Genomic DNA, 57,671 nt, shown 5'->3' with positions numbered 1-57,671 from the left:
ACGCAACACGCTTGGCCATTGGTTTAATTCAATATAAACTAACAGAAGCTAAATTGGGGCAAGTAACCACCCATGTCATCCAACCTGGAGAAACCATAAAACTTGGTTCGTTCTCCGTAGATTTTATCAATGGCAGTCATAGCATACCTGGCACCGTCGGTTTAGCCATTCATTCTCCCCTAGGAACCATTGTTCACACTGGGGATTTCAAACTAGATCATACACCAGTGAGTGGAGGGGTCCTTGACTTACATAAATTTTCAGAGCTTGGCGACAACGGAGTTCTTTGTCTCATGTCTGACAGTACCAATGTGGAACGTCCAGGATTTACAAAATCTGAGCGCCTCGTTGGAGAAAATATTGACAAGGCATTTGAGGACGCAGAGGGGCGAGTTATTTTTGCCAGTTTTGCTTCCAATGTCAATCGGCTTCAGCAAGCGATCTCCGCTGCCTCCAAATACAACCGCAAGGTTGCGACCGTAGGACGGAGCATGATCAATGTCGTGAGCATAGCCTCTGAGCTCGGTTATCTCGATGTCCCAGAAGGCACGCTCGTTGATGTTGACGAGGCCATGCGTTTACCGGCCAACCAGGTATGCATCCTTACGACAGGCAGTCAAGGGGAGCCGATGGCTGCCCTAACCCGTATGGCCATGCATAATCACCGTCAGATTTCCATTTATCCGGGGGATACAGTGATTCTTTCTGCTTCTCCTATCCCTGGAAATGAAAAAGCAGTGTCTCGGAATATTGATCTGCTCTTCAAGTTAGGGGCCAAAGTCATCTATGAATCTATTTCGGGGATGCACGTTTCAGGTCACGCCAGTCAAGAAGAGCTTAAACTCATGATAACCATGGTAAAGCCTAAGTACTTTATTCCGGTCCACGGGGAATACCGCATGCTCATGAAACATGCTGAACTCGCTGGACAACTAGGAATCCCTAGGGAAAATATATTCGTAGCCGAAATTGGCAATGTGATAGAGTTTACAAGCCATGGGGCTAAGTTTGCTGATAACGTTACTGCCGGTCGAGTTTTTATCGATGGTTTAGGAATCGGGGATATTGGAAATAGTGTTATGAAAGACCGCACACTCTTATCCCAAGATGGAATCCTGATCATCATTTTAGCCTTCAATAGCGCAACAAGTAGCATATTAGCCGGCCCAGATGTTGTCACTCGTGGTTTTGTCTATGTTCGAGAGTCTAACTTTATGCTCGATGAGGTAAAAGCGATTACCAGACAAACTATTGCCCGCAGTCTCCAAAATGGTATCCGAGAAACTCCCCTTTTACAAAATCGCGTCAGGGATGCTGTCAGCAGACATCTTTATGATAAGACCAAGAGGCGCCCTATGGTTATCCCGATTTTCCAAGAGGTATAATAACACTCACTTTCAGTCAAGATCAAAGCGCCATGTGTCTTCGCAAAATGATATGACATGCCCTTTTTTGAGGCATGTCATATCATTTTCTTGATTTTCTAACGGACCCGAAGAAGCGGATAGTCATTAATTTCTCAGGCAGTACAAATCGTCTATTGCGTTCACATTGCGAAACACAGGGCCCCCGATGAGGTTAATTTCTCTTCGGGGCCTAGATTATTATTACATTTCTGTTGCAACTATATAATCACTTTAATAGGTTAGTATCCAAGGGGAACCCAGTTCCATCTCCCTGAAGTAGTCTCTCAAGAGTTCGATAGTTCTGCGCGCCATATAGCGCGCGACCATCTACAATATAACAGGGAACAGTATGAATACCTAAACTATGGGCTTCTTCAACATCCTGCAAAACAGCTTGTTCATAGGTCCTAGTCACGAGTGCATTCCTAAATTTCTGCTGATCTAAACCGATCTGCTTAGCTAATTCGCACAAAACGTTCAAGTCATTAATGTTTTCTTCTTTTTGAAATTGCGCGGCAAAAACTGCATCGTGATATTCGTTGACCAACCCATGTCTTTCCGCAAATTTAGCACCTTCTAAAGCTAATCTGGAGTGTTTACTCTTATTATTAAAGGTCATGAGAAGACCGTACTTTCGGCCTAACGCCTCAATACCAGCCTTCGCCCGGGCAAGATTTTCCGGAGGCTTTTCTGGGAGTTCAACCCCTTCGGGCCTAAGTTCAAAGGCTTTCCATTCTACCTTAATATTTTTGTCCTTAACCAACTGGTCAAGTGGGACTTTCCCAATTATACAAAAGGGTCATAAGAAATCTGAGTAGACCGTCATCTTTTTTGTCATAGGAATTTAAAGCTCATCATAGTAAGGGAACTGTTCGCCAGTCGATTTTGCTATCGATGAAAGATAATCATTGCCCATATTCGGTCTATGATCTTCTTTAAATCCCTTACCTACTAATAGTTTTAACGTATTCCTATTCGATGCATAACCCGACAGATATTTAGCGCCTTGCTCTTTGGCAAACTTACGCAAATTTTTAAGGATCTTATCAAGCAAAGCATCACTTAATGGGTCGAAGTCTTCATTCTTGACTAAGACGATATCGTTAATGAAAACCTCGTCCTTATTAAGCTTTGATATAAGAATCGTAATAATCTTGTCTTCTAAACCTAAATTATCAACCCACATGATTTGTGGTAATTGCACCCCTAATAAACTGGCAAGCTCCGGACTCTCTCTATTCGATTCATAATATGTCTGTAATAGTTCGACGAGCCCCCGGTTATGTGCTCTAGCCTGAACTGAAATGTTATAAAGATCAGGATATTTCAGTCTTACTTCATCATCCCGTAATACCTCAAGGCTGAGGTCCTTCCCTATTTCTGCTGCTATCTCTTCAATAGGAAATACACTATTAATTTGTTCCTCCGATGGATTCCACTCTTCTGTATAGATACGCCATGGTTTTAGTTGTGTAGACATCTTATACCTCACGCCTTTCAAAGATTAACTTTCATTGTAATCCAATCATACCGCATTTGACTTTAAATCGCCAATTCCCTTATCTTTTCCCTATACAAATCTATACAATTCGGCTGAATTAAAAGACCATCTTCTTCCAAAACAGAAAGAAGGTAATTCGGTCCACTAAAGTTGAATCGAGACTTCGGTGAAGTCTACATCTACAAAAGTTAAGTCTTGAGTAGCACTCCCGCTTATAGAATTGGGAGTCTCACAATTGGCTGAATTGACATTAAAAAAAGAGACAGAGATTTAACTCTGCCCCTTTTTCAATAATTTTGATACTACTTAGCCAGATCTGGTACTGCTTTCTTAAGTAGCTCAATAGTTGCAGGATTAGTGACTTCAACCGGTTTTGTTGCAAGATCATCCCCTAGGTCTTCATACTTAATACCAAAACTATGGTCAGCGGTAAAATGACCTCTTTCATCCGTTGGGTTTTTCCACATTATCTTGGCCGGGTCATATTTCTTCTCCGCGTGACAAGAAATACAAATATCCGCAGCCTTATCCTTTTGGAGCAACGAACCAGCAGCGTTTGCCTTATGCACAGTATGACAAGTCATGCACCCTTTAAGTTGTCCACTTTGAGAATGTGCACTGGCTGAGAAGTTTCGTGTTCCATAATGCGTGTTTACAGTAATAACTCCTGTTTTTGCATCCTTTGCCGGATCAGACTTATGACAGGTTAAGCAATCTTCCGAATCAGGGACGTTAATACTGCCCTTTTTCTTATCATTCGCAGCAGTTACGTGAGCCGAGCCTGCGCCGTGGCAAGATTCACAGGACACCCCCAGACTTGGGGAATTCGCTTCGACTCCGGGGCTATGACATTTGCCACAGGTGTAGCTCTCTGCCGACCACTTGGGCTTTCCATCTTCTCCAAGAACGGGTTTTTTATCAGCATCGAGAACTTCCTTGGCAGGCTGCACCTCCCATTTGTCTCCCGCTTTGTGTACCGCTGCAACGCGGTAGATTTTCTCCTTAAATCCAGGGACTTTAGCGACCACATAGTCATCCATCATCACGCCTAACACAGTGCCTTCTTTAGAAAGATCAAGTTGAGCAGGTGTTTTATTTTCTGTATTCAATGCGTCATATACGGAAATTGTTCCTAAGGGAGCGGTCATTGGATATGCCGACAGGGGTTTAAAGGCTGTTGAGTGTTTACTCGTCTGGTAGGATGTGTGCGTACCCTCGTGACATGCTTTACAAGAGGCATCTCCGGCATAAGTCGTCGTAGCAACTGGTGTAGGTGGTGTAGGCGTAGGGGCTGGAGTTTGCCCACATCCAGCGAACACCAACGCACTTAGAAATATAAAACCTACGACTAATATACCGTACCTTATCCTATTTATCATTCGTTTACCCTCCTAGTAAGATAATTTATCACTTTATCTTGCAGATGTCCCTCCTTTTATATTTCTAGCCATAGTATGTAACGAATTGATGGATACTATAGCAAGAATTTCGTAAGTTTATAAATATTTTTTTATAAAGGATGACGGAATGATTATCTAGAACGGCAAACAAAGAGAGTTTGTAAAAAACTGGTTTCAGTTTATTACAAACTCTCTTTGTTTTGATATCTATGTTTTAGTTATTAGTTATAGCAAATCCCCAATATAATCCAGTATATCAATAGCCCGGACAATTCCTACCGGTTTTTCCCCTTCAAATACCGGCAAAATATTAATCCCCTTTGTCATCATGATACGAATTGCATCAGATACATCCTGTTCGGTTTGAACAAACTCAGTGACTAGCGGGCGTATAGCCTCTTCAACCTTAGTAGAAACGCTATTTCCTAAAGAAGTTTTACCATAAAATCTGCTCCATGACATTGTGAAAAGCTCATTATTGTCATAACTCATAGTTTTTCCTTTTATGGTATTGAGTATATCCCTCACGGTTAAAATACCAGCAAGTTTCTCTTCCGTTCCTTCTCTTTTAAAGACTAACATGGAACGATGTTCCTTGCTGTCAATATGATAGGTTTTAAGAACCCTTATAGCATCTTTTAAGGTATCGGTATTATAAACTACGGGGTATTCAGAAATGGGAACCATTAACTCTTTTACTTTTTTCGTTTCAGGCATAATAAGTTCCTCCCTTTCTCATCTTGTATTTTTTTCCTTGTTAGGTTAACAATAACACTTATTAGAAGAATAACAATGACTTTAGTCAGTTTATTTAATTATTCAGGAAGGAATGATCACTATTAACAATATCGTCCGCAGAAAAATCGAACAAACTTACGAGCAACTTAGCCCTTTTGAACTGAAGGACAAATTAATTAGCCTTGCCAATAAAAATGGAGATACTAGCATTTGGGCGATGCTCAATGCGGGCAGGGGCAACCCGAACTGGATTGCAGCAACACCACGAGAAGCGTTCTTTACCCTCGGCCAATTTGCTATGGAGGAGACACGCAGCACCTGGAGAGATGCTGACCTTGCTGGCATGCCAAAGACCAACAACATCTCAGCACGTCTGAAGACATACCTGGAACAACATCAAGATGCCCCTGGAGCCGATTTCCTCAAGAAAGCCCTTGATTACGGGGCAATCAATTGGGGATTTAATCCAGATGCCTGGATCCATGAACTCGTAGATGGAATTATCGGCGATAATTACCCAGTACCCGATCGCATGCTCTCTCATCTGGAACAAGTTGTTCATGATTATCTTATTCAGGAAATGTGCAATAATGATTCTCCACCTGGAAAATACGACTTGTTCGCGGTTGAAGGTGGCACTGCGGCGATGTGTTATATTTTTGATTCTTTGATCGCGAATAAGTTACTGTCCATTGGAGACAAGATTGCGCTCATGGTACCCACATTTACCCCCTATCTCGAGATTCCACATTTAGAACGCTATAACTTTGAAATTATTAGAATTAATGCGCTGGAAATGGATGAAAGGGGCATTCACACTTGGCAATATGCAAATTCAGAGATTGATAAACTTGCCAATCCTAGTATAAAAGCTTTATATGTTGTTAACCCAAGCAACCCACCTTCAGTAGCGATAAGAAACGAATCGAAAGACCATATCATTAAGTTGGTAAAAGAGCACAATCCAAACTTAATGATTATTACAGATGATGTATACGGCACCTTTGTCAATAAATTCCGTTCCCTAATGGCTGAATTACCGTTCAATACACTTGGAGTTTACTCGTTCTCAAAGTATTTTGGGGCTACTGGTTGGCGTCTGGGAGTTATCGCGGTTCATCAAGACAATGTCTTTGATCAACTGTTAAAGGATCTCCCGCGCGATGAAACTGATGCGCTGGCAGAGCGTTATGGAACAATCAGTTTGCATCCTGAACAACTTCGGTTTATTGATAGGATGGTGGCGGACAGTCGCCAAGTCGCTCTTAATCACACTGCAGGTTTATCGACGCCTCAGCAAGTACAAATGGGGCTATTTGCTCTCTTCGCGTTGCTTGACAGGGAAAATCGTTACAAGAAGTTAACTCAGAGAATTTGTCGCCATCGGCAAGAATTATTATACGAAGGCTTTGGACTGGAGTTACGCACTGATCAGTTTGACGCGGCGTACTACAGCCAAATTGATTTGTTGGTGTGGGCTGAAATTAAGTACGGTCACAAATTCTCGGACTATCTACAAGCCAACTATGAACCCACAGACATCCTTTTTCGTTTAGCAGAGGAATCTTCGATTGTACTACTTAACGGCTGGGGGTTTGGCGGGCCAAAGTGGTCCATTCGCACTTCTCTGGCCAACTTGAATGATGAAGCTTATCTACAAATCGGAAAAACCGTCCAAAAAACGTTTGAAGAATATGCAACCTCCTGGAAGGCTTTAAAATAACCCCGCCCTCGTTCTTAGACAAAGAGACAAGGCTAGAAGCGAATAGCGCCTCTAGCCTTGTTTCATAAATATTCGATCCAATAAGCCACACTTTCATTTCAAAATAATTTCAAAGAGACAATCAATCGAAAATTTCCAGATCATCTGGACTTTTATCTTTTGATGGAATTATAGCGTCTCTTTCTTTCTTAGATGTATTGACGGTTGGGGAGTTTTTATGAGTTGACGTCTGGTTAGTGACCTGTTTAGATATTTCTTTCCGTTTAGGGGACAAAGTAGTTCCTCCTTTCTAATCTTAGAATTAAGCCATTTTGCAAAACGGTTTTTCAGCTTAAGTACTTATTGACCGTGATATGATAAGTATGTTTATATAGCCACTCAATTATGTGATTTGATTATATCTTTAAATTATCGGCCTTGAACCGTTCAACTAAAGTTGAACATTGAGACTCCGTTGGGGAGTTTCCCCCCCATAAAAGCGGAGTACGGAATACTAATTCCCACTTATCGAATTGGGATTCTCACGATTGGATGGATGAAGGATATTCGCTATTAAAAATAGATGCTAATTTATAGCAAAGAGAGGTTGGAAGCGTTACAATGCTTCCAACCTCTCTTTGCTATAATTGGTTTGTCTATTTACTTCCAAGGGTATACAGCGCCGATTCCAATACTTGATCCTGAGCAAGCTTGCTCTTGATTTGGGATTGAACTCCAAATTCAAAAATCATCGGATACAGCCTTTTAACCAAATCGGGAGGAAGTTGAAGTTCAGCGGCAAGGTTACTCAAGCGCTGAATAATTTCATTCTGACGGTTAGTATCTTTGACCCGGTCCAAGCGTTTTTGATCTCCAACTTTTTGGACGATTTGCATACGATCTGCTAACAATTTAATAATAGTTTGATCCACCCTGTCAATCTGGGTGCGCAACACTTCCAGAGTATCTCCAATCCCACCAAACGTGAAAACTCTCTTAACTGATTCCGCGACCACCCCAAGCTCGGCGGCTAGCTGGATAAACTGTTCGGGGGTCAAAGACTGGGGTCCATCACTGACTGCTTCAGCGGGATTAGGGTGAGTTTCAATTAACAATCCATCCGCCCCTGCTGCGATAGCCGCCTTAGATAAGGAAGCTATTAAGTCTCTTCTACCGGCTGCATGACTCGGGTCGACAATGACTGGCAAATGGGATAGTTCTTTGGCCACTCCAACAGCACTTAAATCTAAGGTGTTTCTGGTACTGGGTTCAAACGTGCGAATACCCCGTTCACAAAGGATAACTTGAGGATTACCAGCCTCTAAAATATATTCGGCAGCCAGCAGCCATTCCTCTATTGTCGCCGCCAACCCTCTTTTAAGAATAATCGGGGTCTTGCTTTTACCGACTAATTTCAGAAGCTCGAAATTTTGCATATTCCGCGCACCGATTTGAATAATATCAACCTCATCGACCACTAGCTCCAGACTAGCCGCATCGATAACCTCTGTCACACAAAGGAGTTCCTGTTCTTTAGCGGCTTTAACCAAATAGTTGAGACCTTCCAAGCCCAAGCCCTGGAAACTATAGGGTGAGGTACGCGGTTTGAAAACCCCACCGCGCAGAATCTTACCACCCGCCTGTTTGACTGTTTCGGCAGATTGACTCATTTGAATACTTGATTCTACGGCACAGGGTCCACCCATAAGGATAATTTCTTTTCCTCCGATGGTTATCCCTTTGACCTCAATGGTGCTTCGCGTAGTTTTAAGTCCTGCTAATCTTAAATCGTTCATACTAATTACCTCCCTCAAATATAAATTTGCGGGGTTTCTTTCTCTGCACGTTTCACTCATCCTCGACCCTCAGGCGCCGGCGATAACCTTAGTTGCACTTATCTTTTCAGAAAGTATATAACTATATCAATTCTTTCTGAGTGCAAAATAATACGCCTGTCCTTCGATATGGACAGACGTTAATCTGCTGTACCACCTTAATTGACGCACAGAACAATCTGCGTCCTTTTTTGCAGAGTGCCAACACACCCTTAGCCCGGTAACGCTGGCTTTGCGTTGGTTACTACTAAAGCCTAAGCTTTTTCGTTCCACCCTCTGGGGCCCATTTACTCGCTCCGATACCTGCCGAGCTTCCACCTTACTCGACTCTCTGTGAGGTTGATTTCGCGATTTTACTTCCCCTTCAACGGTTAATATTATACTAGCACCCCAATAAACAAAATTCAAGGGCAATTGAGGAATGCTTTGTTAGATAAGTTACGTTCTCACCTTTTTGGGTTATAATAAATCATTATCCTCAAAAACAAATAGTTACTCAATCATTGAATTCAAAACACGAGCAGCTTCGAGCAAGCTTGAGGGAGGGATTATATTCCCCTTTCTCAAGATACCCAATCGTTTCACGCCTTACTCCAACCTTTTTGGCCAATTGTTCCTGAGTGAGATCAATATCGTGTTCGAAGTTCTTATAATTCTCGTCTTCATTCACTCGCTCCCTTGAAGACTCTGACATTTTGATTATACATTTCACGAGTTATCCCAGTAATTAAGAAATTGAATGTGTGTGTGATGTGTTATTCTGATATATAATATATCAAAATAACTAGGTCAAATAAGGAGTGAAAAATGAAACTTAAAGGCTTTATCTTTGATCTGGACGGGACCTTAATAAATTCACTACCAGTTGTTCGCACCAGTCTTAATACTACATTATTAAAGTTCAGTGGGCGCGTTTACGCTGACCAAGAATTATCCTCATTATTTGGGCCTTCGGAAGAAGGCATCTTTAAAAAGTTGTTCCCTGATTCATGGAACGAGGTTCTAGAGTTTTATCTAAATGAGTATGACCGACTTCACCTGCCCTATGCTGAGCCTTTTCCAGGGGTCGCTGAGGCTCTAACCCTGTTGCATGAGCGTGGCCTGAAATTAGCCCTAGTTTCAGGCAAGGGCGCGGGTAGCATGGAAATTTCCTTGAAGCACTCAGGCTTAAAAGAATTTTTCGAGGTGATAATCACTGGCTCCGAGCACCATGCTAGTAAACCAGAACATATTAAACAAGTCTTAGAACTTTGGAATTTCTCACCAGATGAAGTCGTTTATATCGGGGACATCGCCTATGATGTGCAGGCTGCTAGAGAAGTTGGAGTTTTACCAATCAGTGCGCTCTGGGCTGAAACCGTACAAATACAAAAAGTATTAGCTATGAAGCCAGCCTACGCCTTTTATAACGTTGAATCGTTCAACGAATGGATCATTAAAACGATCATATGATTAAAAACAGGTCAAATAATTTTAAATAAGGTTGGCCGCGAACGCGACAACCTTATTCTCATTGCAATATTTTTGTAGAAGTGACAGCATATGCCGAAAGTAGGAATCTATATGTTCATTGGAGCACGCACAATTAAGACAGGAATTGCTGTGACAACCACATTCCTCATATGTAAAGTATTTCGTATTGAACCTGCTTCTTTTGCTGCTATTACTGCTGTCGTAAACATGCAACCGTCCGTCAGTAAGTCCTTAAATAATGCCTGGGAACAAATTGGTGTTCATTTACTAGCAGCAACGTTGTCCTTAATAATAGGTCTACTCTTTGGAACAAATCCAATTTCCATCGGTTCAGGGGTAATCATCCTCATTCTCTTATGTAACAAGATTGGTTGGTCAGGTGGTATTGTTTTGGGGATTGTATCGATCGTATTTATCCTTGATTCTCCCCCTGAAGCCTTCCTAACCCACGCGTTTGCCCGAACTCTTAGTATCTTTGTCGGAGTTGGGGTGGCCTTACTTATTAACCGTGTTTTAGCCCCACCAAGATACAAAACTAAATTACTGAGTACTCTCCACTCTCTTTTCCTGCTCACGTCAACCTATTTCTTAGAAAGTCTGCACACCTTTGTTCAAGCAGGAAACTTAACCTCCTTTCAAAAACCGGACCCGCAAGAACTTAATGATCTACTTGAAGAAGTGATCGCACTCAATGAGCATGCTCGGGAAGAAATAAACGTTGCAGACAATCCGAGATTAATTGAAAGACGCTTGGAAATTTGCCGTGGCTTCATCGAACGAGGGCAAAGTATTAATGAAATGACCTCCCAACGGGTCAAAAGAAGACAAGCAGCATATTCTGAGCAAGAACTCCATGAGATCAACGCAGAATTCCAAGGGGTATTGGATGTCTTGTCCGCCGGTAAAGATAAACTTGCTGGACTGATTAATACCCTTAGCTTAACAGCCTATCAAAAGCAAGATTCAGAATTATATTGTGAGGACATTTTTTACTGGGAATTGTTTGACAAGGCTATTGATGAGTGGAACCGAAAAGTCAGTGGCGTCTTTTATCTACGGGCCTTAATGGAGGTCTCAGTTGTCGCGACAGAACTGCGCTGGGCAGATCGCCGCACAAAGTCCCTACTTAATTTGCTCAATAAGTGAACTTGTTTCGCTAAAGTTTGAACATCGAAGGCATTCGTCACCGAAGTAGAGTGCAAGATACTAACTCCCACTTGTTGAAGTGGGAGTTAGTACGGTTAGATAAATCGTTCCAAAATCAAACAGTAGGGGAATTACTGAATTTACCCTTACTGTGTTGATTTTGGGATTGGACGACCCATAAAGAGTTTACCATTGAGAACCCCAACAACCGTATAGAAAAATGTATAGCACCAGAGAAGAATGAGGAGGATAGTTAAAAACGCACAAAACCAATACGTAAGGGGTGTCGAAAATATGCTGGCTATTTTCTGGCTTGCTATTGTATAGGCTGCCAAAGGAAAGATAAACGCCCACCACCCCAAACCATACGGAAACCCGCCTCTTCTAATGTGGTAGAAACAGATCATTGCAATAATTCCTAAAACCCAAATACCAAACCCCCACATGACCGCTGCTACCAGATACGCTAAATCTACGGATGCTAATATCCTAAGATTATTAGCATTATTCGCCGTATCGATGATGGCAATAACAGCCAAACCTACTGCACTCAATAGGATTCCGAAGGAAGGGGTTAATTCCGCAGGTGGAAGGGGATATTGGGCAAGCCGAACAAAAATTACTGCACTGATAAAGATAAATAAGAAAAATCCTATGCCAAGCATTGCTAAGTTCGTAATCAAAATAGACATACTCCATGTCGGCTGATAGTTTAAGCTCATTTTCAAAACACTGTTGCCTAGCAACAAAGTAGCCATATTGGCGATCGGCGCCATAATCCAGGAGAAGTTTGTTGTTTCTGGCGTGGGCGCCACTTCAATCTGCATGATTCGGAAAGTAGTATAGTACGTGAAAAAGGTGACTCCCACAATTCCTATCATCCAAGCAATAGTTATTAGCATAAAGGTAAGCGGTCCGCCGAAATAACCGCTCCAAATATTAGAGATATTAGTCCCTACGATGATTGTAGCCACGGGCATAGTTACAAAAAAATTACTCGTCACGGGATGATGAAGGTCCCTTTGGGCATACTTAAAAAATGATACCCAGCGGATAATCCAAGGGACGAGCATCAAAAAATATAGGACATCTGCTAATGCTGCGAGAATTATTCCTAGATTGAGTCCTGCAGAAAAACTATCTTGCCATTTATATAGAACGTTTGCGAGCCCTCCTGTGCCCATGACCACAGCAAACCAACCCGGTGCAAAATATTTTATGCCATGACGTTGTAGCATATTAAAATGTTCCTCCTTTTATCTTTTTAGTTTCAATTCTAAAAAAGGAATTAAACTATCTTTAGAGAATAACTAATTAATAACTTTGCTAAAAAGCACTGTTGATCAAATTCATAAGGAGTGTTAAACATGGATGATTTAGATGTTCTTCGTCAGGCCATTCTCAATGAAGTGGAAGGAATGGCGTTCTATGACCTAGCAGCCGAAAGAACCTCCAATCCGGAAGTCAAAGAGGCCCTGATCTTTTTGAAGGACCAAGAAGCCGACCATGAAAAATGGCTTAAGAACCTTTTCGAAAGACTTCTCCAAAAGAAAACTTTTGAGGATGAGTTCGTAAGTTGGCTGGATATTCAGCATAAAAACCAAACAGAACGAGAAAAGAAAGGTAAGTCACCTGAGTTGTTCGCTAAGGCAAAGGAACAATTTGAAGACGGCAAACTCTTCCAAACTGCCACTATGGATCTAGCCGTCTTTAAAGTTGGAACTTTAATGGAACAAGCTGCCATCGACTTCTATTCCCAGGCGGCTGAAAAAGCCATTTCCCCTGAAGCTAAAGCACTTTATGAGCGCCTCGTGAAATGGGAAAAAGTGCATCTAAATACTTTAAATGAAATTCACGAAACACTCACTCATCACTGGCTGGAAAATTATGAATTTTTTTACTCCCACGATATGTAAATGCCTTTTCAAGGCAATACTCTACACACCTCTCATAATTCGGCAAAATTCAATGTATTCCTCCTATTATTAGGGACACAATCTTTTGTTTGTAGTAATAAGGCTGGATGCAACATCGCTTTCAGCCTAACTTTTGCCTCTTTACTGCCCATTTCACAAATCCTCGACTAAAACACCTATAAACTTTCACAATTTAGACCTCTTTACTTAACATATTTTAGTTATTCTTATGAAAGTAGGTATTATAAGTAACTAAATCTATTAGTAACAGGAGGCTGTAATTATGGAAGACGACGTTCTCTCTACACAAAAAGACAATAACGACCCTGCTGACATCTCAGACGGCGAAAGACAGGAAGTAGAATTAGTACCCATTTCACAACAAAAACAACCAATCTATTACCATAAACCGAAAAGAAAAATTTTCGCATATGCGAGCCTCTGCTTAATTAGTGCTCTCATAGGTGGACTTACAACTGTAGGCGTAATTCCCTATATTTATCCTGCAAACGCGTCCCCAAACCAATCAGAAAGTACATCATCGCCGCTTACACAGGTCGCATATACTGCCAACGGAACCAATTTTCCTGTAGCACAAATCTCTAAGAATGTCGGCCCAGCGGTTGTCGGCGTTTCAAATTTCCAAACTAGTCGAGGGTCTATCGGAAATTCTGGTCTTCAAGAAGCTGGCAGCGGTTCTGGGTTCATCATTGATGCAAAAAAAGGGTATATTGCTACGAATAATCACGTCATTGAGGGTGCCCAAAAAATTACCGTTAGCCTAAGTGATGGCCGAAATTTAGAAGCTAAAGTCATTGGCGCGGATCCACGCACAGATCTTGCGGTATTACAGATTTCGGATGTATCCAACCTTACAGCAGTGACTCTGGGCGATTCATCAAAAGTCGAAGTGGGTGAACCCGTTGTCGCTATTGGCAATCCAGGCGGAGATGAATTTGCACGTTCTGTAACCACAGGGGTCATCTCTGCACTCAACCGCACACTTGCCCTCCAAGGTATGGCAAGTTACAATCTGATCCAAACCGATGCAGCTATTAATCCTGGGAATAGTGGTGGTCCGCTTGTAAATTATCAAGGTCAAGTCATTGGCATTAACTCGGTTAAATACGCGGAGACAGGCTTTGAAGGGATGGGCTTCTCTATTCCAATTTCAGATGCCCTACCAACATTACAACAGTTAATTACCTCTGGTGTCGCCAAACATCCAGCCCTCTTAGTAAGTACAGACGATCAATACATTGCCCACGCTACGAGTAACAATAAACCCTTGGGTGCCTATATTTCAGGTGTGACACAGAATGGGCCAGCCGCTAAGGCTGGGATTCTAAAAGGGGATGTTATCACCAAGATTAACAGTGGCCAAGTTCAAAATTCTTCAGATCTTGTTCGGGAACTCTATAAAAATAATGTTGGGGACAAAGTAACCATAACCTATATTCGCGATGGAGTGACGAAACAAGTAGAGGCAACGTTGGGAGAAATCGCCTCAAATCAGTAATCCCCCATCGCCTCAATTCTACTTAAGACTGGTGGATGAGTATATCCAAACCAAACAATGAACCCCGGTGGCGATACATCTGATAGATTTTTAGCGGCCAGGTTAATTTGCAACCGTACCACTGCTGCAGAATCCCCAGTTAACTCCAAAGAAACCTGGTCCGCCTGCTTCTCCATTTCTCGTGAAATATAGTTCTGAATTGGGTTTGTAACCATCATAATAAGCAGCAGAAAAAGCTGCACACTCGCCCATAATTGTAACCGATGATGCCCAGCTGTGGGTCTAAGCTTACTCAAATATAGAGCAAGAAGGCCCCAACTCAAGAAAGCCCCGACTACTCCTAAACTTAGCCCTTGAATAATATGTCCTTTCTGCCAGTGTCCCATTTCGTGGGCTAGTACCGCTTCAACTTCATCCAGAGGATAATTCTCAAGCAGATTGTCATAAATGACGATCTGCTTTGTTGTTCCTAACCCCATGAAATAAGCATTCGCCATCGTAGTGCGCCGACTTGCATCCATCACGAGCACTTCATCAACTTGGATTCCCGCCTTATTTGCTAAGTCCTTAACCATACTTATTACAGCAGGATTTTTAGCAGGTTCAAAGTGATTGAACATAGGAGATACGATCACCGGCCAGAGAAAATTCTGAAGTACAAGCCAAACAGCGAAAAGTGTCGCTCCGATAACCCACCATATTTTAGGCCAATGTTTAAGAATTGCAAAGAACAATAATACACCAAACGTTGCTAGGAATAAATCTAGCGCTGCACTTTTGGTATAATCTAACCACCAAGCAGCCAAAGTTTGAGTGGAAAAGCCCCAAGCTTGTTGCCAATAATAGTTTCCGAACAGAGTAAACGGCAATCTGAGTAAGCGCAGAAATAACCACAGGAGGAAAAAATACATCAAGATACTCCTCCAATAGTGACCACATCTTACTTCCACCCTCCGTGCGATCGTTGCACCTTTGCGACTGAAAACTAACCAACTCAAAACGCTCGCCTGCAGCATAAAACTCGTAATAAATAATACCCTGGGCACAAAACTATAGGCTCGAGCACTATGGGCTTGTTCTGTTGAAAAATAACGTAGGGCGGATGGATTAATCGGTCCAGGATAAAGTGCACTTTTCAGATATAGGGCGCAAAATGCCCCCGCCAAGACGATTAGGCCCAACCACAGATAATTCATTCTTCGCTCCAACGTTATCCCCTCAATTCTTTCTGATACCTAGAATCATATCACATCACCCTATAGTCCAAGCAATAGCTTTTTCGCTAAACGACTAACTGAACGAGACGTGTCCCGTAATGGAACACGTCTCTCGGCAGGCAGGCATTATGATAGATCTTATATAAAACCACTTCAATTAGTTATTTTCCTAACTATCTCTGCTGTTTCCTTTCTATTAGTAAACTTTTGAACGGAAATAATAATTACCCACACACTCAAGGCTAGCAAAGCAATGTCTGTGATGACCAACGGCCAGTTTCCCTTTGGCAAGTAAGTCTTGAAAAGAAGCATCAAGAGTGATGCCAACGTGGTGATCATCATTAAGATAGCTGGAATAATCGCGCGAACCAATATTTTCTGCTCTTGTTAGCCAACCAAATACTGACCACAATCAGGGACAAAGCTGCCAATAGCTGGTTAGCCGAGCCAAAGATTGGCCAAATGATCTTCCATCCGTTGTTCCAAGCCAAATAGAGCATGATTGCAACAGAAAGACCAGAATTAAACAAATAGGATTTCATAATTAATATTATCTTAGATCAAGATTAGAATGTTTTATAAAATTCTGACACAATAAGTTTTATGCCTAGCATTGTGTGGGTCTGGTCATACCCGTACTAATGATTCCAATAATACATATTTGCATTATCTTCTTCCTTTGAGTTATCCGAATGATCATAGAGTTCTTTACTATGTATATCTGGAATATTAAAATCTTTGATATCAGAGAAATTCCTCGATATTTTAACAGGGGTGTTGAGAGGGGTTATCGCATATAGATCTTCCATATCTGCATTATTTAATCTAATACAGCCCTGAGATACTGCTTTACCAATGCTAGCAGGTGAATTCGTTCCATGAATAGCATAATTTCTATTTGACAATTCCAGGGCTCTTGTCCCATACACATTCTCCAACTCAGGTACAATCTTATCGGGATTCATAACTTTTTTAGAAATATATAATTCACCCTCTGGCGTTGAGTCCTCTTTACCTAGGGCAACAGAATACATTCGGATAACTTGATCACCAGACATAACCGCTAGACTATGATTTTCCTTATTAATAGCAATATACATAGGTTCAAATGGAATATCCTTAGGATAGAGGAGATTAGGCTTTATCACATCTTTTATTGTAGAAACTAATTCGTTGTTAGCAGGAATTTCACTTAACGAAAAAAGCCACCCCCCATCTCCATTAAGAGAGGCAGCGACATTATTTTTGAATTTATAAGGATCTCTGGGGAATTCAGTTAAATAATTATTTGGAAATGGTTGATTAAGAGTCTTCAACTCTTTTGGTAGATAACCATTTTTTTGAACAAAATGGTATACAGCACTTCTCACAACAGTAGTTGTCTCCCACAGTTGCCGCTCCTGTCCGTCTATAAATGCCGTACTTTCTAAGGGATATATATAGACTTGGATACTCGTATTTCCACCCGCCCACAAAGCCATGCCTATTTCTTCTTTAAATTCATCTATTGCCAATACTTGTATAGAAGTTTTTGGTCCTCGCTCGTATTCTATTTTCAGATTGCTCACTAGCTCATTGACCAAGACTGGTTTAGTACTGCTTCTTTTAACTGTGATGATTTTCGGTTGATAATTCTTACTATCAGGAATAGATGTGGGTTTTTTTTCGATTACTTCATAGGGCAACATATAAATGTAATGATTATTGAGATAATTAGTTGTATTCGTATTTGATACTTTATAGGTTGTAAAATAAAGTGCCATGATAATACTTAAGATAATAGCGATTAAAAGCAAGCTAAATAAGATAAAGTCCCTTTTACCAAAGACGGAGTTATTGGTAATTGTAGCTGTCGATATATTTTGTTCCGTTGTTTTTATTTCTCGTTCCATTCTTAGAACATCAAGTCTTGCCGGAAAATAACCTCTATTAAAGGATCGCTTGATCAAATCAAATGCTTGTTTGATTATGTTACGATACACCATCAAATGCTGATCAAGTTTAGTTGTATAGTACTTACCTAAATGATGTTTTGCGTCGATTTCTAAGTCTAATCCAACATGATACATTGCTTCTTCATTTTCAGGTCGTCTATTTAAGAGTTTTCTCCAAAATTGAGGATCGCTCTTTGATAGATAATAGCCATTCGTGAGATCGTATAAATTTTCTTTAGTTTTGGCATTAAAGTCCAATTTAGCACCTCATTACTATATAATTTAACCTTCCTAGTACTAATGACTGAGACTAGAACTAAAATCAGCAACAATGGCATATGGTAATTATTTACATATTCAGTATATCTACTTTATACAGATTAATCAACCTTAAAATGTTTAAGAAATTTCTATATAGAAACCGATGGCAAAAAAACCGCCCATGGACTTATTGAGAACATCCAAGCAAAAGCCAACGAGGGACTCTTGCGGTTGGAAGATGAAATTCAAAATAGAGGTTATCGGGAATTAATCCCAATAACCTCTATTGTTTTACGATTATACTTCATCCGCATGTAACATCCGCTAAAGAGCATCTGCAGCGAAAGAATAACTAGCCATGATAAGAAATATACTTTTTCACAGTAACCTCACCCTATGAAATTATGCATACGCCAACGCATGTGCCGATAACTCATAGAATTAACTAATTGTGACTTAGATATCTTCATTTCCTTCATTGATATTTCTCCCCAATGTCATTTACCTTTATTTAGGCAATAAGCTTATGCCAAGGATTACCAAAACAGATAATCCTATGAATAACAGTTCATACTTTAACTTATTTAAAGTGTTTAACAAGAAAATTCGCCTCCCTGTCTTTAAAAGAATTGTCGAACCCCAATATATAGAGGGTACTAGTCATGCAAAAGGTTACACAAATCTCTTTATTCTCTTAAAAAAATATTTTATTATTCAGGAAGGAATTAAATAGGCTGAACGTGATTCGTTTTACCCAACAAAATAATGCCAGCGGGACTTCGCGTGGGACAATATATGATACAGAGGATACCGTTGTAAAGGATCTAATAGTGAACGGCAACCCAGCTATGATCTTCTTGCACAAGAACGGTCTAGATACCTTAACCTGGAAATTGAGGGATCTTATTCTTGAAATAACAGGTAAATTAACTGAAGAGGAAATTACTAAGATGGCAAATTCTATTAATTAAAAAGACATAGGAGTTCCCTCCCGGTTACTCTAATAAAGATATCCTCCAGACTGGCACCTTGACTGTGATGCAGATAATCTCTGGGTTAGAAATGATTTCTTGAAAGCGTTTATCCCTGCTGAGGCTGTCAAGCACAAATTCGTTGGTGCCATGTAATCCCCCCTTTTGATCGCCATTGAATAATTTTCGAGTTATACTTAACGCGAAAATTGCACTGTTTTTTTCTCCCAGACATGCTAAAATGCTAATAAGATTTCCTAGTAAAAGATCGGAGTTGGAGCGTTTGCTAAACCTAGCTGAACGAGTTATCGAATTAATTAATTACCAAACTGAAAAGGCCAACACTCATACCCGATATCGCAAACCACTTGTCGGGTTCGCCTCTGCCCATGATCCGTTGTTTGATCAAATGAAGGAAATCATCGGTCCCCATCATTTGCATCCCACGGAACTCCTCACGGATGCTCAAACGGTGATCTCTTTCTTCTTGCCGTTTGCCAAGACGATCATCACTGCTAATCGAGAAAGTCCCGGAATTGCTCGAGAATGGGCTGTCGCTTATCTAGAAACAAACACCCTTATCGCAACCATTAGTGCTACACTCAAGCGAGAACTATCAGCCCAAGGCATCAATGTGGTGACTCAACCAGCCACTCATAATTTTAATGAACAAGATTTGACGGCCCGTTGGTCGAATAAAAGTGTGGGTTTTGTCGCGGGGTTAGGCACCTTCGGTATCAACCATATGCTAATTACCCCCTCTGGATGCGGTGGCCGTTTTGGCAGCACGGTTATTTCTGCTAAAATCCCCCCCACTCCCCGCCCTACCCAAGAGAACTGTCTCTATCTTAGAAATTCTAAATGTCAGTTTTGTGTTACCAACTGTCCTACGGGAGCGTTGACAATCAAAGGTCTGGACAAACATCGATGTTATGCTCAGCTTCTCGAAGTGGACAAACAATTTCCTGACTTAGGGTTATGTGATGTTTGCGGCAAATGCGCCGTAGGACCCTGTGCATATTGCAACGAAGAATGAGCTAATATGCCCGTAATCCTTCCATCCTCTGGCTGCATTCGGCAAATCCTTTCCCAGTAAATACCCAAGAAGGCAGGCGATCTTTCGCGCCCTTATAATTGACACACTCACTTAAATAGACTTTAATTATCTAAGTTATTTTTATAAGAGTCTGAGGAGGAAGAATTAGTGAAGTTTCTAAATTTATTACTTTTGGCTATTCCCGCGAGTATTTTTCTGCAATTATCGGGGTACTCGCCCGTCTTGCTCTTTGTTGCTGCTGGTTTAAGCATCATTCCCCTTGCTGGCTATATGGGCAAAGCAACAGAAGAAATCGCCCTCTATGTTGGTCCTAGAGTTGGTGGCTTATTAAATGCTACCTTTGGTAACGCGGCAGAACTCATTATCACAATTTTCGCCCTAAAAGCTGGTCTTTATGAAGTGGTCAAAGCCTCTATAACTGGCTCAATCATCGGCAATCTTCTCTTAGTTCTAGGCCTTAGCATGCTCTTGGGCGGTTTTAAGTTTAAGATTCAGAAATTCAATCGGGCAACTGCTGGTGTGCATACTTCGATGCTGCTAATGGCTGTAACAGGCTTGATCATTCCCGCAGTCTTTCTTCAAACACACACTAATCCCGCTGCAGAGCCCTTTAGCCTGGGCGTTGCTGGGGTTTTAATGCTCGTATATGTACTTAGTTTAGTTTTTTCTCTTCATACACACAAGGATGTTTACCGACCTAGCTTAGAACATGCTGAAACTCCAAACTGGTCGAAACTTAAAGCCTTTACGGTTTTACTCGTTGCTACACTTTTTGTCGTTCTTGAGAGTGAATTTCTGGTAGCAGGAATCGAACCTGTGGTTAAAACTTTAGGTATCAGCGAACTTTTCATTGGAGTCATCGTGATCCCTATCATTGGTAACGCTGCCGAGCATTCGACCAGCGTCATTATGGCACTCAAGAACAAAATGGATATCAGTTTGGAAATTGCTATCGGCTCTAGTACTCAAATTGCGCTCTTTGTTGCCCCCCTCTTGGTATTCTTGGGCTACTTTATGGGGCAACCACTTGATCTAATTTTTACCACCTATGAACTTGTCGTCATCATCATGGCTACTGTCATTACCGCAATGATTAGCATGGATGGTCGCTCTAACTGGCTAGAAGGAGCGCAACTTTTATCGGCCTATGCTATCATGGCCATCGCCTTTCTCTTTGTGTAAGTTATTGTGTTTTACTGACAAAGATAACCCATAAGAGCAATTCATGAATTGACCCATAAAAGGACCGTGGCTGCGCCACGGTCCTTTTATGGGTCTTCGGAAATTTCAAATTCATAACCTATAAGCCCATATCCCTCCAAGTTGCTGTTCTAGGAGAAAGATCTTCCCTCTATCATCGAGTAAATTCCCTTTAGGATACCACCTACGGCCTCAGCCTCGTTATCAACGATGAATTCTATCATAAATAGGGCTTGCTAATTTATGGAAAAGTCTAGACTTCGCAAGGGTTTACAGGTAGTGTCTTAATAACTATGTGCATGGAAAAACAGCCTTTGCGTCAAAAACCGTGCCCATGGAGTTAAAATTCAAATGGTGCATCGATGCACCATTTGGCCTCTCTTCCCCGATGGGGGAGTAACTCACTGATTCAGTCAGCCATTTGCGCCACTCCCCATGGGGTACCAGCTCTTTGGTTTCCGCCAAACGCCGTCCGATCTCAACGGCGTTGCTAAGCAGCATTTTGCTCTTTGTTCCTTGATAAAGTTAATCTCGGACGCGATTTGCTCAGGCGTTCTGTTGGAAATTTCCATCCTCATACCGGCTGCCCATCCATTGCTATAGGATATGCCGAGCCCCAGACAAGCGTGAGGGCTATAGCGCCAATCCACCCTTGTCTAATTGCCCAAAGTCTGAGTTGGATATTAAGTCGGAAAATGTAATATTCTGGTTGCCTAAGAGGAAGAAAGGGAGTTGGTTAGCAAACCCTAAATAGAAATTCCCTATAGGGTAGACGTTTTTCAAACTGTCTACTTAAGGGGGTATAGTTCACTATAGGGTACACTTTAGTATACTGTAGGCCCTTTTTCGGTATAATAATTTCAGCCACTCAACTCTAGCCCCTAGCAGTAGAATAAGATGTACTTATACACATTTTCTACTCCTTAGAGCCCCTAGCCAAGAGGCGAGTCTATTTAGTTCTAAAAGAGGTGCGATGAATGTCCGAAAAAAGTGAACTCGTTCAACTAAAGTTGAACATCGAGACTTCGGTGAGAGACTATACCCCCGCCGAAGCAGAGTACGGGGCACCACTTCGACTTGTAGAAGTTGGAGTGTCACGATTAGATAACCAGCGGTTATGGAGAGTATTCAGCATTATCACGCTATTGCTCCTGGGAGTGGTTTGCACTGCGACAGAGGCGCAAGCCCAGGTCAATTGTCTGCAATGCCATGGAGATGAGGGTTCTAAAATTAGGAGTTCGGTGCACAGCTTTTTAAGTTGCACAAGTTGCCATACAAATATAGAAGGCTTCCCGCATCCCGTAGGAGCATCATTTAACAAAAAAGAAAGTGTTGCAACCTGTACAAGCTGCCATAAAGGTTTGGTTTCGGATAGTTATGCCAAGAGCTTTCATGGTAAAGCTGTACACCTTGGCAGCAAAAAGTCGGCAACTTGCATAAACTGTCACGGTGCACACGACATTTTGGGACCGGATGCCCCAGCTTCCAAGGTTGCCAAAGAAAATATTCCGCAAACATGTGCCAGCTGCCATAGTCAAGCATCACCTGGTTTTTCCGAGGGCCAGGAGCATTTCGAGTTGACGGCTACCGGTCCAGGAGCACCTATGTACTATACAGCCAATTTTTTTGTCTGGCTAACCCTTATAACGATCACGGCTCTAGTTATCCATATCGAACTACAATTATACCATAATCTGCGTACAATTCTGAGAGAACGGAAAGGGAGGTAAAAGCAGTGGGAAAAAAGCTCATTTTTCAGCGGTTTAATCTCCATCAACGAATTCAGCATATTGGGATGTTTACCAGCTTTATCATTTTAACAATCACGGGATTGCCCATCAAATTTGAGCGAAGCAGTATTTCCCATTGGATCGTCTCGATATTCGGTAGTTTCGATAATATGTTTGCCGTTCATCTGATGGCTGCAGCAGTTATGCTATTGGTTTCTGTTTATCACTTGCTCTATCTTGTGATTTATCCCTTGGTAACTAAAAAGCTATCCTTGGCGATATTGCCAAGTCCCAAAGATCTTTTTGATGTAGTTCATGACGTACAGTATTTATTGGGACGAAGAAAAGATCCACCCAAATTTGATCGTTACTCGTATAAAGAAAAATTCGACTATTGGGCCGTATTCTGGGGCATGGCAATCATGGGCGGGTCAGGTTTAATGATGTGGTTTCCTCAGATTTTCACCCAGTATATGCCACGGTGGATCATTGATTCGGCAAAATATGCCCACACTGACGAAGCCATCTTGGCTATCAGCGCTATTTTCTTTTGGCACTTTTTCAACTCCCACTTCAGCCCTAGATTCTTCCCAATGAATCATGTTTGGTACAGCGGTACAATGAGTAGAGCGGAAATGGAAGAAGATCATCCATTGGAGTTAGAAAGACTTGATAATGAAAGTGAAACATCCAACTAGGACATAAGCAAAGGAGGATAAATATGTCAGATTACTACAAATACAGAAAAAGTCTTCCTCTGACCATATTTCAGATGGTAATTTACGCAGTATTGCTTGTTTTAATTTTTATCTGGGGCGTCAAGCATACCCTCATTTAACAACCAAAGCATGATGATTCATCGAAATACTTACCATTTTCTAGACCAAAGTTAAGGGTATACAGGAATACAGAACACTTTGGTAAGCGCCCAGTCTTCAGACGCATTCGAGATTAGAGCGCTGTCCAAAGATGGACAGGTGCCCGTCTTTGGATGAGAGAAGAGAAAGTATATAATTGAAAGTAGTAGTTATTTTACTTTCTCTTCCTAAAATACGAATTTTGCACCTCGGAGGCCGCATGGGGCTGAAATGGGGTATGCTTGGGCGCAATAAAGACCCGCTAACCAAATATTAGCGGGTTTTATATAAGAGCACGTAATGATCTTACCTAACACCAATATAGATCCCTTATCACCCAAACACAATCTTTCGACCATGTTCAAGCAAATCACAACCCATATTAATGAGTCGTTCGACCTTACAAGATATCTACACAGCTACATACAACCTTTCGGCTGTATATAACCGACGTTCTTACACATGCATATATCTACCGACATATGGTTGAGTAAGAAAACTCAACACCCAGTAAAATCTTAGCTCGACCCTTTAGGATAAGTTGGAACCTTAAAACAATCGAAATCGACCGCCATAAAGCTTTTCCTAACCACTAAAAAATCTTCCCTCCGACTACAGACAAGCGATTTACCACCTGCATATAATCTTTGGCCGACCCATATACACCCGGTAATGAGCATATACAAATCTTGACTCAACCATTACGCACCCTTATGATCGTATTATTGACCGTTACAAGTAATTATATTCAGGTAATTTATGGAATTTTCAAATTAAGGCTACAGCGTAGTAAAATTATTTGAAAGCATAAAGGGATTGACAAAGTGCCACAAAATCAGTAAATATCTGCAAATTACTTCAATATATTGATGGATTATGGTATTCTAATCTATGGACAAGCACTAAGGAGGAGAATTATGCTAGATATACAGGGAGTATCACTGGAAATTGAAGGAAACAAAGGTACTGAGATTCTAAAAAGTATAAATCTAAAATTTTATAATAAAAAAATATATGTCGTCACGGGACCTAATGGTGGAGGGAAATCTTCCCTAGCCAAGGTCATTATGGGAGTCTATAATCCTACTTCGGGTAGAATCTTGCTCAATGGTCAAGACATTACCTATTCAACGATTACCGAAAGGGCTCGCCTAGGTATAGGGTATGCTTTCCAGAGTCCGCCTCGCTTTAAAGGCATAAAAGTTAGAGACCTTCTCAATATGGCAGCCTCGCATAATCCTGAAAATGTAAATATATGCGATTTACTTTATAACGTTGGTTTATGTGCCCAAGATTATCTCGACCGAGATGTGGATTCCAGTCTCTCAGGGGGAGAAATGAAGCGCATCGAGATTGCTACGGTACTTGCCCGTAATCTCAAAGTTGCTGTTTTCGATGAACCAGAAGCAGGGATTGATTTATGGAGCTTTCAAAAACTTGCGGAAACCTTTAAAACTATTCACGAGCAATATGACACTACGATTATTATCATTTCCCACCAGGAGCGTATCATGGAGCTGGCGGATGAAATAATTATTATGTCGAACGGATCAATCAGTGCGCAATCTGAACGAGATGTAATTCTTGCTGGAATTTTGAATAGCGATACTTGTTTATGTAGTACCAAATGTGAGAAAGGGGTTGGTCAGAATGTTGAATGCATTGGATAAACTGATGCTAGAGAAAGTGGCCGATCTTCATGACATCCCACAAGGGGCTTTCAATATTAGGAAAAATGGCCAAGGGGTACAACGAAATACTACCGAAAATATCGATATCATCACTAAAACAGATAAGTCGGGGATTGATGTAATTGTAAAGCCCTATACCCAAGGAGAAACTGTTCATATTCCAGTTATCGTAACAGAAGACAACCTCAATGATGTTGTCTATAATACCTTTGAAATTGGGGAATACTCTGACGTAGAGATAATAGCAGGCTGTGGAATCCATAATTGTGGAACCCAAAAATCACAGCATGACGGAATCCACACCTTTTATGTTAGAAAAGGTGCCAAACTTAAGTATGTCGAAAAACATTATGGCCAAGGTGAAGGAACAGGACAGCGAGTTTTGAATCCTAAGACAATTATCGAGGCAGAAGCAGGGGCCGTTGTCGAACTCGAATTGATTCAAATCAAAGGAATTGACCGCACAAAAAGAGAAACCGAAATCCGCCTTATGGGTAATGCCAAGCTTGTAGTCACTGAACGTCTCTTAACTTACTTAGATCAGGAAGCGGAATCTAGCATCAATGTCGAATTATTAGGCGTCGATTCCTCAGCTCAGATTATTTCAAGATCCGTTGCCCAAGACAATTCCAAACAAGAATTCTATTTTGATTTAGACGGGAAGAACAAATGTAGAGGACATATCCAATGCGATGCGATTATAATGCATAATGCCGTAGTCCTCTCAACCCCGAAGATTTCTGCTCATCACAGTGAAGCCCAACTTGTACATGAGGCTGCCATTGGGAGAATCGAATCCGAACAGCTAATCAAATTAATGTCTCTTGGATTCTCAGAGAAAGAGGCAGAGGACACGATCCTCAATGGTTTTCTTAAGTAAAGCTAAATACATTTTTGACATCCTCAACCAAGAGCCCGGTACAGCTACTGCACCGGGTTCTAAAATATCGCTGATGAAAATGAGGAGGTAGTTACTCCATGGCAGAAATAACGGAATATAAAAAACCTGTAAAAGTGGGTGACCGCCGTGTTCACATGGCCAATGAACGTACCTTCCTTGCCTGGGTAAGAACAAGTATCGGGATAATGGCCTTCGGTTTTGTTCTTGAAAGGTTCGCCCTATTCATTAAACAAATGTCGTACATATTGGGAGAATCAAGTATGGGAAAAGCCCTACAACCTTCAGATGGATCTTCGTCCATCGCAGGAATTTTTCTTGTCGGTCTAGGTGCCTTATTGTGCCCACTTGCCTTTATCCGGTATAAGAAAGTCGAGAGACAAATAGACGATGATACGTATTTGCCATCCCCAGTACTCAATATGTTGCTTACCCTTTCAATCCTTGCAGTCGGAATTTACCTAGTATTTCATTTGCTACAAAGTACTTAAAATTTAGCCCCTGAGGAATTTATTCCTCAGGGGCTAAATTTTGTCATTTCCTCTTACTTTAACCACCCTAGAGAAATTTCATCTTTGTTAATCTAAGTACTCTGACAGAAAATTCTGGGGCAACGGAGTGTCTTAATACACAATAAAAAAAGTATTGTCTGTTGTAATAACACCTGTTATAATTCAACATAACCTTGTAAGCGTCAGAGAAGATACGTTACACCAAGCTAGCAGTAGGGACGCGTACAAGAAACTAATTTATAAAAGAAGAAAGGAAGGATGGTAGCACGGTAAAATAGTCCGGCAAGAATGGTTAGTTTTGTAGTATGGTAGACAACGCAATTATTGAATTTGATGTTATTCTTGACCATTGAATTTAGGTTCTAATTTTCGAAACGGGGTGAATTTATGCTAGGGTTAACTGACCCGGGAGTCATTGCTGCATATCTTTTGTCCATCGGCAGTGCTCTTCTTTGTGTGATATATGGTGTCATCAACTGGAATAAAGAGTGATAAATTTACATTTGAATTTCATGTTTAGAAGGGCGGATTAATGAATGGGCGTTTTTGTCATTATCCTAGGAATCTATCTATTAATCACGGCATTCCTAGGGTATTTAGGTTATAAGCACACTAAATCTTCAAAAGATTACATGGTGGCAGGAGGAAATATCCATCCTTATTTAATGGGCATGGCTTATGGAGCCACGTTTATCTCGACCTCAGCGATTGTTGGTTTTGGTGGAGTCGCGGCATTTTATGGTATGAGTATGTTGTGGTTAACGTTTGCTAATATTTTTGTCGGAATTTTTATTGCCTTCGTATTCTTTGGTAAAAAAACACGTGCTTTAGGGCAGAAATACAAAGCTTTTACCTTTCCTCACCTTTTAGGATCTCACTACGAATCAACCTTCATTCGCAAGTGGTCAGCCGCATTGATGAGTATCGTCTTACCTCTATATGCAGCTGCCGTTATGATCGGTGGGGCGCGATTCTTAGAGCAATCCTTAAAGATGAACTATTCGACGGCTCTCTGGATTCTCTCTCTCGTCGTTTTGGCTTATGTTTATTTTGGCGGCCTTAGAGGGGTTGTTTATACAGATGCCTTCCAAGGAACCCTCATGTTCGTGATGATGTTCGTCATAATCATTCTAACGTATATCAAGTTAGGTGGCGTCTCGGTAGCACATGCCAAGTTAGCCGCCATGAATAGCTTAGTTCCTGCAGCCTTTTTAAAACAAGGAATGACTGGTTTTGCTTCAATGCCCATTTTCTTAAGTCAAAACTGGTACTTTGTCATTTCAACATTAGTTCTTGGAGTTGGCATTGGGGTCTTAGCTCAACCACAACTTATTGTTCGTTATATGACTGTTAAATCTAACAAAGAACTAAACCGCGCCATGGTTTTTGGCGGGATTTTCATTTTATTCATGACAGGTGTGGCTTTTACTGTTGGTGCTCTTTCCAATGTTTTCTTTTACGAAACAAGCCAGCAAATAGCTATGACGGCTTCGATTGTCGGAACAGCTGGTCCCAATACTGACCTAGTGATCCCCATGTTTCTAACTCAGGCTTTTCCATCTTGGCTGTATTACTTCCTCTTGTTAGGTCTTTTAGCCGCAGCAATGTCCACCCTGAGTGGTCAATTTCATTTCATCTCGACCTCACTCAGCTATGATCTTTTTGGCAAGACCAGCAAAGACGACCCCAGAAAAACCTTGTTGTTAGCCCGTGTAGGTTTGCTGGTAGGTTTTGCGGTCACTGTGTTTGTAGCCTATCGTTTACCAGGAAATATTATTGCTTTGGCAACTTCAATTTTCTTCGGCCTTTGCGCTGCAGCATTTCTCCCAATGTATGCTGGAGCCCTCTGGTGGCCACGTGCCACGAAAACTGCTGCAACCTGGAGTATGTTAGTGGGATCTCTTCTTTACCTTTTTCTTTGTCTCTTTGTCTACACTAAAGATTCTTCAATCTTTGGCTTGGCGAAATTAGTTTTGGGTCGTGCTTCACTAGCCGGAACAGGCTCTTTTAGCTATATGGATCCGCTATTATTTGCTCTTCCAGCGAGCATTGTTGTTTTCATTGTCGTGACTTTATTCACTAAACCATTAAATCGAGTAGAAGAAAGTAACATCCTGTCCTTAAATGACCAATAACCAGCCCTTTAAGTTATGAACAGAACCCCTAAAACGGACATTGAAAGAAATAAACCTCCTATTGTAGAGATCTACAGTAGGAGGTTTTATTATGCTAGAAGAAATGGATTAAACATATGAAAACTACTGCCAAGAAGTAATGCTTGTAAAAGAACATGAAATGACCAATCGTGAAATTGCTCAACAGCTCTTTTCTACAGACGGCAATTGATTTACCATATATTATCAGGATATAACCTAAATAATCTTCAAATAATAAAGACAGTGCAATTTGGAGAAAATGGAGGCTAGAAAAATGGAACTATTTGATAATGTAGTGAAATTAATTAGTAAAATGCAAAGAGTTCTAAAGATGAAGGATTCTGTCGCAGTCAGTATATTTGCTGGCATATTAGGAACCTTAGCCATGGATACTTCAAACTTGATGTTCTGGAGGAAAGGGAAAACCGAAGCCCTGTATGGACATATCGCTGGCTCAATTTTTGTAAATCCTTTTAGACTTAATCAACGAAAGAACTTTTGGCTTGGTCAAATAATGCATCTTATTACTGGAGCTGTTCTGGCCTATCCTTTGACTATAATATTAAAAAAGACGGGAAAAGACAACATTTTGTTAAAGGGAGCGTTCTTTGGTGCAGTAACCTGGGAATTTATCTACGGAATTGGCCAAAGGTTCAGTGTATTTGCCACAAAGCCACGCTTTACAAAAACACACTATGCAGAGTTATTTAATAACATTATCTATGGAGTAACCACAGCCCAAGCGTTGGTTAGCTTTTCAGAACCGTCAATGTTTCCAGATAGGAAAAATAAAACACAAAAAAACTTAAATACACAAAAAAACAAAGTACAACCTATTTACGCTGATGTAAATGCTAATGAAGAAAATACAGTGTTCATGTAAGATATCACAATGCACTCATTGGTGAGTGCATTTTTTTTATGCGCTAAAAAGGTACGTAAATGCTAGTATACCCGTGCCACGCCAGTCACTTCGGCTGAGAGCGCGTCTAAGGCGACAAGGTCATCCGCATTAAGCTCCTTTAAAGAGGTCTTCCCGAGAGAACGCATTGCTTCTTCCATTTCCAATACCATAGATTGTAAGACATTGACGACACTAGTAGCAGCTTGATCAATATTTAGTTGTGTTTTCGTGGATGAGTCGTAATACAAAAGTGTTGTAAGTGGTTCCCAAGGAATCACCTTGTCTATTTGACCATGCACTAAAGCAAAAAGAGGGACTGTTGCAAGATAGACTGCGTCTGCCCCTAGGGCCAGTGCTTTAAGACATTGTCCTGGAGTAAAATATCCTCCTGCCACGATTAAACTCACCTGAGTATTTTTTAAATATCTTTCAGCACGAACAAGAGCGTTTAAACTCGGTATTCCAAAATCATCTTGTTTGATCGGAGTGGTTGCATGGGATCCTCCTTGAGCCCCATCCAAAATTACGGCATCAAACCCAAGATCGACGGCTACAGCTAAATCGTCTTCTAGGTGCCCCGTTGCCATCAGTTTTAAGGCTATGGGAATCCCTTTTGCTTGTTTACGTAGACTTTTCATGAAACCAGGCCAATCTTCTGTTGATTTTATGCCCGGCGGCGCTGGAAAGGAGGTAGTCGACTGGCCGGGAGCCAATCCAGCTAGCACCTGCGCTCTTCCCTTTAAAGCCACTGCCTCTACCAGAACAGACCCCATGTCGGCGCCTTGTCCCATTTGAACTTCTAACATATCAGCCGAAGAGATTTGTTCGATGTTTCTTCCGCCCCATATCCATCGGGAAATTTGCAAGACATACTTTCCTGCGTCCGCTCGCTCCTCCGGCAGAAAGGGGCCTTCTCCAGACGAGATTGTTGTTTGGAGTGTCTTTGCGGCTCTAGCCAGGGCCCGCTTGGCTTCCTCACTAAGTGCTAAACCGTAGGCCATACCGCTGATCATCAAGGGGATACTTATGGTAAGCGGTTTAGTGGCATTTACGCCAATTGTTACCTGCATGTCAACCTTAACACTTTCCTGGAGAGACAAGCTTGTCATCTGCTTAGGTGCAAACATTAGGTTTTCAAAACCCAGAAAATGCTTGGGAGTTCCTAAGGGGCGCGTAAGCACCTTTCCGTCTTCAGCACGCAGACTCATTTCTAATAAATTTAAGATCGAAAAGCGATTTAACGAGGGCCACATCTCTGCAATGTTCTGGGTATATTTGTCTGAAAGTAGTCGTTTAGCAGCAGTGCCAGTGATTTTCTTTATAATCTTACGCAAGATTGGTTTGGTAAATCGTTTTGTTAATAAAAATAAGAGGAATAACAAAGGTATCGTAAACATCAGCAGTAGAAACCATCCGGGGATATTCAAAGTAATTTGCATGTTTTATCCTCGCAGTATTTTTTTCTAGTATGCTCAGATAAGAGTGTTTTACAACAGTACTTTTTAATATATAATAAGGCCTAATAAGCTGAATAAACCATAAATTAGCAGATTTAAAAATAAAGGAGATGAAGTCTATGTTCAAAAGAATTTTAGTCCCCACAGACGGTTCCGAATCCTCACGTCATGCCCTCATGAAAGCCTTAGAGTTAGCTAGTAAATTCGATTCGGAAATAGAGCTATTTCATGTAACCCCATCCCAGGAAGCCTACTATGGATTCAATGAGAGTTATAATACTTTCGCTAACGCAGACCAAATCAAAAGTAATGGTGACCTAGCCTTAGCAAATACATTAAAGGGCCTAAATATAGAAGGCGTGCATTTATCAAAAAAGCATGTCTCCGGGAGCGCTTCAGTTCGCATCTTAGACGAGATTAAAAGAGACTTTGATTTAGTCATCATGGGGACTCGCGGCCATAGTGGTATTGTTGGAGCAGTCTTAGGAAGTGTTGCGCAGCGCGTACTTGCCAGTTCCGATTGCCCAGTACTTATTGTTAAATAAACATTCCATCATACTGATAAGAAAATCTTGATTTACTCATCAAAACAAGGCTGGAAGCTTGAGCGCTTCCAGCCTTGTTTTTAATCTGTAAGATTTAAGATATTTCTCAATTGTGTAAAGTCCAATAGTATCAACCTGATTATGTCAGAATTGCACTAATTGTTCTGTACTCCTACATAAAAATATGCTTAAAACTTAATACTAAACTTGGTGAGTATGGAGGAGGTTTCTATGAAAAATTTAACTTCAAAAACAAAAAAACGGCTTCTTATCGGATTGCCACTGCTTGTTATTGCTGGAATTTTTCTATTTATGCAATATGAACGGACATCGACCACTCATTATTGCGGAACGACCTGTCACATCATGAAAATCCCCTACGAAGCCTCTTTTCACAGTGTACATCGCGAGACAAACGGGGTTGGGTGTAAAGATTGTCACATCCCTCATGATAATATTCTTGAGCAAATCGCCTACAAAGGCTATTCAGGCGCCAGGGATTATTATAAAAACACTTTTGCCCCACCGGATGTACTACATACAAAGGAATGGAGTGAAAAAATACTTCAACGCAACTGCCTTCGATGCCATGCAACGCTTGTTGCACGAATTAACACCAGTGATGGATTGCAATGTTTCGAATGCCATCGCGGTGAGCCGCATGATACACCCATTCAGCCTTTCAGCAGCCAAGCTGTTCACACCCCAATTCGCTAAAATGGAGGTAGGAATTGAATGCAAAAATACTGGCGCGGTTTTATGTTGCTCAGTCTTAGCCTATTGATGATGGTATTTCTAATAGTTGGTTGTACCCAAAAAGCTCCCACTCAACCCACGACAGCTTCTATACCGGAGGGAGAACTTGATCCCGCCGTATGGGGTAAAGTATACCCTGATCACTATGCCAGCTATCTTAAGCAAAAGGAACAAACGAAGGGGAATTCTAAGTACGGTGGTTCTCTCCCTGAATCACATCTTAAAGAGTCACCAGCTCAAGTTAAACTGTTTGCAGGCTATCCTTTTTCTGAAGATTATAACGAAGAACGCGGCCATCTTTGGTCTTTGGAAGATGTAACCGGCACCCAACGTATCGGACCCAAAACGATTAGTTCCTGCTGGAATTGTAAAAGCCCTAACGTAAAACCCCTCGTCGATAAAATGGGAGATGCCTTTTGGGCAACACCTTTTGCAGAGTTAAAAGATCAGATCAAACATCCCATTGCCTGTGCAAACTGCCATGATTCAAAAACAATGGCCCTTACTATCACCAGTATCCCTCTACTCGACGCTCTAAAAACAAGAGGAATTGATCCCGCCAAATTCAGTCGACAGGAAATGCGAACCATGGTCTGTGCCCAGTGCCATGTCGAATATTACTTTAAACCCGATAATAAGAAAGTTACTTTCCCCTGGAACTATGGGTTAAAAATGGATGATGCTGAAAAATTATATGAAGAGATTAATTTTAAAGACTGGGATCATAAAGAAAGTCAGGCTCCTATGCTCAAAGCTCAACACCCCGATTACGAGCTGTTCTCTACGGGTATCCACGCAGCGAACGGTGTAGCCTGTGCGGATTGCCATATGCCCTATGTAAAACAAGGTCAAACTAAAATATCTTCGCATCATTTACAAAGTCCCCTCAATCATATCTCTCAATCCTGTCAAACTTGTCATAAACAAAGCGAAGAGTATTTAAAGAACCAAGTCATAGGTACGCAGGATGCCGTGTTTAAAACGAAGGTTTTATTAGAAACAGCGCTCTCCGAGGCCATCGATGCTATCGCAACAGCTGCCAAGAACCCTGCAGCCAAAGCAGATATGATGACCCAAGCTCGGTCTCTGCATCGCAAAGCAGGGTGGCGTTGGGATTACATCTCTGCTGAAAACAGCATGGGATGGCACAGCCCAAATGAAGCCTTAAGAATTCTCGGTGAGGGGATTGATTTAGCCCGGCAAGCCCAGCTGAAGGCGAATTTAGCAGTAGGTACAATAGCCGGAGGTGAGGCTGGAGCAGCTGCAGGGAAAACTCCCGGAGCAGGAACTTCGGTTGATGCTGCCGGTCAAGGAGCAGTACCAACACCATAAGTCGTAAGCTATTAAAAACCTTTGTCTAATTTTCAAAAACCCCCACTTATAGAAGTGGGGGTTTTTCACGAGTTCTCTAGATCTCAATTCTAAATCTCTAACATCAATCCAATATGCTCTTTTTTTTCAATTAACTTAATCCGATTCGCCAATTATGACAATTATCGTCGCTAGCTCTCCCATAATCGAACATCCACTTTGACATCATAAAGAGTACTACCCGCTGCTCTATCTGTTAAACGCTGGGACGTAAGGGCATTTACGGTACTATCTCCGGGCATAGATACACTCGAAAACAGACCTTCCGTTACTACTACTCCTTGGGGAACGGTGGTCGTTAGCTTGAGAATAAACTGCACCTCGCCTCGCTCATTAAAGGCGATCACTCTCTGACCATCGAGCAAGTTCTTACTTTCGGCATCTTCAGGGTTCATTTGAAGATAAGCTGCTTCCTTTTTGCTAAGTAAATCAGGTCGCTCATTGAAGGAAGAATTCAGAGAGTACACACTTGGTGTGCTCATTAGATAAAATGGGGCATCATCTCCGTAGGGTTCGAAATAGTGCGGTAATAGCTCAGCATCCTTGGGATTGCAGATTTCTATTTTACCGGATGGAGTAAGGAAGGTTGTTTTGTAATTCTCGGGCAGGGAGAGTTCGACGGGATGACCTGCTTGAAGTTTCGCCAGGTCTATACTCTCAAGCCACGATGCCGGCGGATCAATCAGCTGATTAATAAGGTCATCAGCGGTATGTTTAAAAAAATATTCTTCGTAACCCATGGCCTGAGCAAGCAACTGAAAAACCTCCCAGTTCGACTTAGCTTCACCAATTGGAGGAATAACTGCAGCCGCTCTTTGGATGCCATAATGACCATAGGCGCGGTAAATGTCCGAATGTTCTAAGGAGCTTGTAGCAGGCAAAATGATGTCAGCATACCGAGCCGTATCCGTCATAAATCGTTCATGTACAACTGTAAAAAGATCCTCTCGCTCAAGTCCCTTGATGATCATTGTTTGGTCAGGGGCAACAACAGCAGGGTTGGAATGGTAGACGTACATACTCATAATCGGAGGGTTTGATAATTCCGTTAGCGCGTAACCAAGCTGATTCATATTCACGACTCGGGTAGGCTCTTTTAGTAAATCTTCGCGCGTAACTCGCTGTGTATGAAATACCTTACCAGTCGAAATACTGGCGAGCAATCCACCTCCTGGGTTTCCCCATGCTCCGACTAGTGCAGGAAGACAGGTAATAGTGCGAACCGTCATTGCCCCGTTTCCATAACGACAAAGCCCTGATCCCAAGACAATAAACGGTGCATGGGCTTTACCATACTGACGAGCCATTTCTTCGATTAAGCTTACTTCGATACCCGTGATTTGACTCACTTTAGCCGGTGGATAATCGGGTAAAACTTCCATTCGAAGCTGTTCAAATCCCTGGACATACTTATCTATAAACTCTTGATCAATCCACCCATCGCGCACCAAGATGTGCATGATGCCCAGAGCCAAAGCACCATCCCTCCCCGGTCGTACTAATACGACCTTATCAACAATTTGGGCAGTAGGATTTTCATAGGTGTCAATAAGCCAAACCATAGCTCCACGCTTTTTAGCTTCTCGAATATGATGCATTAGATGGATGTTGGTTGCCAGGACATTCGTACCCCACAAGAGTATAAAGTCACTCTTTTCAACTTCATCCGGGTGTGGAGCCATAGTCTCACCCATCACTGACGCCCAACCATAACTCTTTGAAGAGGAACAAATAGTGCGAGCCAATCTTGACGCTCCTAAACGATGGAAAAAACCTTCCCCACAATTGCGTTGGACTGTACCCATAGTCCCTGCATATGAATACGGCAAAATCGCTTCCGCGCCATGGTTCGAAATAACCCCCTGCCATCTATCGACAATACGCTCAATCGCTTCTTCCCACGAAATGGGTTTAAACTGACCCGTTCCTTTTTCGCCAATCCGCAATAGTGGTTGGGTTAGTCTCTGCGGGGAATGGACTGTTCTCTCATAGTGAATCATTTTCGGGCATAAAGTTCCTTTAGTAAAAGGATGTTCTGGGTCACCCATAACCTTCACCGCTTGACCATCGACAACTTCTACTAAAAGCCCACACGCATCGGGACAGTCATATGGACAAACTGAGCGTTTAATTTCAGAATTCACGTTACACTCACCCTTCTAACACAGTTTTTACTTATCATCTGTCGCCTTACCATCACCGAAAACCGGTATTTCGTCTCCTAAAAAAGTTGGTTTAGGTTTAATAACCTTAGCCCACAAAAAATCTTTGTTCCTAGCTGCAATTTCTCTGAGTTTATAAAGTTCCATAGCCCGATAATCACGTCGGTCTGTCGCAACTCCATACGCCTCCATACCTAATGCCCTAGCTACATAAACCGCTCGCATAAGATGATACTCCTGGGTAACGATGATTACCTTCTTAACTTTGAAGATGTCCCTAGCTCTGTACATACTCTCATAAGTGCTAAAACCTGCATGATCCATAAAGATGTCCTTATTGGGTACCCCTTTATCCTTTAAAAAGCTCTTCATCGAATTAACTTCATCATAATCCTTCCGTCCATGATCGCCACTCACGATCAGTTTCGGTGCCTTCTTTTGCTCGTATAGTTCATATCCTGCAGTTAGACGATCGTTTAGCATTGTCGACACCGTTCCGTTTGGTAATACATACGCTCCTAAGACTAAAATGGCGTCAGCGTTAGGAGCTTCGCTTGCGTTAAGGATATATTTCGTTCCAACTGTCTCAACGTGCTGATTCACAATCAGCGCAGTGGTGCAAGTAAGCGTCAAAAAAAGAACTGAGAAAACTATCACCTGCTTTAGGCGCTTTTTTAAGGTTAATAACTTACTCATAGCACACCTTCCATATAACTGTTATTTCTAGCATTCGTATTAAATATACTACTATTTTAGCAACTTATATAGCGTTTCTATTTAGCACGTACATAACCAGTTTTCTCGACTAGACTTTGTCCTTCCTCAGATAAGACCCAGCTAAGGAAACGACTGATATTTTCCTTTTGGTTCGATTTTAAAGATACTGCATAAACAGGTACTGTGAAGGGATAGGTTTTATTGCGCACGGTTTCTGGGGTCGGTTTGATCCCATCAATCGAAAGATACTTAATCTGATTGTTTTTTATCATCTGGGTCGAGTAATACATAAATGAATACCCTATGGCATTTTTGGCGTTTTTATAACCTGCAACCTCGCTAATGATTTCTCCCATACCCCCTGCATAGGTTTCCTTTGTCTGTTCTAACATCGTAATGCCAGTCATCACTTTATTCTGCATAACCGTTTGACTACCTGAGTTTTCAGGACGTTGATAAGGCAGTATCCTATTCCATTGTCCCCCGACTTCTTTCCAACGGGTGATTTTACCAGTGTAGATATCCTGGATCTGCTTTATAGTCAGGTCCTCAACCGGATTCTTAGAGTTTGTGAAAAATACAAACGCTTCACTCCCAATGGGAGTTAAGACAAACTCATCCCCTTTGGCTTTAATCGCCTCAAGGTGAGCCTTCGACGGCTCTGCAACAAAGATTATATCGGTCTGACCTGCAATTAAACGTTCGTATGCTGTGCCAGTTTTTGAACACTTCACTAGATCTAGGGGAAACTTCTCACTGGCCACAAAGGCAGTAGATACATCTTTATCGTTTTTGTTCCTGTTTGCTAGATAATATTCACCAAGTCCCTTATAGACAGCTTCAACAAACGAAGCATAAACCGGATAGGCGGCTGTCGCACCGTCAAGACGTGGCATAGAATCAAGCTCTTCAAATTGTAAGTTGGCAGGCTTATCAAGCTTAGCGAGTCCGTTGTTCTCCTTGAACGGAGCTTTATCTATCAGATCAAATTCGGTTAAATCACTCCCGACTGTTGACTTCCCATAGAGCAATTCCGTAGTACCATCATCTATAACTTTTCTTGTCGTGATACCAGAAAAAGCAAGGACAAAAATGCAAAGCAAGACCAATACCGCTTTAAAGTTTCTCGATAGAGAGCTATCTGCCGCTGTCTTCGCAGTCCATTCAGACAAAATAATTCCAATTAGAAACCCCATATACCCCATAAGCTCTGCCACAGGTATGATAAAATGCAACCCTGATAAGGAAAGGCCTAAGCCAATAATCAATAACATAGGATTCTTGAGAGCATACACTCCCCACCAGCCTGAATTAAAATTTCCTCTTGAAAATGCGAGTGCAAGAACTGCAAAGACCAGAGCATAGAGAATAGGCACAATGGCAATGAGATACCTTTCCTTTGCCGAGTTGGGCTTATGCTTTGACAATTTTACAAAAATATAACCAACAATAATACCTATAATAAGCGAACCGAAAAAGGCAATCGATAACAGGATCAACTTTCTAGCATCGCTGCCAAGCTCATATAACCTTAGCCCATCTGTAATTGACGAAACAATGATCATCCCAATGGTAAGTAAGAAAGGAAGAATGATCATTTGGGTTGCCAAAGAGGTTCCCAGGTACTTTTTATTTGATTTCATCTCTCAACACTCCTATCAGATTCACTACTCTATTCACAAAGCCTACACCTAGACCCCGTTTGTCCTTTTCTTTTCCTTATTCTCACAATTCGGCAAAACTCTAATCTAGTCCTCCTAGTATGTAACGTGAAAGGACCTTTCATATAAACAGAAACAAGGCTGGAATTATCTGCGCTTCCAGCCTAACTTCTTCTTAAGGATACAAAAGCTCATACCAATAGTAGATTTAGGTTCCTTCTAATTTGATGTCATTCTTCTTATACCGGAAGAAATCTGCGCCAAATGATGATTTCCATGCCACGCGTAAAGGTCAATTAACTTCTTAATCGTTAATAGCCCCATATCCGGATGAATTAACTCTCTATCAAGACCTGACGACGATAACGACCTCAGTAGAATGACCCAGCGTTTATGTAATCCATCCAGTAATTTTGTGGATAGTTCAATGGGTAACTGAGAGTCATTTAGTTCAGCCCACAGCGCCTCATCATAAGGCTTTATAGTTGGTTTATCCTCAGTCAGAGCCAGTTTAATTCTAATATAAGCATTCATATTACTATCCGCTAAGTGGTGAACTAACTGGCGAATCGTCCAACCGCCTGGTCTATATGGAGCGTCAAGCTGTTCTTCCGTTAATTTTTCGACAGCTCTAATTAACAACTCAGGCAGCACTTCTATTTGCTCAATTAAAGCAGTAATTTGCTTTTCAGAAATCTCTTTTTCAAAATCAAACGTCCCAATCGGATATCTTATATCATCCACAAAACGTTCTCTCCCCTCCTATTTTCCTTCTAGCTATCAAGATTCGGTGAAAAATTATATATTCCTCCCATTATTATGAAGAAATTTCCCATTTACTTAAGAGCATTGAAGGAGTGATTCACTCTTTTTTCATTTCCCCTATGCCCTTCGCTGTCACTACTCTTATTAAATTGATTTTCATTATCTCTTAGTTGTCTGGTTATCCAGAAACCAACACAGGTCAGATCAATTCATCACAGGAGCGATCTGTGATTATTTCCCACCCTCGTATCTTAGCCTCTTTTAGCAGCTCTTGGTCAGGATTAACGGCCACTGGGTGTCCAACGAACGAGAGCAAGGATAGGTCCTGGATTGAATCAGCATACGCATAAGCGTCGCCAATGTCAAAAAACACCCCAGCCTCCTCTTGTTCCTTTAGAAACGTGGTCAGAGCTTGTACCTTCGAGGGTCCATTCATGATAGAGGTTATTCTACCTGTCGAAACTCCAGCTAATAATTCAATCTCAGTCCCAAGCCAAAATTTCATACCTAGATCTCTGGCAACCAAGGCAACAAACTGCGAAAAGGCACCTGAGAGAAGCAAAATTTGATCCTCTGACTCAAGGTGAAGTTTAACCCGGCAAAGAGATACAGGGCTGAAACTCCCTCTTGCCAACTCTAAACATTGCTTAAAAAATCCTTCGATTTGAGGTTCACTCATTCCACCCAGCATCTTAACTATACCGCTCAAAACTCGCTTGATCGCTAGTTGACGACATAGCCCAAGACGATATAATATATACACCCAAGACATTGAAATATAGAAATTACGAATCTTTTTTCGCAACCCTTTGTCTTGCTTTAGGACACGCAAGAAGATACGAGGAGTTTCTTCAAGATGAATTGTGCCATCAAAATCAAAAATCACAAGGCTCATACTAATACCTCCTACTTAGTCCTTAAAAGCGTAGAAGCAATTCATCATTCTCCAATTAAATAATGGATCACTCGTTCAGAAAACAATATCCATAATCCGCTCAAAAAAGCATAAAGCATAAAGCAAGCATATTTTCTCCCAGAGAGATAAACTTTTGCGAGGGTAGCATATGATTGATTCCTTTCACATGATGTCCATGAGACATTAGAGTTTTCCTATATGCTAACATTCGTGAACTAGCGATATATTCCTTCTACCCATGAAATATATCGCTAGTTCTATTAAACTATTCAGGTATCCCATAAAAAAGCTTCTCGTTCTTATCGATCCGGTCAACGAGTCCAATATGCACTAAGTGTTCTAAATGAGACAGTGCCTCCCCAGAGGCAAACCACTTTTGAGAGTGCGGGAAATCCTCCCATTTCTTATGACTCACATCCCAATGCATTGCAGCGGCCATCTCACTTGCAGTCTTTTTACCATCTTGCAAAATTAATAAAATTTCCTTTAGGCGCTCTTCATGGTGATTTACAAGTTCAATGATTCTCTTCTGGTGATCTCTAATTATTTTTCTATGCGCTGTGAATAAGTAATCAATCTCATACTGATACAATTTGTTGAGGCTATTCAAATAGGTGGACAAAATATCCTGTTCAAATCCCCAAAATGATATATTTGGAGTAATTGCATCTAAAACATGGTCTCCACAAAAAAACAACCTGTGTTTTCTTTCATATAACCCAATATGCCCTGGCGTATGGCCGGGAATATCCACCACTTCAAAACAATAATCCCCTAGAATGATCTCGTTCCCTTCAATCAGCGGGCTAAATTCTAGAGGCTCGACCAATCTTGTCCCAAACTCTTTACCAAATCTTAAAGAGTTGTCAGTTTTGAAGCCAAATATTTGGTTGAGTGTATGGTAAAAACTATCACGTTTAGAAGTTTGATTAAACAAGTCTCCATCTATCTGACTAAAATAAATTGATTGTACTCCGCTTTTTTTAAGAGCTGGAGCAAGTCCCGAGTGATCCGTGTGCATATGAGTAATTAGAAGATCAGTTTTTTTTAGGTCAATGTTTAGTTCCTCCAACCCCTTCGTCAACTCTGTCAGACATTCTTCTGTGTTAAAGCCTGTATCGATAATTAAATTCCTATTCTCAGATATTATAATGTAACTATTAATAGCTTTTAAAGGGTTTTTGGGCAGAGGTATTTCATTTTTGAATATATTTGGGTAGACTTCTGTAATCACAAGGCTGCCTCCAATCTAATAAACAACTCTTATAAGGACTTCTCAATATCCCCTCGCTTATCAAAACTCATTGCTCAAGGAATTTCGTTGCTAATTTTTCTAATGGCTCATCATCTACTCTATATACAGTCCATTCATCCATGGGGACCGCTCCCAACTTTTTATAAAACTTAACGGAGGGTTCGTTCCAATCCAAGCACCACCATTCCAATCTGCCGCACTTCCTATCTAACGCTATCTTCGCTAGAAATGAAAGAATAATTCTCCCCAGCCCTTTTCCTCTCATTTCTGGTTTAACATATAAATCCTCCAAATAAATACCGGGTTTCCCTAGAAAAGTAGAAAAGTTATGAAAGAATAAAGCAAAACCTATCGGTTGATTTTCATATTCACCAATAATAACCTCGGCTATCTTTCTTTCAAATAAAGACTCTCTTAAAATTTCTTCAGTTGCTACAACCTCATGTAACATTTTTTCATAGGAAGCCAGCTCTTTAATAAACTCTAGTATCAGGGAAACATCATTTATTTCCGCGAATCTCAATTTAAAACCCTCTAAATTAGTATCAATTAATTGCTTCATATTTACTCCTAACGCAAATTCTTATTATTTATCTAAGGTTAGACTCCACTTCAATAAGTGGGAGTGGTATCCCGTGGAAAGCAGTTTGACTGTGGTATTCTTTTACCAATCTAGGATCAGGGATTTCACAACCGCAAAATACTCCCTCAAATATACATTAGGTACAAGATACCACGGAGTTGGGGAGGGAATACCGACCGGAATTAACCCATTACGACGAGCAAGGATTTTTGAACGGAAGAGATGAAAGTCATTCGTGATTATAGCAACCCTCTCTGAGTCTCGATAGTCTTGCTGCTGGACTAATATCTCTTTACTAAAACGGAAGTTTTCCATCGTGCTCGTGGATTGATCTTCCATAAGGATACGTTCGTCAGAAATCCCCTGCTCCACTAAGTAACGACGCATTCCTTCCGCTTCAGAAATATTTTCTCCTGGACCTTGCCCCCCCGAAAGCACGACTTTCACATTGGAGAACCTTTCCAAATAGTCTAGACCCTTTTGCATTCTCTCCCGAAGTGTCCAGGAAAGTTGTTCCCCATTCAGACCTGCCCCCAAAATAATTAGATAATCCACCTCAACAACTTGGTCTGGTTGGGAATTACTAATGATCGCTCCTTCAACCACCAGAAACGAGATCAGCCCAATCAAGGATAAGGCAATGACTCCCCGACGGGTCTTTAAGATCCACTGTCTAGCCTTACCCGAAGGCATGGATTTCTGTAAGAAGGCTTTGCCGAAACCGCAAAGGATCAGCAGTCCGCCCAGGATCCCTGGTAAAATCGTCCCTAGGTTAATTCCCCCATTATATAGAAAGAGCAGCAAAGTATCTATCACCCCAATAATTCCTAACAAGAAAAGGAGCCGTGACAATATTCGTCTGATTTTCATAAGCCCTCCCCCGCTTAGCATCTGTGCTCCTAATTGAATGTTGCAGTGAACTCGTTCCCAATTAAAATTATTTACTGCACTTTACCCCTCTAAATATCCCTGTCTTCAATTCGTTAATATAGTCTTGTTTCTCTGGCATATCTGTTGAGTTGGCCTGATCAATGGCCAATTCTATGTCATATGGTACTCTTACAAGGGCTATCGTAAATGGCCGTGCATTTTTATCGTCCAATTCCCCTTCAATTATTCCGTAAGATGCTTGGGCTATATCAAGGGGATTACCAACACTTCCGACATTAAAGATAGTCTTTCCTCGAAAATTATCTATATGAGCACCATGAATATCTCCATATCCTACCACATCTGCTTCAACATTAAGGGTTGGAGTCGGGTCAAACAATTTCATTCGCTTACTTTGTTCCGTTGAAAGGTATACTCTATGGAAAAGATCATTTGGAGAAGCATGACATAGTCTTAATAACTTTCCACTGATATAAAATTCTATATATATGGGTAGGTTCTTCAGATATTTAAGTCTCTCAACTCCTAGCTTTTTCTGATGCCACATCAAAACTTCTCTGTCCTCTTCTTCGGTCAAATAATAATCCCAATTACCTTTAATGACTACTTCACAATTTTCTTGAATTTTATCTACTACCTCCGCAGAACTAGGACCCTTCCCCGCTAAGTCTCCAAGACAAAATATCCTCTCAATATTTTTATTCTTAATGTCTGCTAATATTGCTTCTAAGGCGGGCATATTTCCATGAATATCTGATATTACTGCAATTTTCTCCATATTGATCTCCTTATCATTTTTACTCATAGATGATCTCACCTACTCGGAGAAAAGCTGAACTTGCGAATTGAAGAATGAGATACCTTGAATTTCATCACCTTATTATACCTCAAGAATATGACAACTTCATCCAATTCTTTTAAGATTGGTTGCCATCGGCAAACATGCTAGGTTGACTTTCTATTTCCTATCAAATAATATTTCGAAATCTAGAAAACCATTATATGGTAAATTAACCCCTTGTGTATATCTCTGTTCTCTGTTAGTCTAACTAGGTTGGTTATAATTCAAAGCTTTTCCAAGAGAGGAATTAATATAATTATGAATTTCACTAAATTATCCATATATCGGCGACCACTTTTATGTATGCTTGTACCAATTTTATTTTGCTCTTTCACACAACCTGTATATGCATCTCCTCCGGTTTATAATAACATCAATACCTTGAGAAACGGGGCTAGTTTTCTTGAAGATCAAGCAAAGGTGTCACAACAACAAGAAAACTCTGTGGTATCCCAAGCTGAGTCGATCCAACAATCAATTGATGTGTTGAAAAGTACTATTGATAAAGATAATTCGGATATCGAGCAACGCAAAGAAGCCATAGTAGCTCTGAACGCGGAGCTACAAATATTAGCTGACCAGCAGAAAAAAGACACAGAAACCCTGGGGAATTTCGTTAGCAATCAGTACACTGAGGCCGATACTCCCTTTTTAACGTATGTAAGTTGGTTAGCTAGTTCGACAAGCAGTAGTGATTTAATCAATCGGTATAGCTCCCTCGAAACAATCCTGAGCTTCTATCGTGATCTTAAAGCTAAGGTAGCTGATAATTCTGATGTACTTAGGGCAAAACAGAGCTTGGAACAAGACGAAACAAATAAACTAACGGCTAAAGTACAATCTAACGAGCAACTTATAGACGGTCTCAGCGTAGCACTAGCAAAGCAGACTAGTAAAGATGAATTACAAGCTGCACAAGCACAGAGCCGGGGTCAGCAAAGCCCACCTGTCAAATTAAATGGACAGGTGGGGCAGTTACTATCCTTTGCATCAAATTTTCTTGGAGTACCCTATACTTGGGGAGGAACTTACCCACAATTTGATTGTTCCAGCTATGTCCAGTATGTTTATGGACACTTTGGGATCGAACTTAATAGGGTAACTTGGGATCAATATGGCGAAGGACAGAGCGTGTCGAGAGATAAATTAGCACCTGGGGATTTAGTCTTCTTTTCGACTTATCAACCAGGCCCATCCCATATCGGTATCTATGTGGGTAATGGCATAATGATCAACTCGTCAAATAGCGGTGTTTCCTACGCCAGCATTAATAGTGAGTACTGGTCTAGTAAGTATTATGGTGCTAGACGCGTGATTGCTCAATAATGATTAAAAGTTTAATGATTTAAACCAATATAAATGTGTATTTCTTGTTTTTCCATATCATCGGAATCATTTTGATACTCTTCAAAGTCAGTGCTGTATTTCCGATCCAGTGTTAATCCCCATAAGTTTGACCAAAATTCGCTGACGGCACGTTGCATGTGACCCTTTATAATAAACTTTGCATAGTTCCCTTGGAGAATCTTTTTAACGACCATTTTAGATGCTATTCTTTTGGCATCACTTACTTCACAACACGCAACGAACTTATATGGCTTTGTAAAGTCCCCCTGATAGTCAGTATAGAGCCCAATCCCTTTGGCATTAATCTTGTCAAAAATAGCATCATAGACTCCTTCTTGCAAAAATTGGCCCCAAAGCATTCCAATATCCATCATTGCCTTGTTGTCCTCATTTGTCGTATTAACCATTAGTCCTACGACTGTCTTTTCCTTTAGAGAAACAACTTCATAATCCATGGTCTCACCTCATCCTCCTTTGTTTTGATATTCAAAGGATACCATGCCCAATATGACGACAGTGTGTCATATTAGAATTACTTCTTATATTGCTTTAGAGTCTCTTCTAATCTTTCAATAACGATATCCTTGATATGCTTGGGTTCTATCACCTCTGCAAAGCTACCAAAGGACAGAATATATCCATAAACCCATTCATTTTCAGGATATGTGACTGAAACCTCGAAACTCCCATCGGCATTTTTAACAATCTCATTTTCGTCAAATTCATCATACACACGATAAGCAACACAGGGGTTCAGACGTAGTTTTAAGTTACTCTCATTATATTTGATTTCTCGAGTTGTCTCATTCACAAGCTCTAGAGGTAATTTTCGTTTGAATACTATTTCGCTGATAACAACATTTTTCATGCGAGTAAGCTTAAAGGTTCTATGGGCTTGCTTTGATAAACAGAAACTTTTTAAATACCACGCTTTATCTTTAAATAATAGTTGTAAAGGCTCAATAGTTCTGATTGTTTTTTCACCGTATGAGCTAAAATAGTCAAAGCTAATCACTCTTGTTTTGACAATCGCTGTTTTCAGCAGATTAAAACTTCCTTGATCCTTACTCCCCCAATGTGAAAAATCCACATCAATCCAGTTGTAATTACTTTTATTAAAGAGGGCCCCTAGCTTAGAAATAACGAGGTCAACATTGGGATAGTTTATAACATTGAGAGTTTGCAAAGCGGTCAATATTTCATTCTGTTCCGTATCCGATAGGACTGTTTTATTGAGTACAAAATTTTCGAGGAGGCTAATCCCCCCTCCTTTACCCTTTCTCATATAAACCGGTATCCCTGCGCAACTTAACGTCTCTATATCTCTGTAAATTGTTCGCACAGACACCTCTAACCGCTCTGATAATTCTTTAGCTGTTAGAGTTTTTTTATTGAGTAGACTATATACGATCTCAAATAATCTGTTGATCTGCATTTTATCACCTTTGATTATTATACCTTAAGCAAATGACATGTGCATGTCATATAAAAATTATCTGAAATCTAACATCAAGCATAGTTGATGTGGTTAAACAGGTTCTTCACTTTAACACCGTTTCGATAAATACTCTTACTATCTTAGGGTCGAATTGGATACCAGAGTTCTTTTGTAGTTCTTCGATAGCGATTTTTTCGGGCATTGCACTGCGATAACTTCTTTCACTTGTCATCGCATCATATGCATCAGCTATGGCTATAATTCTTGCTTGAATGGGTATGTCACCCCCCTTTAAGCCTTTAGGATACCCAAATCCATCCCATCTTTCATGATGGCATAAGATGTATTCTGCTATTTCAGCCATATCATTGACAGTGTTTAGGATTCGGTATCCGATTTCTGGATGACGTTTTATTTCTTGCCACTCATCCTCCGTTAATTCTCCCTGCTTATTAAGTGTAGTTTCTTCGACTGCAATTTTACCAATATCATGAAGCAAGCCAACAGTTTTAAGTTCCTCTATTTCCCCTGCAGATAAACCAAGGGCTTTCCCTATACTTTTACATAGAGCCGATACTCTATGAGAGTGCTGTTCCTCTCTCTTGTTTTTCTCATGGAGGGTATTAATAATAGCATTGATGGTTTTCCCCCTCATGCTTGGACTTTCAAAGAGTTTTTTCTTATACATATGATCTTCCGCTTTTTTAAATATTTCATGAATATCTTGCTCTTCATGAAGCTTGGATTCCCAACCAAATGAAATCGATATTTCAATGGAGCCTACTTTTTCGTTTAAGGCATTAGCTTTAATACGCTTAACTATTTGTTCTGTTTCAAAAGCATCCGTGTTGGGTAACAGTATTACAAATTCATCACCGCCAAGTCTAGCAATAATATCATCCGATCGGCATCCTCCTACGATAACATCGCCAACTTTTTTAAGGAGTTCATCACCTATGGCATGACCAAATGAATCATTGATAAGCTTTAAGCCATTAACATCAGCCATTACAAGGGTCAAAGGTAAATTCCTCTGCACATTCAGTCGCTTTAATTCCTCTTCAAAAAATCTTCTATTATAGAGACCTGTTAGTACATCGTTATAGCTTAAATACTCCAGTTTCTGTTCCAATAGTTTACGTTCACTAACATCTCTCAACAAGGCATGTAAAACCTGTTTACCTTTCACTAATATGGAAGTTAGCATAATTTCAACTGGAAATTCAAGACCATTTTCTTTTTTATGCCACCATTCAAATCGATATTTGCCCTTCTCTATGGCTTTCAGATTAATATTGAGAGCTTTTTCTAGAGAAAGTATTCCATCCGGTTGATTTTCAGGTGAAAGCTCCCATGACGTTTTCCCGACAATTCTATTCTTCGATCCATATCCTAGTAATTCAATGGCAGCTGGATTACAGTCAATGACTCGATGAGCTTCCATTATCAGTATAGCATCGGACGAACCCTCAAATAATTTTCGAAAGGTATACTCACTGGCTTTTAAGGCATCCTCATTTATTTTTTGTTCTGTTATATCTTCGATCATACATATTTCACTTGGATTACCTTGATATTCGAGTCTTAAATTCGCCACTGTTATATTTGCCCAAACTACCGAACCATTAGGCTTAATATAGCGTTTATTCATATTAAAACCCTTTAGAATACTATCTTTAAAAATAGATTTTCTTTTTATATTTTCTTGAATGTCATCCGGATGACTAATAGACATCCAGTCAATGTTAGTAATTTCTTCGGTTGCTCTCCCAACAATCTCTGCAAATTTAGAATTCATCTCATAAAATCGTCCCGTCAGTGAATCACATAAAGTAATACCTAAAGGCGCTTGCTCAAACATGGTTCTGAATTTCTCTTCACTAATACTTAACTTCTTTTCACTTTTGACATTCTGATTATACTGAAATCTAAGTTCTGCCTGAGCTTCTGTTACTCGTTGGATATACGCTTGGAGTTCTTCATTTTTCCTGCGCAAATCATGCATTAAGCTAATATCCTGGATAACGATAATAACCCCTAATAAATCATACAATTCATCGCAAATTGGTTTGCAAGAAATATCGACGGGAATTTTCTCGCCCTGTTTGGTCAATATATTGATATCCTTATAGTTAGCATTGTTTCCTATCATTTTGCATAATGAAAATTCTTCTTTATAATTATCATCAATGATAAAACCGACATCCTGCTTCAATAATTCGTGCTCTTCAAACTTTAGAATATTTAAGGTATGTTTGGAAACTTTGATAATCTTCCCATGGTCATTTAGTAAAATTACCATGTCCATAATTTCTTTAACTACTTCTTCAAATAGGAATTGCTCTGGAAGTCTTAAAAATTTGTATTTAGAAATTACTCTGTAAGTACCTAAGATCATTATTACAGAATATAATTGTCCCATCAGTGGGAAGTCCGAAGCCCCTAAAAATGGAAGTATTGTTTGAGTTAATAGATTCAAAACAAACGGAATTATACTAGACGCTACTAATAGTTTTGATTGCTTTTTAAGCCTTACACTTTTTGACTTTAATCCCCATATCAATAAGACAGTAATACTTAACAACAAATATAAAAAATTATAGGAGAAATTACCAATATAAAAAATATTAGAAATTAAAATTGAAGTTTTAATATCTACACCGAACAAAAAAACTGCCATATAGAAAAATATAACGGCTGGCAAAAATATTAATATCTTTACAAACCTTTTTTTAACGATCTGGTTCTCCGTTATTAAAAGCACTAAATATAAAGTAAGAGCACTAAAACTACACCATCCGACTGCTGCTATTTTATTCCAAAAGGAAAAAATATATTTGTCGTCCGATATATATGCAAAGGAATAAGCAAAGGACCAGACAGCATAACTGCTACATAAGAGCAAAAAAACTCGATTAACCATGGATTTCGTGTTTAATCTGAACGTATAGGCACCAATAAATAAATATATAAAGACCGAAACTAACGATAGTGCTGAAAACAAACTACTTTTATCCAATTATACACTCTCTCCTCAAAAATCTCAGATATTGAATTATATCACTATTTTGAGGATTTTCTTCTATTTTCAGAACTAGAAAATAACCGTCCGTCTATCATGGCTGAACTGCGATCCCAATTAACTTTGGTAATAAGGCTGTAATAAAACGCCTTGTATTTGGGATTAATACTGGTATATGATGCAAAAGAAATCATAGATCAGGAGGTAAGAAATGACTAGATGGAACGTTTACGTTACTAACGAAATTCCAGAGCTGGCGCTTGACATGCTGGCAAAGCATTGCGACATGGAAGTCAATCGCACGGGACAAGTTCTTACAAAAAATCAGCTTTTGGAAAAAGTCAAGGGCAGGGATGCCGTGTTGAGTCTGCTGACTGATCCTATAGATGCCGAGGTAATGGATGCAGCTAAAGGGGCCAAAATCTTTGCAAACTATGCTGTCGGCTATAACAACATAGATATCCCTTCCGCAACAGAACGAGGCGTTATGGTCTCTAACACTCCGGGCGTACTTACCGATACCACGGCTGAAATGACTTGGGCTTTGCTTTTCTCTGTAGCGCGGAGAGTCGTAGAATCCGATAAGTACACAAGAATGGGGAAATATAAAGGTTGGGGACCGATGCTTTTTCTGGGGCAGGACGTTATGGGCAAAACACTTGGCGTCATCGGCGCAGGAAGAATAGGATTATCGTTTGCTAAAAGGGCAAAGGCCTTTGATATGAAGGTTCTGTATTCGGACATAACAGCAAGCCCCCAATTTGAACAAGAAACTGGAGGTCAATACGTTAGCCTCGAAACACTTCTTCAAGAGTCAGATTTTGTTTCGATCCATACTCCACTTCTACCGGAAACATATCATTTGATAGGTGAAAAAGAGTTAAAACTTATGAAAAAAACTGCGATATTAATTAATACTTCACGTGGCCCAGTCGTGGATGAATTAGCCCTGGTGAAGGCTTTACAATCAGAGGAAATTTGGGGAGCAGGTCTTGATGTCTACGAATTCGAGCCAGAATTTACAGCAGGGCTCATGGAACTCGACAATGCCATCCTCTGCCCTCACATTGCCAGTGCCACAATCGATACCCGCACCAAAATGGGCACAATTGCTGTGTCCAATATTTTAGCTGCCATGAGGGGAGAACTCCCCCCCAATTGTCTAAACCCTGAGGTGTACAAAAAGTAAATTTCAAGTACTATTCAACAATTTGAAACATCAGTGAACTCGTTAAACTAAAGACATACTTGAAAATAGAAGGAAGTGTTTAAGTGAAACATATATTTGCAGATAGAATGTCCTTGCTCGGTACCGAAACTGCTTTTGAAGTTTTAGCCAAAGCTAAAAAATTAGAGGCTCAAGGAAAAGATGTAGTCCATTTGGAAATTGGCGAACCAGATTTCGATACACCCAAAAATATTATTGATGCTGCGTGCCGCGCTCTAAACAGCGGATATACGCACTATACAGCCGCTCCTGGCATTCCTGAAGTAAGGGAGACGATCGCTCAATATATCCGCTCTCATAAAAATGTTGATGCATCTGCCGACGAAGTCGTTATCGTCCCCGGCGGCAAACCCATCATGTTTTTTTCCATAATGGCAACAGTGAATCCTGGGGATGAAGTAATTTATCCGAATCCAGGCTTTCCTATTTATGAATCTGTGATTCGTTTTTGTGGCGGAAAGCCTGTCCCTATCCCTTTGCGTGAAGAAAATCAATTCCGACTAGACGTAAATGAACTAGCCAAGTTGATTACACCCAAGACTAAAATGCTCATTATTAACTCCCCTGGCAATCCCACTGGCGGAGTGCTCACGAATGAAGACGTCAAAGCAATTGCAGACTTAGTAAGAGGAAAAGAAATACTCGTTCTGTCCGATGAAATCTATGATCGTATCGTTTATGGCGATACGCACCCGCTATCCATAGCCTCATTACCCGGCATGAAGGACTGGACTATTATTTTAGATGGGTTTTCTAAGACCTATGCCATGACTGGTTGGCGCTTGGGCTACGGGATAATGCATCCAGAAATAGCTGCTAAAATTGCTCAACTTATGGTCAACTCTAATTCCTGCACCTCGGCTTCTACTCAAATGGCCGGCAAAGAGGCACTCACTGGACCCCAACATGACGTTGATACTATGGTTGCTGAATTTAAAAAGCGCCGCGACATTATGGTTAATGGCCTAAACTCTATACCGGGAGTGAGCTGTATCTTGCCCGAGGGGTCTTTCTACGTATTCCCCAATCTAAAATCGTTCGGCAAAGACTGTAAAGAGATCGCTGACTATCTATTAAACGATTCAGGAGTTGCTTGTTTAGGAGGTACTGCATTTGGCGCTTATGGTGAAGGATACCTTCGTTTCTCCTATGCAAATTCGGTAGAAAATATCCAAAAAGCATTAGAACGCATTGAAACTGGTTTAGGCAAAATGAGATAGAAGAGTATGATTATTGTCATAAACTTGTCCTCTACCACTGAATTATCTAGATAGTTAGGGGAGTAGCGAAACCAAAGTTTCGCTACTCCCCTTGTTTATAATCAAGACATCAATAGATTTATTAGATTTTAGCTTTTCTCAGAACATGACTTCTTAATTAAGAGCAGGTTTTAGCGATTCTTAAATACCGGTCTGCGTTTTTCGGCAAATGCCTCACAGCCTTCTTTGAAATCATCTGAGGACCAGGCCAGTACCTGATACATTGCCTCTAACTCAGTCTGCTGATAGAAATTATTCTTTGCTGCCTCGCGCAATAACTTTTTATCGAGTCCCACTGTCATTAACGGCTGCTGAGCTAATTTTTCTGCCCATCTGATCGCCTCAGGCAGACACTCCTCATGAGGCACTACCTTATTTAGTAAACCCAGTTTTTCTGCTTCCTCAGCATTAAGGATTTTACCAAACCACAGTAACTCCAGAGCCTTGTGATAGCCCACCTTCTGAATCAAAAAGTGGGATGTACCACTATCTGGGCAAAATGCCAACTGCATGAAGGTAAATCCCATGCGAGCTTTTTCTGAAGCAATTATCAAGTCACAGGCCAAACAGGCAGCTATTGAAGCGCCTGCTACCACTCCATTAAGTGCCGCTATAACTGGCTTTTTCAGTTCATAGATAGCCTTTACTAACTCGCCGGCTGCATCATAAGTAGCCTTGGCACTAATGGGATCTTCTATAGAAGCTAACATAGAAATATCGCCCCCACTAGACCAGCCCTTACCGGCTCCAGTAATGACTATGACCTTAACTGCATCATTTTCACTGATTACCTTACATACTGCCTGAACATCGAAACAAAACTGGTCATTGACAGAATTCATCGTATCTGGGCGATTAAACGTAAGCACTGACACCCCAGTGTCCATAATGTCAAGTTTAAGAGTCTCCCAATTCATTAACTTCCCGCCTTTCTTTAGGAAAATTCCCTAAATGAATAGTTATTCATTTAGGGAATTCGCCGAAATCTATGATTTTCCTCTATTTCCATGTCGGAAATTTCAGTTTATAACGAAAAGGCTGGAGCATTTAAGCCTCCAGCCTTTTTCGTATCCTTATTGCAGAACTATTTCATCCAGTCGTGAGACTCCCATTTCTATAAAGGGGAGGGATATCTTACTATTCGACCATAAAGCGCACTTCAACTTTATTCTTAGCTTCGATCTGCAAGCATACATCTGCCTCAGATGGATCAAAATCAACTTTTATAATCTCATTTAAATTGATCCAAAACACTCTCGAGTCGACCCCCCAAATTGAAACCTTATCATCGGCAAAGTCGACATTTTCTACAACGCCAAAATCTACAATTCCTTCGATGACACTAAGAACGTCTATACTATATAAGTTCTTGCCAAGGAACTTCTCTCTTATAAACTTCACAAATTCCGTTTTTAAGGTTAATGTTAACATTTATATTCCCCCTACAGTCTTAATGCTACCATACTTTCGGATAGCCGTAAAATGAATACCCTTAACAAAGGAATATTTATACCATAACTATAAAACATTGTCTTAATACACATTAAAAAACTATTGTCTGTTATAAATACACCTGTTATAATTCTAACATATTCTCTTAAGTGTAATGCAGGATCCTTGCAGAACAATTATTGAGAATTGACACTATAAACAATAATTCCAGAGAAAGGAAGTATGGTAGAACGGAGAGAAACGTTGGATAGACAGGGAACATTTATAAGAAGAACAACAGCTATACTTGTACTAAACAAAGCAAAAATTGAGGAGGAAGTAGTATGGTTAGGATGGTCAGCAAGAAAAAATCACCAAGTTTAATTCAGTTGGGATCAATGCTCCTGATTACAGCATTAATAGTTTCTGGGTGCGGAAGCAGTCCAGTCGCTAAGAAAGAGACAAAACCCATTAAAGTTGGAATTGTAGATACGTATACTGGCGGTGCAGCTGTGTATGCTAAGGACTCTTTAGATGGCTTTAAATTGGCTGTTAAAGAATTTACGGATAAAGGTGGTCCAAAGATTGAATTCGTCACTCGTGACGACGAATTCAAACCAGACAAATCAACAAGCTGGGCTAAAGAACTCGTGATGCGTGAACAAGTTGATTTTCTCGCCGGAACTACGAATAGTGCAGGCTCTCTAGCTGTTTCGCAATATGCCAAAGAGAGTAAAGTGCCCTTCATAGTCTGGGGCGGAATGAGTGACAAGATCACAGGAGAAGCGGGTCATCGCTATGTCTTTAGCACCTTGCCCAATACTGCGATCATCGGTAAAGCAGGTGCTGTCCAGCTCTCCAAGACGAGCTATAAAAAAATATGGTTAGCCGGGAGTGATTATGAATATGGTCACTCTGTAATCAATAACCTATGGTCCAATCTAACAACCCTTAAACCGGACGTTGTAAAAGTGGAAGAATCCTGGTGGCGTGTTGGGGAAACCGATTTCACCCCATACATCAACGCTATTCGCAGTGCTAAACCTGACGTGCTAGTAGTTGGTACAGGGGGCGCAGACATGGTCGCCTTTATGAAAGCCGTCAAAGCAACTGGCTTAATTCAGGAGATACCAGTTTGGGCACATACCAGTTACGACCCCGCTACCCTACGACCTTTGGGAGATCAAGCACCAGAGGGTGTCATGGGTACTAATCCATATTTGTTTGATTATCCTGATACTGCTGAAAACAAGGCCTTTGTTGAAGCCTTTAAGAAGGAATATAATCGCGAACCTGCTGCGTTTGCCTTGTATGGTTACCTGGGAGGTAAATTCCTCGGTGAAGCGATTGAAAAGGCTGGAAGTACCGACAAGGAAAAGATTATTGACGCCATGGAAGGATTAACGATTGATTCTCCAGTCGGCAAAGCAACCCTACGTAAAGAAGATCATCAGGTGGCAATTCCCATGTCCTATGGCGTTGTTGCCAAAGTAAATGGGGTCTTTACAGCTAAAGACCTTCACACACTTAGTCCTGAAGAAATTATGCCCTCAATTGATTCAATCCTAAAAGCTCGTTCAAAATAGTATAGGGTTTAATCAGTTATAAGGATTACGTGAAACGATTATTGGGCGGTCCTGCTAGGTACCGCCCATTTAAGCTTACTAGTCAGAAAGTATATACTTTCTGGAAGGTCCTTCTGGGCATGGATGCCTATAGCCATCCATGCCCAGCATCAGTGCAACTAAGACGCTAGCTGAGTTTTCTTTTAAATCATTATGACAGGGGAGATTACCCATGGATTTTGCCACAATCGCAAGTCAGTTTCTGATAGGACTAAGCAGAGGAATGATTTTCTTTATCGTCTCTGCGGGACTCACGCTCATCTTTGGGGTCTTAAGAATCACGAATTTCGCTCACGGAGCACTTTATATGTTAGGCGCATTTATCGCTTATTCAGTCTCAACTCTTTTCGGGCAAGGTCCTTATGGTTTTTGGTTAGCCCTACTGGTTGCTCCTATCGCAGTGATGCTCGTTAGTCTGGTAATCGAGCGTGGATTGCTTAGATTTATCTATAACCGAGATCATTTGATACAGATGCTCTTGACGTATTCCCTAGTGCTTATCGCTGGAGATCTCGTTAAAATAATTTGGGGAACAGAATATAAGTCGATGGATATCCCAGGTGTTTTAAGGGGTTCCTTTAATCTATGGGGAGCATCCTTACCGTGGTATAATGCTTTCCTTCTGATCATTGGACCTGTCGTTGCATTTGGTTTATGGTTGTTCTTATCAAAAACTCATCTTGGCAAAATTTGCCGCGCAACGGCTACCGACCGCGAAATGGTAGATGTTTTAGGAATTAACAGCACTCGAGTATTTGCGATGGTTTTCGCACTGGGTGGGTGGCTTGCTGGGTTGGGAGGGGCTTTGATTGCACCAACCACCACGATCTCGATGGGAATGGATGCTAGCATTATCATTTATGCTTTCTTGATTGTGGTGATCGGTGGCCTAGGGAACATCTGGGGCGCACTCATTAGTTCTATTATTATGGGAGTTGGGGAGGCCTTTGGGATTTTATTCATTCCAGGCATTGCCATTATAATCCCTTATATGATAGCTGGTGTCCTCCTTATTGTACGCCCCTCTGGTTTACTAAAATCTGCCTGGTAGAGAAAGGAACACAGATATGTCCACGAATGATATGAGCTCAATAAAGAATTCAAAAGGAACCTTCAGCACCTATCTAGGTCTGGGTTTAGCGCTAGCGGGAATCCTAATTCTTCTGATGGTTCCAAATATACTCACCCAATACTATGTCTACTTGCTAGCGACCGTTTTTACAACTGCTTTACTCGCTTCTAGTTTGAACCTTATACTTGGTTACGGAGGACTTCTGCATTTACACCACGGTGTCTTTTTCGGGGTAGGCGCTTATACGGTAGCAATCGTGATGACCAAAACCTCTTGGCCCTTTGCAGCTGCGGTCTTACTAGCCCCCTTATTTGCTGCACTGATCGCCTTAGTAATCGGATGGTTTTGCGTCCGTTTAAGAGGCCTATATTTTGGTATGCTTACTCTCGCTTTGGGACAGTTGGTTTGGGCCATTGTCTACCGCTGGAATGCTCTGACCAATGGTGACAATGGGATTCATGCGATACCCGTTCCAGAATTCCTAACCTCCATAAATTCAGTCTATTATACGACTCTTTTGGTCTTAATTGCCTCTCTCGTAATGCTCTATGTGATCAGTAAATCTCCGTTCGGTCTTACGTTACTAGCTACTCGCGACAACCCCGTGCGCTCTGAAAGTGTCGGAATCAATGTCAAAAGACACCGCTTGATTGCCTTTGTGATTGCTGGATTCTTCGCAGGCATTGCGGGTGTGCTCTTTGTCTTAGTTGAACGCTCTGTAGCCCCCTCCCTATTATTTTGGAACAAATCGGCAGAAATCCTGATCATGTGTTTGATGGGGGGACTAACTGTCTTTATGGGACCGACGTTAGGAGCAGGCATTTTAGTGCTTTTGTCGATGGTTGTTGGTCTTTACACAGAATACTGGCTTCTCGTCCTTGGTCTGCTGTTACTGATCCTCGTACTGTTCTTGCCTCAAGGTATTCTAGGGGTTTTAATGGAAATCCATGGCAAACGACGAAGTATGAGAGGAGAGAATTAACATGCTTCAGGTTGAAAAGCTTAGGAAAGCATTCGATGGATTTCAGGCCATCGCAGATGCTAACCTTTCGGTTCCGAAAGGAGAAGTCGTGGCGGTCATTGGTCCCAATGGCGCAGGAAAATCCACGTTATTCAATTTAATAACCGGTCACCTCCAGGCGGATTCCGGCCATATCCGATTTCAACGTGAAGAAATTACGAACTTGGCTCCGTATAAGATCTGCCACAAAGGAATGGCGAGATCCTTTCAGTTAATCAATATCTTCTCAAGTCTGACGGTTTTTGAAAACGTGCAAACGTCTGTCCTTGCCAAACATCGCTTGG

54 protein-coding genes and 2 pseudogenes (2 of these 56 cut by a window edge) are annotated in these 57,671 nt (G+C 40.9%); 27 read left to right on the top strand and 29 right to left on the bottom strand.

The window, feature by feature from the left end:
- Positions 1-1,385, top strand: partial view of a ribonuclease J gene (locus E4K67_RS11110; protein ID WP_135546564.1) — the 3' portion only. Its footprint begins 277 nt before the window's first position; 1,385 of the gene's 1,662 nt are visible here — the last part of the coding sequence; its start codon lies beyond the left edge, outside the window; the stop codon is at positions 1,383-1,385.
- A gap of 247 nt (positions 1,386-1,632) precedes the next feature.
- Here E4K67_RS11110 and E4K67_RS11105 read toward each other — a convergent pair whose 3' ends face one another.
- The 4 genes from E4K67_RS11105 to E4K67_RS11090 form a co-directional block, all read right to left on the bottom strand.
- Positions 1,633-2,244, bottom strand: coding sequence for a DsbA family oxidoreductase (locus E4K67_RS11105; protein WP_135546563.1), 612 nt, complete (start codon positions 2,242-2,244; stop codon positions 1,633-1,635).
- Positions 2,245-2,250: 6 nt separating this feature from the next.
- The gene (locus E4K67_RS11100) at positions 2,251-2,886 is read right to left on the bottom strand and encodes a hypothetical protein (RefSeq protein WP_135546561.1); all 636 of its coding nucleotides are present in this window, start codon (positions 2,884-2,886) and stop codon (positions 2,251-2,253) included.
- A gap of 323 nt (positions 2,887-3,209) precedes the next feature.
- Positions 3,210-4,286: a cytochrome c3 family protein gene (locus E4K67_RS11095; protein WP_135546559.1), complete on the bottom strand. Its 1,077-nt coding sequence runs from the start codon at positions 4,284-4,286 to the stop codon at positions 3,210-3,212.
- A gap of 246 nt (positions 4,287-4,532) precedes the next feature.
- Positions 4,533-5,024 carry a CBS domain-containing protein gene (locus tag E4K67_RS11090; protein ID WP_135546557.1) on the bottom strand — a complete coding sequence of 164 codons (492 nt, stop codon included), beginning with the start codon at positions 5,022-5,024 and terminating at the stop codon, positions 4,533-4,535.
- Between the two features lie 112 nt (positions 5,025-5,136).
- On the opposite strand from E4K67_RS11090, the gene aspD reads away from it, so the two are divergent.
- A complete protein-coding gene (gene aspD, locus E4K67_RS11085) occupies positions 5,137-6,768 on the top strand; it encodes an aspartate 4-decarboxylase (RefSeq protein ID WP_199242516.1) in 1,632 nt (543 codons plus the stop codon).
- Between the two features lie 121 nt (positions 6,769-6,889).
- Here aspD and E4K67_RS29725 read toward each other — a convergent pair whose 3' ends face one another.
- The 3 genes from E4K67_RS29725 to E4K67_RS11070 form a co-directional block, all read right to left on the bottom strand.
- The gene (locus E4K67_RS29725) at positions 6,890-7,042 is read right to left on the bottom strand and encodes a hypothetical protein (RefSeq protein ID WP_158408454.1); all 153 of its coding nucleotides are present in this window, start codon (positions 7,040-7,042) and stop codon (positions 6,890-6,892) included.
- 361 nt (positions 7,043-7,403) lie between these two features.
- Positions 7,404-8,543, bottom strand: a complete 1,140-nt coding sequence (gene aroF, locus E4K67_RS11080; RefSeq protein WP_135546555.1) for a 3-deoxy-7-phosphoheptulonate synthase — start codon at positions 8,541-8,543, stop codon at positions 7,404-7,406.
- 535 nt (positions 8,544-9,078) lie between these two features.
- The gene (locus E4K67_RS11070; RefSeq protein ID WP_420841533.1) at positions 9,079-9,252 is read right to left on the bottom strand and encodes a helix-turn-helix transcriptional regulator; all 174 of its coding nucleotides are present in this window, start codon (positions 9,250-9,252) and stop codon (positions 9,079-9,081) included.
- A gap of 137 nt (positions 9,253-9,389) precedes the next feature.
- Here E4K67_RS11070 and E4K67_RS11065 point away from each other — a divergent pair, with 137 nt between their 5' ends.
- Together E4K67_RS11065 and E4K67_RS11060 are read left to right on the top strand one after the other, a co-directional pair.
- Positions 9,390-10,034 (top strand): HAD family hydrolase, encoded by a 645-nt coding sequence (locus tag E4K67_RS11065; RefSeq protein WP_135546552.1) that lies wholly within the window; start codon positions 9,390-9,392, stop codon positions 10,032-10,034.
- A 90-nt stretch (positions 10,035-10,124) separates the two neighbouring features.
- A complete protein-coding gene (locus tag E4K67_RS11060; RefSeq protein WP_243454416.1) occupies positions 10,125-11,201 on the top strand; it encodes an FUSC family protein in 1,077 nt (358 codons plus the stop codon).
- A gap of 146 nt (positions 11,202-11,347) precedes the next feature.
- Here the strand turns inward: E4K67_RS11060 and E4K67_RS11055 are convergent, their stop codons facing one another.
- Positions 11,348-12,439, bottom strand: coding sequence for a TDT family transporter (locus E4K67_RS11055; RefSeq protein WP_135546550.1), 1,092 nt, complete (start codon positions 12,437-12,439; stop codon positions 11,348-11,350).
- A gap of 129 nt (positions 12,440-12,568) precedes the next feature.
- Here E4K67_RS11055 and E4K67_RS11050 point away from each other — a divergent pair, with 129 nt between their 5' ends.
- Together E4K67_RS11050 and E4K67_RS11045 are read left to right on the top strand one after the other, a co-directional pair.
- On the top strand, positions 12,569-13,117 hold the full coding sequence (locus E4K67_RS11050; protein WP_135546549.1) for a ferritin family protein: 549 nt from the start codon (positions 12,569-12,571) through the stop codon (positions 13,115-13,117).
- A gap of 283 nt (positions 13,118-13,400) precedes the next feature.
- Complete coding sequence (locus E4K67_RS11045; protein ID WP_135546547.1) at positions 13,401-14,636, top strand: S1C family serine protease; 1,236 nt, start codon at positions 13,401-13,403, stop codon at positions 14,634-14,636.
- Here the strand turns inward: E4K67_RS11045 and E4K67_RS11040 are convergent.
- The 4 genes from E4K67_RS11040 to E4K67_RS30615 all read right to left on the bottom strand — a co-directional run bounded on the left by E4K67_RS11040 (position 14,630) and on the right by E4K67_RS30615 (position 18,045).
- Positions 14,630-15,832, bottom strand: a complete 1,203-nt coding sequence (locus tag E4K67_RS11040; RefSeq protein WP_135546545.1) for a M48 family metallopeptidase — start codon at positions 15,830-15,832, stop codon at positions 14,630-14,632. The genes E4K67_RS11045 and E4K67_RS11040 overlap by 7 nt on opposite strands.
- A gap of 174 nt (positions 15,833-16,006) precedes the next feature.
- Entirely contained in the window at positions 16,007-16,225 is a 219-nt protein-coding gene (locus E4K67_RS11035) for a hypothetical protein (RefSeq protein ID WP_158408453.1), read from the bottom strand.
- A complete protein-coding gene (locus E4K67_RS31510; RefSeq protein WP_420841537.1) occupies positions 16,195-16,353 on the bottom strand; it encodes a carbon starvation CstA family protein in 159 nt (52 codons plus the stop codon). The genes E4K67_RS11035 and E4K67_RS31510 overlap by 31 nt, the downstream gene beginning before the upstream one ends.
- Before the next feature lie 138 nt (positions 16,354-16,491).
- Positions 16,492-18,045 (bottom strand): L,D-transpeptidase, encoded by a 1,554-nt coding sequence (locus E4K67_RS30615; RefSeq protein WP_135546539.1) that lies wholly within the window; start codon positions 18,043-18,045, stop codon positions 16,492-16,494.
- A gap of 743 nt (positions 18,046-18,788) precedes the next feature.
- Here E4K67_RS30615 and E4K67_RS11020 point away from each other — a divergent pair.
- From E4K67_RS11020 to cax, 3 genes are all read left to right on the top strand, one after another.
- The gene (locus E4K67_RS11020; protein WP_243454415.1) at positions 18,789-19,019 is read left to right on the top strand and encodes a DUF4367 domain-containing protein; all 231 of its coding nucleotides are present in this window, start codon (positions 18,789-18,791) and stop codon (positions 19,017-19,019) included.
- Positions 19,020-19,302: 283 nt separating this feature from the next.
- Entirely contained in the window at positions 19,303-20,055 is a 753-nt protein-coding gene (locus E4K67_RS11015; RefSeq protein WP_243454414.1) for an epoxyqueuosine reductase, read from the top strand.
- Between the two features lie 168 nt (positions 20,056-20,223).
- Entirely contained in the window at positions 20,224-21,258 is a 1,035-nt protein-coding gene (gene cax / locus E4K67_RS11010) for a calcium/proton exchanger (RefSeq protein ID WP_135546536.1), read from the top strand.
- A 360-nt stretch (positions 21,259-21,618) separates the two neighbouring features.
- Here the strand turns inward: cax and E4K67_RS11005 are convergent.
- Positions 21,619-21,854 (bottom strand): annotated as a pseudogene (locus E4K67_RS11005) (DUF3102 domain-containing protein); the annotation flags it as partial.
- Between the two features lie 399 nt (positions 21,855-22,253).
- Here E4K67_RS11005 and E4K67_RS11000 point away from each other — a divergent pair.
- From E4K67_RS11000 to E4K67_RS30105, 8 genes are all read left to right on the top strand, one after another.
- Complete coding sequence (locus E4K67_RS11000; protein WP_243454413.1) at positions 22,254-23,006, top strand: cytochrome c3 family protein; 753 nt, start codon at positions 22,254-22,256, stop codon at positions 23,004-23,006.
- Between the two features lie 5 nt (positions 23,007-23,011).
- Positions 23,012-23,704 (top strand): formate dehydrogenase subunit gamma, encoded by a 693-nt coding sequence (locus E4K67_RS10995; RefSeq protein WP_135546534.1) that lies wholly within the window; start codon positions 23,012-23,014, stop codon positions 23,702-23,704.
- A gap of 1,076 nt (positions 23,705-24,780) precedes the next feature.
- Positions 24,781-25,533 (top strand): ABC transporter ATP-binding protein, encoded by a 753-nt coding sequence (locus tag E4K67_RS10990; RefSeq protein WP_135546532.1) that lies wholly within the window; start codon positions 24,781-24,783, stop codon positions 25,531-25,533.
- Complete coding sequence (locus tag E4K67_RS10985; RefSeq protein ID WP_135546530.1) at positions 25,514-26,434, top strand: SufB/SufD family protein; 921 nt, start codon at positions 25,514-25,516, stop codon at positions 26,432-26,434. The genes E4K67_RS10990 and E4K67_RS10985 overlap by 20 nt, the downstream gene beginning before the upstream one ends.
- Before the next feature lie 98 nt (positions 26,435-26,532).
- Positions 26,533-26,943 (top strand): YidH family protein, encoded by a 411-nt coding sequence (locus tag E4K67_RS10980; protein ID WP_135546528.1) that lies wholly within the window; start codon positions 26,533-26,535, stop codon positions 26,941-26,943.
- 408 nt (positions 26,944-27,351) lie between these two features.
- Positions 27,352-27,456, top strand: coding sequence for a symporter small accessory protein (locus E4K67_RS31505; protein WP_420841532.1), 105 nt, complete (start codon positions 27,352-27,354; stop codon positions 27,454-27,456).
- Between the two features lie 44 nt (positions 27,457-27,500).
- On the top strand, positions 27,501-29,099 hold the full coding sequence (locus E4K67_RS10975) for a sodium:solute symporter family protein (protein WP_135546526.1): 1,599 nt from the start codon (positions 27,501-27,503) through the stop codon (positions 29,097-29,099).
- Positions 29,100-29,394: 295 nt separating this feature from the next.
- The gene (locus tag E4K67_RS30105) at positions 29,395-30,003 is read left to right on the top strand and encodes a hypothetical protein (RefSeq protein WP_199242514.1); all 609 of its coding nucleotides are present in this window, start codon (positions 29,395-29,397) and stop codon (positions 30,001-30,003) included.
- Positions 30,004-30,065: 62 nt separating this feature from the next.
- Here E4K67_RS30105 and E4K67_RS10965 read toward each other — a convergent pair whose 3' ends face one another.
- Positions 30,066-31,463 (bottom strand): FMN-binding glutamate synthase family protein, encoded by a 1,398-nt coding sequence (locus E4K67_RS10965; RefSeq protein ID WP_135546524.1) that lies wholly within the window; start codon positions 31,461-31,463, stop codon positions 30,066-30,068.
- Between the two features lie 137 nt (positions 31,464-31,600).
- Between E4K67_RS10965 and E4K67_RS10960 the strand changes: the two genes are divergently transcribed.
- The 3 genes from E4K67_RS10960 (at position 31,601) to E4K67_RS10950 (ending at position 34,114) form a co-directional block, all read left to right on the top strand.
- Positions 31,601-32,026: a universal stress protein gene (locus tag E4K67_RS10960; RefSeq protein ID WP_135546522.1), complete on the top strand. Its 426-nt coding sequence runs from the start codon at positions 31,601-31,603 to the stop codon at positions 32,024-32,026.
- A 231-nt stretch (positions 32,027-32,257) separates the two neighbouring features.
- The gene (locus tag E4K67_RS10955) at positions 32,258-32,743 is read left to right on the top strand and encodes a cytochrome c3 family protein (protein ID WP_135546520.1); all 486 of its coding nucleotides are present in this window, start codon (positions 32,258-32,260) and stop codon (positions 32,741-32,743) included.
- An 18-nt stretch (positions 32,744-32,761) separates the two neighbouring features.
- Entirely contained in the window at positions 32,762-34,114 is a 1,353-nt protein-coding gene (locus E4K67_RS10950) for an ammonia-forming cytochrome c nitrite reductase subunit c552 (protein ID WP_135546519.1), read from the top strand.
- A 170-nt stretch (positions 34,115-34,284) separates the two neighbouring features.
- Here the strand turns inward: E4K67_RS10950 and E4K67_RS10945 are convergent, their stop codons facing one another.
- The 9 genes from E4K67_RS10945 to E4K67_RS10905 form a co-directional block, all read right to left on the bottom strand.
- Positions 34,285-36,297: a molybdopterin-dependent oxidoreductase gene (locus E4K67_RS10945; RefSeq protein WP_135546517.1), complete on the bottom strand. Its 2,013-nt coding sequence runs from the start codon at positions 36,295-36,297 to the stop codon at positions 34,285-34,287.
- A 27-nt stretch (positions 36,298-36,324) separates the two neighbouring features.
- The gene (locus tag E4K67_RS10940; protein WP_135546515.1) at positions 36,325-37,011 is read right to left on the bottom strand and encodes a SanA/YdcF family protein; all 687 of its coding nucleotides are present in this window, start codon (positions 37,009-37,011) and stop codon (positions 36,325-36,327) included.
- Between the two features lie 77 nt (positions 37,012-37,088).
- Positions 37,089-38,675: a substrate-binding domain-containing protein gene (locus E4K67_RS10935; protein WP_135546513.1), complete on the bottom strand. Its 1,587-nt coding sequence runs from the start codon at positions 38,673-38,675 to the stop codon at positions 37,089-37,091.
- Between the two features lie 237 nt (positions 38,676-38,912).
- Positions 38,913-39,437: a YfiT family bacillithiol transferase gene (locus E4K67_RS10930; RefSeq protein WP_135546504.1), complete on the bottom strand. Its 525-nt coding sequence runs from the start codon at positions 39,435-39,437 to the stop codon at positions 38,913-38,915.
- 220 nt (positions 39,438-39,657) lie between these two features.
- Positions 39,658-40,353, bottom strand: a complete 696-nt coding sequence (locus E4K67_RS10925) for an HAD family hydrolase (RefSeq protein ID WP_135546502.1) — start codon at positions 40,351-40,353, stop codon at positions 39,658-39,660.
- Positions 40,354-40,639: 286 nt separating this feature from the next.
- Positions 40,640-41,608 (bottom strand): MBL fold metallo-hydrolase, encoded by a 969-nt coding sequence (locus E4K67_RS10920; RefSeq protein WP_135546500.1) that lies wholly within the window; start codon positions 41,606-41,608, stop codon positions 40,640-40,642.
- 67 nt (positions 41,609-41,675) lie between these two features.
- On the bottom strand, positions 41,676-42,191 hold the full coding sequence (locus E4K67_RS10915; RefSeq protein ID WP_199242513.1) for a GNAT family N-acetyltransferase: 516 nt from the start codon (positions 42,189-42,191) through the stop codon (positions 41,676-41,678).
- A 102-nt stretch (positions 42,192-42,293) separates the two neighbouring features.
- Positions 42,294-43,082 (bottom strand): YdcF family protein, encoded by a 789-nt coding sequence (locus E4K67_RS10910; RefSeq protein ID WP_135546498.1) that lies wholly within the window; start codon positions 43,080-43,082, stop codon positions 42,294-42,296.
- 67 nt (positions 43,083-43,149) lie between these two features.
- Positions 43,150-43,908: a metallophosphoesterase family protein gene (locus E4K67_RS10905; RefSeq protein WP_243454412.1), complete on the bottom strand. Its 759-nt coding sequence runs from the start codon at positions 43,906-43,908 to the stop codon at positions 43,150-43,152.
- Positions 43,909-44,202: 294 nt separating this feature from the next.
- Here E4K67_RS10905 and E4K67_RS10900 point away from each other — a divergent pair, with 294 nt between their 5' ends.
- On the top strand, positions 44,203-45,270 hold the full coding sequence (locus tag E4K67_RS10900; protein ID WP_135546496.1) for a C40 family peptidase: 1,068 nt from the start codon (positions 44,203-44,205) through the stop codon (positions 45,268-45,270).
- Between the two features lie 11 nt (positions 45,271-45,281).
- On the opposite strand, the gene E4K67_RS10895 is transcribed toward E4K67_RS10900, so the two are convergent.
- The 4 genes and pseudogenes from E4K67_RS10895 to E4K67_RS31090 all read right to left on the bottom strand — a co-directional run.
- Positions 45,282-45,746, bottom strand: coding sequence for a GyrI-like domain-containing protein (locus E4K67_RS10895; RefSeq protein WP_135546494.1), 465 nt, complete (start codon positions 45,744-45,746; stop codon positions 45,282-45,284).
- A gap of 77 nt (positions 45,747-45,823) precedes the next feature.
- Positions 45,824-46,726, bottom strand: coding sequence for a helix-turn-helix transcriptional regulator (locus E4K67_RS10890; protein ID WP_135546492.1), 903 nt, complete (start codon positions 46,724-46,726; stop codon positions 45,824-45,826).
- 106 nt (positions 46,727-46,832) lie between these two features.
- Entirely contained in the window at positions 46,833-49,127 is a 2,295-nt protein-coding gene (locus tag E4K67_RS10885; protein ID WP_274594853.1) for a PAS domain S-box protein, read from the bottom strand.
- Positions 49,119-49,733, bottom strand: a pseudogene (locus E4K67_RS31090) (histidine kinase N-terminal 7TM domain-containing protein); the annotation flags it as partial. The gene E4K67_RS10885 and the pseudogene E4K67_RS31090, both read right to left, overlap by 9 nt.
- 229 nt (positions 49,734-49,962) lie before the next feature.
- Between E4K67_RS31090 and E4K67_RS10880 the strand changes: the two are divergent.
- Together E4K67_RS10880 and E4K67_RS10875 are read left to right on the top strand one after the other, a co-directional pair.
- Positions 49,963-50,940 carry a 2-hydroxyacid dehydrogenase gene (locus E4K67_RS10880; RefSeq protein ID WP_135546488.1) on the top strand — a complete coding sequence of 326 codons (978 nt, stop codon included), beginning with the start codon at positions 49,963-49,965 and terminating at the stop codon, positions 50,938-50,940.
- 83 nt (positions 50,941-51,023) lie between these two features.
- The gene (locus E4K67_RS10875; protein ID WP_135546486.1) at positions 51,024-52,199 is read left to right on the top strand and encodes a pyridoxal phosphate-dependent aminotransferase; all 1,176 of its coding nucleotides are present in this window, start codon (positions 51,024-51,026) and stop codon (positions 52,197-52,199) included.
- A gap of 170 nt (positions 52,200-52,369) precedes the next feature.
- Here the strand turns inward: E4K67_RS10875 and E4K67_RS10870 are convergent, their stop codons facing one another.
- Positions 52,370-53,155 carry an enoyl-CoA hydratase/isomerase family protein gene (locus tag E4K67_RS10870; RefSeq protein ID WP_135546484.1) on the bottom strand — a complete coding sequence of 262 codons (786 nt, stop codon included), beginning with the start codon at positions 53,153-53,155 and terminating at the stop codon, positions 52,370-52,372.
- A 220-nt stretch (positions 53,156-53,375) separates the two neighbouring features.
- On the bottom strand, positions 53,376-53,669 hold the full coding sequence (locus E4K67_RS10865; RefSeq protein ID WP_135546482.1) for a hypothetical protein: 294 nt from the start codon (positions 53,667-53,669) through the stop codon (positions 53,376-53,378).
- Between the two features lie 344 nt (positions 53,670-54,013).
- Between E4K67_RS10865 and E4K67_RS10860 the strand changes: the two genes are divergently transcribed.
- The 4 genes from E4K67_RS10860 to E4K67_RS10845 all read left to right on the top strand — a co-directional run.
- A complete protein-coding gene (locus E4K67_RS10860; protein WP_135546480.1) occupies positions 54,014-55,255 on the top strand; it encodes an ABC transporter substrate-binding protein in 1,242 nt (413 codons plus the stop codon).
- Between the two features lie 211 nt (positions 55,256-55,466).
- Positions 55,467-56,345 (top strand): branched-chain amino acid ABC transporter permease, encoded by an 879-nt coding sequence (locus E4K67_RS10855; protein ID WP_135546478.1) that lies wholly within the window; start codon positions 55,467-55,469, stop codon positions 56,343-56,345.
- A 16-nt stretch (positions 56,346-56,361) separates the two neighbouring features.
- Positions 56,362-57,348 (top strand): branched-chain amino acid ABC transporter permease, encoded by a 987-nt coding sequence (locus tag E4K67_RS10850; RefSeq protein ID WP_135546476.1) that lies wholly within the window; start codon positions 56,362-56,364, stop codon positions 57,346-57,348.
- 1 nt (position 57,349) lies between these two features.
- Positions 57,350-57,671, top strand: the beginning of a protein-coding gene (locus E4K67_RS10845) for an ABC transporter ATP-binding protein (RefSeq protein ID WP_135546474.1). 428 nt of this gene lie beyond the right edge of the window; 322 of the gene's 750 nt are visible here — the first part of the coding sequence; it begins with the start codon at positions 57,350-57,352; its stop codon lies off the right edge, out of view.

Origin of the sequence: Desulfosporosinus fructosivorans, from assembly GCF_004766045.1 — a bacterium.
In the GTDB taxonomy this organism is placed as follows: Bacteria; Bacillota; Desulfitobacteriia; order Desulfitobacteriales; family Desulfitobacteriaceae; genus Desulfosporosinus; species Desulfosporosinus fructosivorans.
The sequence above is the reverse complement of the archived record's forward strand: the minus strand, read 5'-3'. Positions and strand labels throughout refer to the sequence as shown.

Coding starts and splice junctions, on each gene's coding strand:
- E4K67_RS10965 (WP_135546524.1), bottom strand. CDS start 31,463: ATGCAAATTACTTTGAATATCCCCGGATGGTTTCTACTGCTGATGTTT.
- E4K67_RS11100 (WP_135546561.1), bottom strand. CDS start 2,886: ATGTCTACACAACTAAAACCATGGCGTATCTATACAGAAGAGTGGAAT.
- E4K67_RS11090 (WP_135546557.1), bottom strand. CDS start 5,024: ATGCCTGAAACGAAAAAAGTAAAAGAGTTAATGGTTCCCATTTCTGAA.
- E4K67_RS11000 (WP_243454413.1), top strand. CDS start 22,254: ATGTCCGAAAAAAGTGAACTCGTTCAACTAAAGTTGAACATCGAGACT.
- E4K67_RS10955 (WP_135546520.1), top strand. CDS start 32,258: ATGAAAAATTTAACTTCAAAAACAAAAAAACGGCTTCTTATCGGATTG.
- E4K67_RS10855 (WP_135546478.1), top strand. CDS start 55,467: ATGGATTTTGCCACAATCGCAAGTCAGTTTCTGATAGGACTAAGCAGA.
- E4K67_RS10865 (WP_135546482.1), bottom strand. CDS start 53,669: ATGTTAACATTAACCTTAAAAACGGAATTTGTGAAGTTTATAAGAGAG.
- E4K67_RS10895 (WP_135546494.1), bottom strand. CDS start 45,746: ATGGATTATGAAGTTGTTTCTCTAAAGGAAAAGACAGTCGTAGGACTA.
- E4K67_RS10950 (WP_135546519.1), top strand. CDS start 32,762: ATGCAAAAATACTGGCGCGGTTTTATGTTGCTCAGTCTTAGCCTATTG.
- E4K67_RS10910 (WP_135546498.1), bottom strand. CDS start 43,082: ATGAAAATCAGACGAATATTGTCACGGCTCCTTTTCTTGTTAGGAATT.
- E4K67_RS10980 (WP_135546528.1), top strand. CDS start 26,533: ATGGCAGAAATAACGGAATATAAAAAACCTGTAAAAGTGGGTGACCGC.
- E4K67_RS11050 (WP_135546549.1), top strand. CDS start 12,569: ATGGATGATTTAGATGTTCTTCGTCAGGCCATTCTCAATGAAGTGGAA.
- E4K67_RS10890 (WP_135546492.1), bottom strand. CDS start 46,726: ATGCAGATCAACAGATTATTTGAGATCGTATATAGTCTACTCAATAAA.
- E4K67_RS10885 (WP_274594853.1), bottom strand. CDS start 49,127: ATGATCTTAGGTACTTACAGAGTAATTTCTAAATACAAATTTTTAAGA.
- E4K67_RS11055 (WP_135546550.1), bottom strand. CDS start 12,439: ATGCTACAACGTCATGGCATAAAATATTTTGCACCGGGTTGGTTTGCT.
- E4K67_RS31505 (WP_420841532.1), top strand. CDS start 27,352: ATGCTAGGGTTAACTGACCCGGGAGTCATTGCTGCATATCTTTTGTCC.
- E4K67_RS11060 (WP_243454416.1), top strand. CDS start 10,125: ATGCCGAAAGTAGGAATCTATATGTTCATTGGAGCACGCACAATTAAG.
- E4K67_RS10990 (WP_135546532.1), top strand. CDS start 24,781: ATGCTAGATATACAGGGAGTATCACTGGAAATTGAAGGAAACAAAGGT.
- E4K67_RS10940 (WP_135546515.1), bottom strand. CDS start 37,011: ATGAGTAAGTTATTAACCTTAAAAAAGCGCCTAAAGCAGGTGATAGTT.
- E4K67_RS10935 (WP_135546513.1), bottom strand. CDS start 38,675: ATGAAATCAAATAAAAAGTACCTGGGAACCTCTTTGGCAACCCAAATG.
- E4K67_RS10985 (WP_135546530.1), top strand. CDS start 25,514: ATGTTGAATGCATTGGATAAACTGATGCTAGAGAAAGTGGCCGATCTT.
- E4K67_RS11045 (WP_135546547.1), top strand. CDS start 13,401: ATGGAAGACGACGTTCTCTCTACACAAAAAGACAATAACGACCCTGCT.
- E4K67_RS11065 (WP_135546552.1), top strand. CDS start 9,390: ATGAAACTTAAAGGCTTTATCTTTGATCTGGACGGGACCTTAATAAAT.
- E4K67_RS10880 (WP_135546488.1), top strand. CDS start 49,963: ATGACTAGATGGAACGTTTACGTTACTAACGAAATTCCAGAGCTGGCG.
- E4K67_RS10960 (WP_135546522.1), top strand. CDS start 31,601: ATGTTCAAAAGAATTTTAGTCCCCACAGACGGTTCCGAATCCTCACGT.
- aspD (WP_199242516.1), top strand. CDS start 5,137: ATGATCACTATTAACAATATCGTCCGCAGAAAAATCGAACAAACTTAC.
- E4K67_RS10905 (WP_243454412.1), bottom strand. CDS start 43,908: ATGAGTAAAAATGATAAGGAGATCAATATGGAGAAAATTGCAGTAATA.
- E4K67_RS10850 (WP_135546476.1), top strand. CDS start 56,362: ATGTCCACGAATGATATGAGCTCAATAAAGAATTCAAAAGGAACCTTC.
- E4K67_RS10870 (WP_135546484.1), bottom strand. CDS start 53,155: ATGAATTGGGAGACTCTTAAACTTGACATTATGGACACTGGGGTGTCA.
- E4K67_RS10860 (WP_135546480.1), top strand. CDS start 54,014: ATGGTTAGGATGGTCAGCAAGAAAAAATCACCAAGTTTAATTCAGTTG.
- E4K67_RS10915 (WP_199242513.1), bottom strand. CDS start 42,191: ATGAAGCAATTAATTGATACTAATTTAGAGGGTTTTAAATTGAGATTC.
- E4K67_RS31510 (WP_420841537.1), bottom strand. CDS start 16,353: ATGCTCTATTTGGCTTGGAACAACGGATGGAAGATCATTTGGCCAATC.
- E4K67_RS30105 (WP_199242514.1), top strand. CDS start 29,395: ATGGAACTATTTGATAATGTAGTGAAATTAATTAGTAAAATGCAAAGA.
- E4K67_RS10900 (WP_135546496.1), top strand. CDS start 44,203: ATGAATTTCACTAAATTATCCATATATCGGCGACCACTTTTATGTATG.
- aroF (WP_135546555.1), bottom strand. CDS start 8,543: ATGAACGATTTAAGATTAGCAGGACTTAAAACTACGCGAAGCACCATT.
- E4K67_RS11040 (WP_135546545.1), bottom strand. CDS start 15,832: ATGAATTATCTGTGGTTGGGCCTAATCGTCTTGGCGGGGGCATTTTGC.
- E4K67_RS11095 (WP_135546559.1), bottom strand. CDS start 4,286: ATGATAAATAGGATAAGGTACGGTATATTAGTCGTAGGTTTTATATTT.
- E4K67_RS10925 (WP_135546502.1), bottom strand. CDS start 40,353: ATGAGCCTTGTGATTTTTGATTTTGATGGCACAATTCATCTTGAAGAA.
- E4K67_RS10975 (WP_135546526.1), top strand. CDS start 27,501: ATGGGCGTTTTTGTCATTATCCTAGGAATCTATCTATTAATCACGGCA.